The 57,111-nt window shown below is 55.1% G+C and carries 57 protein-coding genes (1 of these 57 only partly in view); 19 read left to right on the forward strand and 38 right to left on the reverse strand.

Annotation, left to right across the window (positions count from 1 at the left end; all coding sequences use genetic code 11):
• The first annotated feature begins 79 nt into the window (after nt 1-79).
• Complete coding sequence (locus tag UF64_RS01485; protein WP_044826839.1) at nt 80-589, forward strand: GNAT family N-acetyltransferase; 510 nt, start codon at nt 80-82, stop codon at nt 587-589.
• Nucleotides 590-648: 59 nt separating this feature from the next.
• Here UF64_RS01485 and UF64_RS01490 read toward each other — a convergent pair whose 3' ends face one another.
• The 7 genes from UF64_RS01490 to UF64_RS01520 form a co-directional block, all read right to left on the reverse strand.
• A complete protein-coding gene (locus UF64_RS01490; protein WP_044826840.1) occupies nt 649-1,146 on the reverse strand; it encodes a thioesterase family protein in 498 nt (165 codons plus the stop codon).
• A complete protein-coding gene (locus UF64_RS01495) occupies nt 1,143-2,084 on the reverse strand; it encodes an ornithine cyclodeaminase family protein (protein WP_044826841.1) in 942 nt (313 codons plus the stop codon). The genes UF64_RS01490 and UF64_RS01495 overlap by 4 nt, the downstream gene beginning before the upstream one ends.
• 127 nt (nt 2,085-2,211) lie before the next feature.
• Nucleotides 2,212-3,063: an alpha/beta hydrolase gene (locus UF64_RS01500; RefSeq protein WP_044826842.1), complete on the reverse strand. Its 852-nt coding sequence runs from the start codon at nt 3,061-3,063 to the stop codon at nt 2,212-2,214.
• A gap of 254 nt (nt 3,064-3,317) precedes the next feature.
• Nucleotides 3,318-4,787, reverse strand: a complete 1,470-nt coding sequence (locus UF64_RS01505; RefSeq protein WP_044826843.1) for a M81 family metallopeptidase — start codon at nt 4,785-4,787, stop codon at nt 3,318-3,320.
• Between the two features lie 87 nt (nt 4,788-4,874).
• Entirely contained in the window at nt 4,875-5,930 is a 1,056-nt protein-coding gene (locus UF64_RS01510) for a DctP family TRAP transporter solute-binding subunit (RefSeq protein ID WP_044826844.1), read from the reverse strand.
• A 99-nt stretch (nt 5,931-6,029) separates the two neighbouring features.
• Nucleotides 6,030-7,310 (reverse strand): TRAP transporter large permease, encoded by a 1,281-nt coding sequence (locus tag UF64_RS01515; protein WP_044826845.1) that lies wholly within the window; start codon nt 7,308-7,310, stop codon nt 6,030-6,032.
• Nucleotides 7,307-7,828, reverse strand: a complete 522-nt coding sequence (locus tag UF64_RS01520; RefSeq protein WP_044826846.1) for a TRAP transporter small permease — start codon at nt 7,826-7,828, stop codon at nt 7,307-7,309. Before UF64_RS01520 ends, UF64_RS01515 begins: the two co-directional genes overlap by 4 nt.
• A gap of 483 nt (nt 7,829-8,311) precedes the next feature.
• Here UF64_RS01520 and UF64_RS01525 point away from each other — a divergent pair, with 483 nt between their 5' ends.
• Nucleotides 8,312-9,196: a MurR/RpiR family transcriptional regulator gene (locus UF64_RS01525; RefSeq protein WP_044826910.1), complete on the forward strand. Its 885-nt coding sequence runs from the start codon at nt 8,312-8,314 to the stop codon at nt 9,194-9,196.
• Nucleotides 9,197-9,209: 13 nt separating this feature from the next.
• Here the strand turns inward: UF64_RS01525 and UF64_RS01530 are convergent, their stop codons facing one another.
• Together UF64_RS01530 and UF64_RS01535 are read right to left on the reverse strand one after the other, a co-directional pair.
• Complete coding sequence (locus tag UF64_RS01530; protein WP_044826847.1) at nt 9,210-13,646, reverse strand: translocation/assembly module TamB domain-containing protein; 4,437 nt, start codon at nt 13,644-13,646, stop codon at nt 9,210-9,212.
• Complete coding sequence (locus UF64_RS01535) at nt 13,643-15,649, reverse strand: autotransporter assembly complex family protein (RefSeq protein ID WP_235284927.1); 2,007 nt, start codon at nt 15,647-15,649, stop codon at nt 13,643-13,645. The genes UF64_RS01530 and UF64_RS01535 overlap by 4 nt, the downstream gene beginning before the upstream one ends.
• A gap of 291 nt (nt 15,650-15,940) precedes the next feature.
• Between UF64_RS01535 and UF64_RS01540 the strand changes: the two genes are divergently transcribed.
• Nucleotides 15,941-17,911, forward strand: a complete 1,971-nt coding sequence (locus UF64_RS01540) for a GNAT family N-acetyltransferase (RefSeq protein WP_052657400.1) — start codon at nt 15,941-15,943, stop codon at nt 17,909-17,911.
• Nucleotides 17,912-17,952: 41 nt separating this feature from the next.
• Here the strand turns inward: UF64_RS01540 and UF64_RS01545 are convergent, their stop codons facing one another.
• The 3 genes from UF64_RS01545 to UF64_RS01555 all read right to left on the reverse strand — a co-directional run bounded on the left by UF64_RS01545 (nt 17,953) and on the right by UF64_RS01555 (nt 20,033).
• Nucleotides 17,953-19,089 (reverse strand): peptidase C39 family protein, encoded by a 1,137-nt coding sequence (locus UF64_RS01545; RefSeq protein ID WP_044826913.1) that lies wholly within the window; start codon nt 19,087-19,089, stop codon nt 17,953-17,955.
• Between the two features lie 146 nt (nt 19,090-19,235).
• A complete protein-coding gene (locus UF64_RS01550; protein ID WP_044826914.1) occupies nt 19,236-19,649 on the reverse strand; it encodes a TIGR01244 family sulfur transferase in 414 nt (137 codons plus the stop codon).
• 159 nt (nt 19,650-19,808) lie between these two features.
• Nucleotides 19,809-20,033 carry a DUF2892 domain-containing protein gene (locus UF64_RS01555; protein ID WP_044826848.1) on the reverse strand — a complete coding sequence of 75 codons (225 nt, stop codon included), beginning with the start codon at nt 20,031-20,033 and terminating at the stop codon, nt 19,809-19,811.
• 321 nt (nt 20,034-20,354) lie between these two features.
• Between UF64_RS01555 and UF64_RS01560 the strand changes: the two genes are divergently transcribed.
• Nucleotides 20,355-20,837, forward strand: coding sequence for a GNAT family N-acetyltransferase (locus UF64_RS01560; protein WP_052657401.1), 483 nt, complete (start codon nt 20,355-20,357; stop codon nt 20,835-20,837).
• Nucleotides 20,838-20,897: 60 nt separating this feature from the next.
• On the opposite strand, the gene pcaB is transcribed toward UF64_RS01560, so the two are convergent.
• From pcaB to pcaD, 8 genes are all read right to left on the reverse strand, one after another.
• The gene (gene pcaB, locus UF64_RS01565; RefSeq protein ID WP_044826849.1) at nt 20,898-22,235 is read right to left on the reverse strand and encodes a 3-carboxy-cis,cis-muconate cycloisomerase; all 1,338 of its coding nucleotides are present in this window, start codon (nt 22,233-22,235) and stop codon (nt 20,898-20,900) included.
• A gap of 144 nt (nt 22,236-22,379) precedes the next feature.
• On the reverse strand, nt 22,380-23,585 hold the full coding sequence (pcaF, locus tag UF64_RS01570) for a 3-oxoadipyl-CoA thiolase (protein WP_044826850.1): 1,206 nt from the start codon (nt 23,583-23,585) through the stop codon (nt 22,380-22,382).
• Nucleotides 23,586-23,608: 23 nt separating this feature from the next.
• Nucleotides 23,609-24,382 (reverse strand): CoA-transferase subunit beta, encoded by a 774-nt coding sequence (locus UF64_RS01575; protein WP_044826851.1) that lies wholly within the window; start codon nt 24,380-24,382, stop codon nt 23,609-23,611.
• A gap of 14 nt (nt 24,383-24,396) precedes the next feature.
• Nucleotides 24,397-25,251: a CoA transferase subunit A gene (locus UF64_RS01580; RefSeq protein WP_044826852.1), complete on the reverse strand. Its 855-nt coding sequence runs from the start codon at nt 25,249-25,251 to the stop codon at nt 24,397-24,399.
• 130 nt (nt 25,252-25,381) lie between these two features.
• Nucleotides 25,382-25,969, reverse strand: a complete 588-nt coding sequence (gene pcaG, locus UF64_RS01585) for a protocatechuate 3,4-dioxygenase subunit alpha (protein WP_044826853.1) — start codon at nt 25,967-25,969, stop codon at nt 25,382-25,384.
• A gap of 3 nt (nt 25,970-25,972) precedes the next feature.
• A complete protein-coding gene (gene pcaH / locus UF64_RS01590) occupies nt 25,973-26,674 on the reverse strand; it encodes a protocatechuate 3,4-dioxygenase subunit beta (protein ID WP_044826854.1) in 702 nt (233 codons plus the stop codon).
• A gap of 5 nt (nt 26,675-26,679) precedes the next feature.
• Nucleotides 26,680-27,072, reverse strand: coding sequence for a 4-carboxymuconolactone decarboxylase (gene pcaC / locus UF64_RS01595; RefSeq protein ID WP_152630574.1), 393 nt, complete (start codon nt 27,070-27,072; stop codon nt 26,680-26,682).
• A complete protein-coding gene (gene pcaD / locus UF64_RS01600) occupies nt 27,065-27,865 on the reverse strand; it encodes a 3-oxoadipate enol-lactonase (RefSeq protein ID WP_082049423.1) in 801 nt (266 codons plus the stop codon). The genes pcaC and pcaD overlap by 8 nt, the downstream gene beginning before the upstream one ends.
• 144 nt (nt 27,866-28,009) lie before the next feature.
• Between pcaD and pcaQ the strand changes: the two genes are divergently transcribed.
• The 5 genes from pcaQ to UF64_RS01625 all read left to right on the forward strand — a co-directional run bounded on the left by pcaQ (nt 28,010) and on the right by UF64_RS01625 (nt 33,261).
• Nucleotides 28,010-28,951 (forward strand): pca operon transcription factor PcaQ, encoded by a 942-nt coding sequence (pcaQ, locus tag UF64_RS01605; RefSeq protein ID WP_044826856.1) that lies wholly within the window; start codon nt 28,010-28,012, stop codon nt 28,949-28,951.
• A gap of 243 nt (nt 28,952-29,194) precedes the next feature.
• Entirely contained in the window at nt 29,195-30,226 is a 1,032-nt protein-coding gene (locus tag UF64_RS01610; protein ID WP_044826857.1) for a TRAP transporter substrate-binding protein, read from the forward strand.
• An 83-nt stretch (nt 30,227-30,309) separates the two neighbouring features.
• Nucleotides 30,310-30,807, forward strand: a complete 498-nt coding sequence (locus UF64_RS01615) for a TRAP transporter small permease (protein ID WP_044826858.1) — start codon at nt 30,310-30,312, stop codon at nt 30,805-30,807.
• On the forward strand, nt 30,800-32,191 hold the full coding sequence (locus UF64_RS01620) for a TRAP transporter large permease (RefSeq protein ID WP_044826859.1): 1,392 nt from the start codon (nt 30,800-30,802) through the stop codon (nt 32,189-32,191). Before UF64_RS01615 ends, UF64_RS01620 begins: the two co-directional genes overlap by 8 nt.
• A 125-nt stretch (nt 32,192-32,316) precedes the next feature.
• Nucleotides 32,317-33,261, forward strand: coding sequence for a helix-turn-helix domain-containing protein (locus UF64_RS01625; RefSeq protein ID WP_044826860.1), 945 nt, complete (start codon nt 32,317-32,319; stop codon nt 33,259-33,261).
• Here the strand turns inward: UF64_RS01625 and UF64_RS01630 are convergent.
• A complete protein-coding gene (locus UF64_RS01630) occupies nt 33,258-33,749 on the reverse strand; it encodes a GNAT family N-acetyltransferase (protein ID WP_044826861.1) in 492 nt (163 codons plus the stop codon). The two genes, UF64_RS01625 and UF64_RS01630, sit on opposite strands and share 4 nt — an antisense overlap.
• A 168-nt stretch (nt 33,750-33,917) precedes the next feature.
• Between UF64_RS01630 and UF64_RS01635 the strand changes: the two genes are divergently transcribed.
• Entirely contained in the window at nt 33,918-35,174 is a 1,257-nt protein-coding gene (locus UF64_RS01635; protein WP_082049426.1) for a TIGR03862 family flavoprotein, read from the forward strand.
• Between the two features lie 22 nt (nt 35,175-35,196).
• On the opposite strand, the gene UF64_RS01640 is transcribed toward UF64_RS01635, so the two are convergent.
• The 3 genes from UF64_RS01640 to UF64_RS01650 form a co-directional block, all read right to left on the reverse strand.
• Complete coding sequence (locus UF64_RS01640) at nt 35,197-36,048, reverse strand: hypothetical protein (protein WP_044826862.1); 852 nt, start codon at nt 36,046-36,048, stop codon at nt 35,197-35,199.
• Nucleotides 36,049-36,129: 81 nt separating this feature from the next.
• Nucleotides 36,130-36,513, reverse strand: coding sequence for a helix-turn-helix transcriptional regulator (locus UF64_RS01645; RefSeq protein ID WP_044826863.1), 384 nt, complete (start codon nt 36,511-36,513; stop codon nt 36,130-36,132).
• Nucleotides 36,514-36,523: 10 nt separating this feature from the next.
• Nucleotides 36,524-36,781 (reverse strand): type II toxin-antitoxin system RelE/ParE family toxin, encoded by a 258-nt coding sequence (locus tag UF64_RS01650; RefSeq protein ID WP_044826918.1) that lies wholly within the window; start codon nt 36,779-36,781, stop codon nt 36,524-36,526.
• A gap of 285 nt (nt 36,782-37,066) precedes the next feature.
• On the opposite strand from UF64_RS01650, the gene UF64_RS01655 reads away from it, so the two are divergent.
• Nucleotides 37,067-37,738 carry a class I SAM-dependent methyltransferase gene (locus tag UF64_RS01655; RefSeq protein WP_052657403.1) on the forward strand — a complete coding sequence of 224 codons (672 nt, stop codon included), beginning with the start codon at nt 37,067-37,069 and terminating at the stop codon, nt 37,736-37,738.
• 30 nt (nt 37,739-37,768) lie between these two features.
• On the opposite strand, the gene UF64_RS20700 is transcribed toward UF64_RS01655, so the two are convergent.
• A complete protein-coding gene (locus UF64_RS20700) occupies nt 37,769-37,960 on the reverse strand; it encodes a hypothetical protein (RefSeq protein ID WP_044826920.1) in 192 nt (63 codons plus the stop codon).
• Nucleotides 37,961-38,201: 241 nt separating this feature from the next.
• Here UF64_RS20700 and UF64_RS01665 point away from each other — a divergent pair, with 241 nt between their 5' ends.
• Genes UF64_RS01665 through UF64_RS01675 form a run of 3 tightly spaced genes read left to right on the forward strand, consistent with a single transcriptional unit; the run spans nt 38,202 to nt 40,931 of the window.
• The gene (locus UF64_RS01665) at nt 38,202-39,623 is read left to right on the forward strand and encodes an MFS transporter (protein ID WP_052657404.1); all 1,422 of its coding nucleotides are present in this window, start codon (nt 38,202-38,204) and stop codon (nt 39,621-39,623) included.
• Between the two features lie 16 nt (nt 39,624-39,639).
• Entirely contained in the window at nt 39,640-40,137 is a 498-nt protein-coding gene (locus tag UF64_RS01670; protein ID WP_044826864.1) for a MarR family winged helix-turn-helix transcriptional regulator, read from the forward strand.
• The gene (locus UF64_RS01675) at nt 40,134-40,931 is read left to right on the forward strand and encodes a siderophore-interacting protein (protein ID WP_044826865.1); all 798 of its coding nucleotides are present in this window, start codon (nt 40,134-40,136) and stop codon (nt 40,929-40,931) included. Before UF64_RS01670 ends, UF64_RS01675 begins: the two co-directional genes overlap by 4 nt.
• 65 nt (nt 40,932-40,996) lie before the next feature.
• On the opposite strand, the gene UF64_RS01680 is transcribed toward UF64_RS01675, so the two are convergent.
• Together UF64_RS01680 and UF64_RS01685 are read right to left on the reverse strand one after the other, a co-directional pair.
• Complete coding sequence (locus UF64_RS01680) at nt 40,997-41,656, reverse strand: hypothetical protein (protein WP_044826866.1); 660 nt, start codon at nt 41,654-41,656, stop codon at nt 40,997-40,999.
• Between the two features lie 182 nt (nt 41,657-41,838).
• A complete protein-coding gene (locus UF64_RS01685) occupies nt 41,839-42,057 on the reverse strand; it encodes a DUF3126 family protein (protein WP_044826867.1) in 219 nt (72 codons plus the stop codon).
• Nucleotides 42,058-42,353: 296 nt separating this feature from the next.
• On the opposite strand from UF64_RS01685, the gene UF64_RS01690 reads away from it, so the two are divergent.
• Both UF64_RS01690 and hpt read left to right on the forward strand, forming a co-directional pair.
• Complete coding sequence (locus tag UF64_RS01690) at nt 42,354-43,079, forward strand: glutathione S-transferase (RefSeq protein WP_235284928.1); 726 nt, start codon at nt 42,354-42,356, stop codon at nt 43,077-43,079.
• 221 nt (nt 43,080-43,300) lie between these two features.
• Complete coding sequence (gene hpt, locus UF64_RS01695) at nt 43,301-43,837, forward strand: hypoxanthine phosphoribosyltransferase (protein WP_008891923.1); 537 nt, start codon at nt 43,301-43,303, stop codon at nt 43,835-43,837.
• Nucleotides 43,838-43,878: 41 nt separating this feature from the next.
• Here the strand turns inward: hpt and UF64_RS01700 are convergent, their stop codons facing one another.
• The 4 genes from UF64_RS01700 to UF64_RS20080 form a co-directional block, all read right to left on the reverse strand.
• Nucleotides 43,879-44,370: a phage holin family protein gene (locus UF64_RS01700; RefSeq protein WP_044826868.1), complete on the reverse strand. Its 492-nt coding sequence runs from the start codon at nt 44,368-44,370 to the stop codon at nt 43,879-43,881.
• A complete protein-coding gene (locus tag UF64_RS01705; RefSeq protein WP_044826869.1) occupies nt 44,367-44,660 on the reverse strand; it encodes a YqjD family protein in 294 nt (97 codons plus the stop codon). Before UF64_RS01705 ends, UF64_RS01700 begins: the two co-directional genes overlap by 4 nt.
• Nucleotides 44,661-45,157: 497 nt before the next feature.
• Nucleotides 45,158-46,324: a 4-hydroxybenzoate 3-monooxygenase gene (gene pobA, locus UF64_RS01710; RefSeq protein ID WP_044826870.1), complete on the reverse strand. Its 1,167-nt coding sequence runs from the start codon at nt 46,322-46,324 to the stop codon at nt 45,158-45,160.
• Between the two features lie 217 nt (nt 46,325-46,541).
• Complete coding sequence (locus UF64_RS20080; protein WP_152630575.1) at nt 46,542-47,399, reverse strand: hypothetical protein; 858 nt, start codon at nt 47,397-47,399, stop codon at nt 46,542-46,544.
• 290 nt (nt 47,400-47,689) lie between these two features.
• Between UF64_RS20080 and UF64_RS01720 the strand changes: the two genes are divergently transcribed.
• Nucleotides 47,690-48,544, forward strand: a complete 855-nt coding sequence (locus UF64_RS01720) for a mannosyl-3-phosphoglycerate phosphatase (RefSeq protein ID WP_044826872.1) — start codon at nt 47,690-47,692, stop codon at nt 48,542-48,544.
• Nucleotides 48,537-49,769, forward strand: a complete 1,233-nt coding sequence (locus UF64_RS01725) for a glycosyl transferase (protein WP_044826873.1) — start codon at nt 48,537-48,539, stop codon at nt 49,767-49,769. The genes UF64_RS01720 and UF64_RS01725 overlap by 8 nt, the downstream gene beginning before the upstream one ends.
• A 20-nt stretch (nt 49,770-49,789) precedes the next feature.
• Here the strand turns inward: UF64_RS01725 and UF64_RS01730 are convergent, their stop codons facing one another.
• From UF64_RS01730 to UF64_RS01755, 6 genes are all read right to left on the reverse strand, one after another.
• The gene (locus tag UF64_RS01730; protein WP_044826874.1) at nt 49,790-50,275 is read right to left on the reverse strand and encodes a PAS domain-containing protein; all 486 of its coding nucleotides are present in this window, start codon (nt 50,273-50,275) and stop codon (nt 49,790-49,792) included.
• Nucleotides 50,276-50,289: 14 nt separating this feature from the next.
• Nucleotides 50,290-50,787 carry a hypothetical protein gene (locus UF64_RS01735; protein ID WP_052657405.1) on the reverse strand — a complete coding sequence of 166 codons (498 nt, stop codon included), beginning with the start codon at nt 50,785-50,787 and terminating at the stop codon, nt 50,290-50,292.
• A gap of 87 nt (nt 50,788-50,874) precedes the next feature.
• Entirely contained in the window at nt 50,875-51,345 is a 471-nt protein-coding gene (locus UF64_RS01740) for a hypothetical protein (RefSeq protein ID WP_044826875.1), read from the reverse strand.
• A 194-nt stretch (nt 51,346-51,539) separates the two neighbouring features.
• Nucleotides 51,540-53,354 (reverse strand): alpha-amylase family glycosyl hydrolase, encoded by a 1,815-nt coding sequence (locus UF64_RS01745; protein WP_052657406.1) that lies wholly within the window; start codon nt 53,352-53,354, stop codon nt 51,540-51,542.
• Between the two features lie 166 nt (nt 53,355-53,520).
• Nucleotides 53,521-55,248: a thiamine pyrophosphate-requiring protein gene (locus tag UF64_RS01750; RefSeq protein WP_044826876.1), complete on the reverse strand. Its 1,728-nt coding sequence runs from the start codon at nt 55,246-55,248 to the stop codon at nt 53,521-53,523.
• 34 nt (nt 55,249-55,282) lie between these two features.
• Nucleotides 55,283-55,630 carry a hypothetical protein gene (locus UF64_RS01755; protein ID WP_044826877.1) on the reverse strand — a complete coding sequence of 116 codons (348 nt, stop codon included), beginning with the start codon at nt 55,628-55,630 and terminating at the stop codon, nt 55,283-55,285.
• Nucleotides 55,631-55,645: 15 nt separating this feature from the next.
• On the opposite strand from UF64_RS01755, the gene UF64_RS01760 reads away from it, so the two are divergent.
• Nucleotides 55,646-56,407, forward strand: coding sequence for an IclR family transcriptional regulator (locus UF64_RS01760; protein WP_044826925.1), 762 nt, complete (start codon nt 55,646-55,648; stop codon nt 56,405-56,407).
• A 107-nt stretch (nt 56,408-56,514) separates the two neighbouring features.
• On the opposite strand, the gene araD1 is transcribed toward UF64_RS01760, so the two are convergent.
• On the reverse strand, nt 56,515-57,111 hold the 3' portion of the coding sequence (gene araD1 / locus UF64_RS01765) for an AraD1 family protein (protein ID WP_044826878.1). It continues 393 nt past the right edge of the window; the window shows 597 of its 990 coding nt (coding positions 394-990); the start codon falls outside the window, past its right edge — the gene reads right to left on this strand; the stop codon is at nt 56,515-56,517.

The following is a 57,111-nucleotide window of genomic DNA, read 5'->3' on the forward strand; positions in this document are numbered from 1 at the left end:
GGTAAAATCATACTGCTATTTCAAATCACTGCCGATAGGATCGCATGCAGGGTCGCACAGTAACACGGACAGTTCAGTGATGATTGTTCAAACCGAACGCACAATTTTGCGAGAAGCAAATCATGATGATGCGCCGTTCATTCTGCAATTGCTGAATGAACCGGGCTGGCTTCGGTTTATTGGTGATCGCGATGTTCATGATCTTGCGGCCGCGCGCAATTATATCGATCAGCGTTTTCGCGAGATTTATGACAAGCTCGGTTTCGGGATGTGCGTTGCGCTTGAAAAACACAGCCAAAGCCCGATTGGCCTGATTGGCTTTGTAAAGCGCGATACGCTGGATGCGCCAGATATCGGCTATGCTGTGAGCGAAGCCCATCAGGGCAAAGGTTATGCCTTTGAAGTCGGCTCTGCACTGATAAAGCATGGCTGGAACGCATACGGGTTTGAGAAGATTTATGGGTACTGCCTGCCGGACAATGTGGCTTCTGTGCGCATGCTTGAAAAGCTTGGCCTGACCTATCTGCGCGATCAGGATGTCAATCAAACCGGCGAAATGTGCAGGGTGTATATGGCAACCCGGCCTTAAGACACATCGCCAAGACCAAAACAAAACCCCGCAATCTGATGATGCGGGGTTTCATCTAGCTATTTGCGCCGAATGCCGATCTTGCGCCCGACCCCGGACGGGATGGGCAAATCTGCATGGGCTTGCTTGATCTTGCTGAGCGTTTCCATGATGTCATCGGGGAACGGGGCCGAACGCCGTTCCTGCATGTTGATATGCATGGTGATGATTTCATTCGTCGAGGCCAGCCAGCCTTCAGTGCCGTGACGCATTTCGTGATACATGTGAATGCGCTTCTGATCGCAATCGAGAACCCGGGTATGGATCACAAACGGATCACCCTGATGGATTTCGCGATCATAGGTCACATGCATTTCAAGCCCGAAGGTCGACCCGCCGCGCCGTTCGGGATAAGTGTATCCCATCCCCACTGCATCCAGAAACGCCATTGATCCCAGATCAAATGCGACCACGTAATAGCCGACATTCATATGGCCGTTGAAATCAATCCATTCGGGTTTGATGTGCCCACGAAAGGCTTCAAGCGGTTCGGGCGCAAACAGATCGGTGCTGATCATTTTTCGACGGCCTTTACCACCGCGACGGCTGCAACGAAATCTTCAAGCGAATGTCCAACCGATTTGAAGACGGTGCATTCCGCATCAGTTTCACGCCCCTTGACCTGCCCACGGGTCAGGCCAAACAGATCACCAATGATATCGGATTTCGAAATCGCCCCGCTATCGATGGCCTGCACAACGTCGCCGCCTTCGGCACTGGCCCCTTCGAAACTGTCGACATAGATGCGGCATTTGGCCATGACCGCGTCATCGGTTTCACGCATGGTCGGCTTGAACGCGCCAACCAGATCAACATGCGTACCTTCGCGCAGCCAGTCACCATGGACCAGCGGTTCGGTCGAAAGCGTTGCGCACGAAATCAGATCGGCTGATTTACATGCCCCTTCAAGATCGTCCGTGCCCTTGGCGTTAAAGCCGAGCTCGGCAATTTCAGCGGCGAGTTTGGATGCCTTGTCAGCATTACGGTTCCAGATGGTGACGTTCTTGATCGGGCGGACTGATGCATGGGCCTTGATCAATTGCGGCGCCATTGCGCCTGATCCGACCATGACCATGTCGCTGGCATCCTTGCGCGCCAGATAATCACATGCCAGTGCCGATGCGGCTGCGGTACGGCGCGTGGTCAGTTTGGTGCCATCGATTACAGCGGACGGTTGCCCGGTGACGGCATCGAGCAGAACATAGGTCCCGGAAACCGCCGGCAGATTGCGCGCCGAGTTGCCCGGCACGACAGCGGCGATTTTAACGCCTGCTGCGCCATCCTTTTGCCAGGCCGGCATAATCAGGAAGGTTGCGTCATCCTCGTTGCTGCGTTCCATGTTGAAATGGCTGCGCAACGGTGCTTCACAGCCTTGTTCAAACCCGTCACGAAGGGCTTCGACCAGATCGCGGGGCGAGGCAAATTTTTCGATATCGTCGGCGGTAATGAAACGCATGGGCCTTCCTGTAGAACTGTTTTTCATTTCAGTGCGGTAGCAGGCATGTTTTATACCACGTCGCAGCCCGCACGTCACAGGAAGACCAGTAGATTATTATGCTGTTTTGAAGGGAAATCAGCGCGATTTACGGCAGCAAAAACCGTTTGAGCGTGCCAAACAGCGATCCGGTGCCGAGAAACAGTTCTTCAAGCACGGTAAAGTGGTTCGCACCCCACGCCTTGTAGACCGAAACCTTAAGCCCGGCGCTTCCGCAATAGGCACCATAGGCATCACTTTGGCGCACAAATTCCGGGCTTTCATTGCCACCCACAACCACCATCAAACGGGCATCGAGCGGCACCGCATCAAGCATCGGTGAATTGTCCGCCGCCGACGCTTCATCCAGGCGGATATCCTCATTGAGCGTTGTATGGCGAACAGGTTCAAGGTCAAAGACACCGGAGATCGGCACGATCGCCTCAAACGGCATCTCGTCACCAAGTGTTTCTGACCAGTCATGGGTCGCAAGGCGCGCAACGATCTGACCACCGGCCGAATGGCCGGAAATCGAAATGCGGTCACGGTCGCCGTTAAATTCTTCGATATGCTGATAGATATAGGTGATGGCGCGCACGGCTTCCTCGGTGATGTCCGCCACCGTCACATCCGGGCACAGATCATAGTTCGGGCAGATTACTGTAAACCCGCCAGCCACCAGATCGCGCGCGACAAAGGCGTAATCCTTTTTGTCCTGACTGCGCCAATAGCCGCCATGGAAAAACACATGCACCGGTGCACCTGGATCGGATGCCATAAAGACATCCATGGTTTCCTTGGGCCCCTTGCCATAGCGGACATCAAGCTTGCCGCCATACTGGGCACGGGTTTCGTCAGACAATTTTACGAACCGTTCGAAATGGGTCATGAAGTCCGGCACGGTTTCGCGCGGATTATATTGCCATTCAAGCTCTGCTGCTGTGAAACCGCCCCAAGCCATGGGAACCTCATTCTTACCGGTGAAAACGACCTCGCCCTCAATGATCTTTCTTTAATTTTGGACTGTTTGCAAACACTTCCAAACAGGCGGTGCTTTTAATCAAGCGCTCAATAGGAGCTGCAGACATAAAAAAGAGCCACGACCGGACGCAAAGTCCAATCGTGGCCCAATCCTTGACCAGTCATTCGCAGGGAGACTTCGACGGTTCGAATGTGTGGCTTTGAACCGCTGGTGACTGGCGCAAGGTAAACGGCTTAACCGGCCTTCTTGCCAAACGGATCTTCGACAATCGGCCACAAGTCACGGGTCAAATGGCGATATCCGTTGGTTTTCGGATCAGACGGGTATGGTCCGTGCACATCGACATAAATGATCTCGCCCGCAATCTTGGCGAAGGCGTCATAGAAGTGGTTTGTCGATTTGATAAACAGATACTTCTTTGATTTCGGATCGATGCCCATGTTCGAAAACAGGCTGGGATCAAAGCTTTGCGAACGGTTGGTGTTGAGGATGACCTCGCCGCCGCCAGGCAATTCAATGACAGCACAATCGCCAAGCGGCACGATGCTTTCGCCGAAATACTGCCAGGCATTGCGTTCAAGCTTTTTGACCCGAACTTCGGCATCGATCGGGCTTCCGGCGCGCGATCCGGTTTTGCCACCGAAACGAAGTGGCAGCGTTGCCCCCTCGCCCGCGGAAAAGCACGTGCGAACCGCCATTGGATCCCAAAGGGTGCCAACCGCAAAATCGGCCAAGCCACGTTCGATCACGGTGCGCAGCAATATGGTGCTGTCGCCCGGCACACCGCCGCCCGGATTGTCCCAGACATCGGTCAGAACAATCGGTTTGGCGTCCGATGCCAGGGCCTGATCAAGGGCCTCGTCCGGTGTTACGAATGTCGGGCGGGTGGCCCCACGGAAGCCAAACAACTCAACCCCCAGGTTTCGTGCTATCTGTTCGGCTTCCGCAGGGTTATCGTTGGTGGTGACAATCACCTTGGCCCCGAGATCGGGCACGTCACCAGCCATAAATCCGTGAATGAAGGATACCGACAGGATATCACCGGTTCCTTCCATATCCTTGGCACGATCAATGAAAGACCGCATCGGTTCACGCGATGTCGGCAACACCTCGATCATATGGCAGTCAAAGACTGCCTTGGTCGGCTTGATCTCGCCGCGCAAAGTGCGCAGCACAAGATCAACAACTGCCCGGCCGGTTTCGACAAAATCGGTGTGCGGGAATTCCTTGAAGGCGACGATGATGTCGGCACTGTCGACGCGAAGAGCCGTCAGATGGCTGTGCGGATCAAAGCTTGTCCCGATCACGACATCCGGGCCAACCAGTTCGCGAATGCGCGCAAGAAGATCACCTTCGCAATCAAGATAATCCTGGGCGACCATCGCGCCATGCAGACCAAGGATCACACCATCCACCGGCATTGCAGCGCGTAGCTGCCCCAAAACTTCATCACGCAACTGTTCATAGGTCGCGCGGTTGACCAGCCCGCCCGGCTCGGCCCAGGTGGCGGTACCTTCGATCAAATCCCAGCCTTCCTTGGCGGCGCGCAGGCGACCTTCGGTAAAGACGGCACTGCAAAGCGTCGGGGTGACAGGATGCTGGCCCGGCGGTGCGTAAAAGCTTTCCTGAAAATCGGAAAAATCAGTGCGCAAAGGTGAAAAAGTATTGGTCTCGGTTGCAATCGAGGCGCAAAAAATCCGCATGGCCCGTGCCTTTGTTATTGGTCTTTTGATATCAGCTAATGAATTCCGAAGGGGCGAGATCCCCGCCCCTTCGGCAGTTGTAATGGCTTATTCCATGTAGCGGTTGGCGTTGGCCTTCTCGACTTCTTCCTTGAACAGGTTCAGAAGCTTAACACCTTCATCGCCAAGGCTTTCCTGAACGTGCTGGACCACGACCGGCTGGGTTGCCTCTTTGAACTTTTCACGGTCTTCAGCCGACAGTGCGGTGATTTCCATTTTATCCTTAAGACCGGCCAGACCACGATCAGATGCCTCGATCACGCGCGACACACCACGGCTTGCAACAACGCAAGACTGGGCAGCGTAACGGATGATTTTCTGCTGTTCGGCGGTCAGGTCATCCCAGAATGCCTTCGAAAGCATCATGGTGTAGGGTGAGAACAGGTGGTTGGTGAGCGTCAGATACCCCTGCACTTCGTTGAACTTGGCAAAGGTCACGGTCGGAACCGGGTTCATCTGGCCATCGATTACGCCGGTCTGAAGACCAGCATAAACTTCGCCCCATGCCATCGGATATGCTTCGGCGCCAAGGGCCTGCATGATTTTCTGATGGGATGGCAGCGACATGGTACGAATGCGTATGCCTTCGAAATCTTCAAGGGTTGCAATCGAATGCTGCGAGTTGGTCACAGCAAAGAACCCGCCGGTATCCGGGAAACCAAGCACTTTCACATCGCCAAGTTCGCTTTCGATGTCCCTTGCAAGGGTCTCGCCGAACGGACCATCAAACACGTCATAGGTCGACGCGTTGCTATCGAATGCAAAGGCAAGGTTCAGAACGTCAATGCGCGGATAATAAGATGCCAGTGCACCGGTCGAGGTCAGCGTGCCCTGGATCAAACCATCGCGCACCATCTGAACATGCTCAGCCGCCGAACCCAACTGGTTGGACGGATAGACTTCGACTTCGATTTCGCCATTGGTGTCGGCTTCAACAATGTTGGCGAACACAGCCGTACACGCATGTGCCGGGTTTTCAAACGGGTCGGTCTTGTTGTCGTGCGCGAATTTGAGAACCTTGGTCTCGGCAAACGCCATGGACGTGCTGCCCATCAGCATCGCGGTTGCAAGGGCGGCTGCGCCCAAACGCTTTACGGTTTTCATTGATACCTCTCCTTGATGTAACGATTTTATGGTGTCCGGCATTGTTGTGATATGTGCCCCGGCCCGGACCTGACCGGGGCTGTCTTTCATCCCGCTGGCCTAGCGGAAGCCAAGCAATCGCGGGATCACGAGTGCGAGGTCCGACCAGAAGGCAAACAGGAACAGCACGCCCAGTTCGGCCAGCAAAAACGGCCAAAGCTGTGCGGCAATCTTTTCAAGCTTTTCACCGGTGACTGATGACAGAACAAACAGACAGGCCCCGACAGGCGGCGTCATCAGCGAGATGTTGAGCGCGAGGATAAAGATGATCCCGGCATGGATCGGGTCCATCCCGATCTGGATGGTCAGCGGCACCAGAACCGGGGCCAGAATGATCAGGATGGCGTTGATATCCATCACCATGCCGATCATCAGAAGCAGCCCGACAATCATGAAGATCACGATATAGGGGTTTTCCGAAACGCCCAGCACCATGGTCGCGACTTCTTGCGGAATGCGGTTGAAGCTCAGCCACCAACCAAGGATCGAGGCAAAGGCAATGATGACAAAGATCACCCCGGTCACACGCGCAGTGCGCACCAGCATCCTGAAGAAGTCCGCAAAGCTCAGCGCACGATAGACAAACACGCCAATAAACAGGGCATAGGCAACCGCCACCGATGCGGCTTCTGTCGGGGTGACGATACCACCAAGAATCCCGCCCAGAATGATCAACGGCATGATCAGTGCTGTGATCGATGATTTGAAAATCTTCCAGACTTCCAGAAGCGACGCGCGGCGTTCGTTTTTCGGCAGGTTCTTGGAACGTGCGGTCACGGCAATAACCGTCATGCAGATCAGACAAATCATGAGACCGGGCAAAATACCCGCGGCAAACAGCCCGCCGATCGAAACGCCCATCAGCGATCCATAGACAACCATCAAACCGGATGGCGGAATGGTCGGGCCGATGATCGACCCCGCTGCCGTCACGGCACAGGCATAATCACGGCGATAACCACGTTCGACCATGGCGGGTACAAGCGTCTTGCCAAATGCGGCGGCATCCGCGGTGGCAGCACCAGTCAGACCGGCAAAGAAAACCGATGCCAGCATATTGGTGTGCGCCAAACCGCCGCGCATATGCCCGACCAAGGCTTGCGCGAATTTCACCAACCGGCTGGTAATGCCGATATGGTTCATGATTTCGCCCGCCAGAATAAAGAACGGCATGGCAAGGAAGGGAAACACGTTCAGCCCGTTAAAGACCTTGCTTGGGCCCTGGGACAGGAACATCCCCCCGCCCATGTCAAACAGGCCAACAACACCGGCAACACCAAGAGCAAAGCCGATCGGCATGCCCAGAACCATCAGGACGACAAAGATAATGGCGACGATCATTCTGCGCCCTCCGCAAGATCAACCGGAACGAAACGGCCCTGATCACGCAAGGCGACAAGAAGAAGCTGAATAGCGGCAAGCAACGCCGATACCGGGACTGCCGCATAAGGCAGTGCGAGCGACATGCCAAAGATCATTGCCTGACGGCGCATGCCGCCTTCGGCAAAATCAAATCCGTAAATTGCCAGATACAGGAAGGCCGCAAGCGCAATCAGATCGACAAGGAACAAAATGGTGCGCTGGATCGGCATTGGCAGGGACAGAACAAACATGCCAATCCCGATATGTTCGCGCCGCGCGATCCCGGCCGAGATCGCCAGAAGGGCAGCCCAGATCATCAGGTAACGCGCCAGTTCTTCTGGCCAGGGTAGCTGCCAATGAAAGATGTATCGATCAACAACGCCCAGCCAGACATCAAGGACAAGAACAAGCATCAACACGGCAATGATGCGTTCCACGCCCCAGTTCAGGGACCGGCTCAGGGTTGCTGCAATGGTTTCAACACGGCGTAATGCCATCTTCGCCAAACTCTCCGCTGATGAATCTTTTATGTAATTTTTCTACATACTGATGCTCATTTTGTAGTTTGTCTACATAATTTACCTCCATAGTCTCATTTTTCACATGCATTCTCGTGAATATCGATGCTATAAGTAGCTTACCTACATTTTGTGCTATCGAAATCAATACCGAAATCGGCCACCTTCAACCCGAGAGATTTTTCAGTTTAATCAAGGCCAAAGCCGACATTTCCGATCAACTCCAATTGGCGCTCGATAGCGTAAACACCGACCGTCGCCGCCAATAGCTACATGGTCAATTTCGGTCGGGTTAATATCGAAGGACGTGATCGTCATTTGTTGCGTGCACAGGACGATTTCAATCGAATGCGATCGTCGGGCTTGAAACAGAAGTGATCGCCTGCAATCGGAAATAAGGCTATTTATCAATCGGATGTCGTTTTTGCATCCGCAACCAGACAGACGAAACGGATGGATTCCATGCAACAAACTGCCGATATCATCAGCCTTTTACGGAATCAGTCCGGCAAGTTCCCCAACCGCGAACAGCTTGTTGCCGACTATGTCAGCTCGCATCTGGAAGATGTCACGACCATTGCCCTGTCTGATCTTGCGAAAAACGTCGGGGTCAGTGAACCGACGGTCATCCGTTTTTGCCGGACATTGGGATGCGACGGGTTTCGCGATTTCAAAATTCGTCTGGCGCAAAATCTGGCTGTCAGCATTCAGTATCTGACATCCGAAGACATTTCGGATGACACCACGGCCGCAGACGTTCTTTCAAGCCATGTTCTGGGCGTTATCATTGATAACTTGCGCTTATTGAGGGATCAGATTTCGTCTGCCGAAATTGATCAGGCGGCAGATATCCTGGTCAAAGCACGACAGGTTGCATTTTTGGGTGTCGGGGGTGGTTCGACCACGGTGGCATTTGATGCCGCCAACCGTTTCTTCAGACTGGGCATCCCGGCGCAATCACAAAGTGATGGCTATTTGCAGCGCATGCTGGCCTCAACGCTTGGCGCTGAGGATGTTGTCTTTGCCATTTCCACCAGTGGCCGCCCAACGGAACTCATCCATTCCGCAGCAATCGCCCGCCAATATGGTGCAACAGTCATTTCCCTGACCAATCCGGACAGCCCGCTTGCGGCTGAAAGTGATCTCGTCATTTCGATCAATATGCCAGAAAACCCGGATATCTATAAACCGACCGCGACGCGCCATGCCTTTCTGGCAACCATTGACGTGATTGCAACAGCGGTCGCACGACGCATGCCCGATCAGGCCAAGGAAAAGCTGAGACGCATTCGTTCGTCCCTGCTCACCCTTAATCCCCCGACCGGACGCCAGCCAATCGGGGACTAAGGGATTTCTGCGCCTAGTAATCAAGCCTGTACTGAACGCCAGCCTTGCTGTCGATTTCGGTGCTCTCGCTGGTCACGCTGATATTCGGGGTGACTTCGATTTCGACTTCAACACCGCTTGATCCCGGGGTTGAGCCGGCCTTGGTGCCGACATAGACACCTTCGGTCAGGTATTTACCCACTTTGACCTCCGGCCCGTTTTCACCGCCACCAACGCGCAGAACGTCTGCACCAATGAACCGGCGGATACTGCCGACGACATCAAGTCCCGTACCACCGCCTGAAAGCTCATTGACGGCACTGGCCAGTTGAACGGCTTCGACCGCCGACAGGCTTCCCTGGGATTTCCCGAACAGGACCTGCGACAGAATTTCGTCTTCGGGCAGTGACGGGTTGGACGTCAACACCAGTTCCGGATCGCTTGACGGCCCCTGGAAGCCGGCGGTCACAACGAGATCCTCGGTGGTGTAAACCCCTTTGATATCAAGCATCGGATCGGGTGGCGATGCCCCGGCGAACGTGATTTGGGAATCGCGAATGACAAAGGTCTTGCCGATAACATCCAGTTGCCCGCGGAGCGCAGACAATTGGCCCGTAATGCGCGGATCATCCGTCGTGCCGGCAATTTCAAGCCGCCCGCCCCATTCGGAATCAAGCCCCTTGCCACGGACAAACAGGCGGCCGGGAATATCGACCGTGACGTCGAGATTCCCGCTAAAGCCGCTATCGGCTTCCTCGGCCTTTTGCTGGCTTTCGGTTTGTGACGCGTCAGGCAGGTTTTCGATTTCAATTGTCGGAACGGATTCCGGCAACGCCAAGGTCAGATCGACCTCGCCACGTTGAACGGTAACTGTACTTTGAATGTCGGCTTCGGATTGCGAACCGGTGACGCTGGTTTGGACATCTGCCCAGAATTGCAGCTCATCCTTGCGCGACAAGGCGACGTTGCGCAGATCCGCCTCAACGTCATAGCGCACCTCCCCACCATCAAGCAGATCAAGATCAACCGACGCATCAAGCGTGCCGTTGCCGCCATCGGTTGCCGTGATGGACGGAATGGAAAGGCCAGCCTGATCAAACGTGCCCTGCAGTGTTATCTGATCAAGGATCGTACCGTATTCAAGGTTTTCATAGCGTCCATCAGATAGCGCCATATCCCCATTCCAGCGGATATCACCAAGGGTACCATCGACATCAACCGCAAGCTTGATCTTGCCAGACATCTGGTGATCTGGCGCCGGGACATAAGGCCAGAATTCGGCAATCTGTCCATTTAGCCGTACGCGTCCTGTCACTGGTGCGCCAAGATCCGGGCTGAATTCCTGTTCAAGCACGGAAATCGCAAGCGGTACGCTCCCTTCGGCCGACAGGGCCTCGATATCGCCATTGCCAAGCGATGCCTGACCGGCAAGTTTTCCTTCGGCAAGCGTGATATCAAGAAGCATCTCAAACGGCTTGAGATCTGCGACCGCCTTTGCCGTAATGCCGGAAATGCGCCCATGCACCTCGGCATTGGGCAAGGTTCCGCGTGTTTCGCGCAGGTTGGCATCAAGGTTTGCCGTACCACTTAGCCCGTCAAAGCCGGAAATCCGCCCCCAAGGGCCAAGCTCAACATCATTGAGATGCACTTCACCGGAAATCGATCTTTGGGCCGCCTCCTGATCAAGGCTAGCAACCAGACGCCCTGTCCCGACAGTAAGGTCGGCATCAAGTTGCTGGCGGCCATTTTCGCGCAAGATGAATTCCAAAGGCTTGCGCAGGCCAATCGTCTGATTACCGATCACGGCATCAAGACGGCTGGCGGTAACCGCGATATCATTGCCAAGCGACAGATCGGCAACCAGATCAGCTTCAAGCGGCACATTGCCCTGATAAAGCCCGGTGCTGTTCATGGTAATGCCAAGCGCATCCAGCCCGCCTTCAACCTCAAGCGCCACCTTGCTGATCACAACCGTGCCCGCCGTGATATCGCGCCCTTCAAGATCGGCGGTAATTTCGGGGGCTTCAAACGCATTACCAATTGTTGCGGTCAGTTCGACATCTTCGATCATTGTCGGATTGGCGTCATCACCGCCAGCCATGCGCAAGCCCCGGGCAGATGCGTTTGCCGTGATGCTTTGACGGCCGTTTTCCGGGCGCAGCGCAATATCAGCGGCGATAGTGCCATTGATAAAGCCAGCCCCGAACTGATCAAGCCATTCTGCATCCAGATTGGAAAGAGCAAAATCACCGCGCATCGGAATGCTGTAATCGGGCAAGGCAAGATCACCGTTTAGCGCGATATGCTCGCCCTTAAGCGAGATCGCCTCGACCCGCAAGGCATCGTCGGGCAGGATAACATTCGCGCTGACCTGATACGGACGATTGCCAAAGGTGAACTTGCCATTGTTGCCGATCGACAGGACGGCCTGATCGGACCAGTTCATGCGACTGTTAAGGACGACATCCGAAAATGACTGTCCTGAAACGTCAACGCTTGGTACCTGCAACTCGATCGTTCCCGGCGGTGCGGCAAGGTCCCCATCAAGATTGGCCGTCAGCTTCGCCGGGGCCATTTCTATGCCGAGATCCGGCGGCACAACGTTTGGTGCAATATCAAGCGCGCTTTCAAGGGCGAGTTTTTCGAACGCCTCGGTAATGCGAAGGGTCAAGGGGCCGTTGATCATCGCGGTTTCAAGCGCGCTTACATCAACAGTCAGATCAAGATCAGGTGCCAGCGTGACAGTGCCGGTAATTTTGGGGTCTGTCCCGACAATGCGATCAAGATCAGCAATACCAAAGCCCGCCTGTGTGGCTGAAATCTCGATCCCGGTTTCAAGGCCGTTTGCATCGGACCATGTAAGCTCGGGTAATGCCACCCGCCCCTGCCCGCGCAGATCGAGCCCCGAAATCGGGGCAAAAATCGCAAGATCACGGACATCGGCGACGAGGTCAGAGGTGGTAACAACCAAATCCTCGCTGATATCCGCCTGACCGCGCAGCGTCATTTCCGGCACATTCAGCGCCAGATTGCGGATCGCGATATCGGCAAAGTCCGGTGACATCTGCACATCAAGCGACAGGCCCTGACTGCCCCCCAAGAACGCGCCAAGCCCCGCATCATCCCAATCCGTACCAGACGCCGAAAGCGCAAGCACCGCATCAAGTGGATCATCAGGATCATCGGGTGCTGCCATATCAGCCTGCAAGGCGACATCGGCAATACGTGAAACCGGCGTTTTCACATCGCGGCCATTGACGCGCAGCGACACACCGGGCATCGCAAGGTCACCATTGGCCTGAAGTGATAGCCCAAGTTCCGCCCACGACACAGCACCATCCAGAAGTGCTGACATCCCGGGATCAACATCGGCAGCCAAATCGGCCGTGATCAGGCTTTCATCAAGATCAAGTTCGGTTGTACCCGACAGTGAAAGCACATCTGCCATCGCAATCGACAGACGATCAAACGCAAGGGTCTGGGCCGATTGATCAAACGCCCCGCCAATGCCAAGGGTGATTTCCTTGTGCAAGGAGGCCGGGAGTTGTTCACGCACGCGCTCCTGCGGCGCAACCGCACCGTCCAGACCGAATGCCAGAACATCCGATGACAGTTGTACGGCAATATCGCTTTGAAGTGCGGCGTAGCCCGCAGCGGAAAGGTCAAGCGTGCCTTTCCAGTTATCGGCCGGCCCATCACCGCGCAGGGCAATATTGATATCGGTTGCCGTTTCCGGATCAACACCGGCCAGCGTCATGACAAGTTCATCACGACCCAACGCGCCATCAATCTCGGCCGCCAGTTGCTGCCGTGGTCCATCGAAGGAAAGGTCAAGCTTCACCTGATCGGTGCCACCATCGCGTGGCTGCAAATCAAGGAAGGCCGTCGCTGACAGGTTCGTTCCGACCTTTGCCCGACCGCTTAGGCTGTAGAGGAAACTCTTGCCCGTCAGTTGATCGACAATGGCAATTTCGCCGAGCTCAAGCGCATCAAGTGACACGGCAAGCGGGATGGCAAAACCACCGCCCTCGCTCTCTACTTCCGGGGCAGGCTCGGAACCCGTGCCATCGGGCAAAATGACATTGGCCGTTGCCAAACTGACGCGATCAATTTGCAAGCGCCCGGTCAGAAGTGCCGTGGGTGACCAGTCAAAGGCGATATCATTGAGATCAAGATGAAGACCGTCTGTGTCCCGATCCATGATGACCTGATCAAGGCTCAACCCGGTCCAGAGACTACCTTCAATCCGCCCGAGGGCAAATTCGCTGTCGGTTGCCACAGACACGGTTTCATTGATCAACGGCGTTGCCATACGCAACACCGGCCCTGTGCCGGCCACGGCAATCACGCCAGCCAGGCCAATCACGGTTCCGCCAATACCATAGGCAGTATAACGCAGCCATTTTCGATTTTGACGGCGCGGCGTGGCAGGTTTGGGATCAATCGGTGGTGATGTATCAGACCCGGTCAAAATGCCTGCCCCAGACTGATATAGAACTGATAGTCGTCATCAACATTGTCACGTTTATCAAGCGGCACGGCGACATCAAAGCGCAGCGGCCCGACCGCCGTGTAGTAGCGGAAACCAAGACCAACCGCCCACAGAAGATCAATGTCTTCCGGCTCGGATCGGGCGTAGACGTTACCGCCTTCGATGAACGGCACAACGCCAAAGCTTTCTGTCACACGGGCACGGAATTCAGCACCAAGTTCAAGCACCGCACGCCCGCCCAACGGGTCATGTTCGTCATCAAGCGGCCCAACCTTCTGGTATTCATAACCCCGGATCGATCCGCCACCACCGGAATAGAACCGTTTGTTCGATGGCAGGCTGCCACGCTCCTCGCCAATGATGGTCCCGGTGCGCGCACGGGCCGCAAAAACGTAATCGCCATCGTCATCAACCGACAGATATTGCGATCCGGCAAGCGATACGGTGGTGAAATTGGTGTCCTTGTCTGTCAGGCCTATATATGGCGAGACATTGACTTCAAACCGGTTGCCACGGGTTGGGTCAAGCGGGTTGTCGGTATTATCATGACGCAGGATTCCGCGCAGACCAGCAAGATAGAATTCCTCGTTCGGGGAGTCTGATCCGGTCAGGTCGGAATATTCCGCGGTCACACCAAACGTTCCCGTCCAGTTTTCCCAAAGTGGCCGCTCGATACCGGCAAAGCTGTCCAGAGTTGAGCCACTATAGGCATCGGTGTCGTTATTCTTGGCATTGGCCTCGGCAACGAATGACTGACGGCGTTCAAGGAATTGCGGTTTTTTGAATTCGGCTGACAGGCCCTGCTCAAGACTTGAAACATCAATGCCCAGCCGCAGGCGTTCCCCCGCACCAAACAGGTTGCGATGTTCCCAGAATGCGTTGGCGCCGGGGCCTTCGGCGGTTGAGAAATCGACCCCGCCACCGATGGAGCGCATCTTGCGTTCAACAACATCAATCTCGACCGGGACTTCGCCGTTTTCCTTTACCGGTCCGGCAACCTTGACAATCACGCTGTCAAACAGGTTGGTTTGTGCGAGATCGCGACGCGTGGTGCGCACCTGATCGGGGTGATATTGCTCGCCCGGTTCCCAGCTGTGATAACCCGCGATGAAGTCGGCATCGACATCCTGCGCACCGTTCACAGTGATATCGCCAAACTTGGCCAATGGTCCGGTATTTAAGGCGTAATTGATGGTGATCGTCTTTTGCGCAGTATCAGCCAGAATGGTGCGCTTGCCCGCCTCGACAAGCGGATAGCCCTGTTCGCGCAGGATATCGACGGCATATTGCTCGCCCAGAATAATCGGCTCAGCGGTGGCGCGCTGCCCGATTTCCAGATTGGTCTTTTCAAGCTCTTCGTCTGTCGCGTGGCGTTCCACCACCCGGTCGGGGCGCGTGACCACAAGATTGACCGCGGCGATCAGATAGGGCGTGCCGACATCAATGTTATAGGTCAGCACCAACGGTGTGGGCTGATCTGATTCTGGCTGATCAGTTGTCGGCTCCAGCACATCACTACCAGACTGACCATCAACCGGATCGCCCCCCGGCTCGGAGTTGGCATCGGGCTCTGGGTTTTCGGTTGCCTTTTCCTTGATATCAAAGGTGATCTGGCCGTCATAAAAGCCGTTTGACCGAAGAACCGCCTGAAAACGTTCGACATCATCCTCTGCCCGGCGCTGCAGGCCGGCGCGCGACGCGGTCGGGCGCGATTGCAGTCTGCGTGCGGTACTAACCGCTTCCAGGGCCGCAATCAGGTTTTCTTCCTGTGGATCAATGCCGGTGATTTCGACTTCATAGGGGATGGTCGATTGCAGATCATCTTGCACAATCTGGTTGTCAGACCCGCTTCCAAACCCGAGCACACCGTTCAAGCCTTCGTCTGAAGCGCATGCCGAAAGCATCGTTCCCGCCAACAAAAGCGGAACGATTGCAACCCGGCGCCCGGCAAACGTGACTTTTTCTAGGATGCGCTTATTCAAACCATCGTGCCCTTGAACGGTTCACTACCCCAGGATGATACGTGCGAACCTGATTTTTTGATCGTCTTTTCCATATAGGTTCAAACGATCAGGATCATTAAATGTTTCACAGCAGTCTTTTGAAAACACCATATTTTCATTCGTCGCGCTGGTCGAGTGTGACCTGTGCCATCATCCATGAAAAAATGGCATGCCTATGAACGATAAATGCGCTTGTGACATTTTATCTTTGAGCGTACCGGGAGTTGAGCGCAACATGTTTGCCACACCCCATCGCAGGAGAGCCGCACAGTGACTTCGAGCCAGACCAATACTGTCATTATCCGTGCCGCCGTTCGCGCCGACCTTGACGGGCTTTGCGCCCTTGAGACCGGCAATTTCGAAAGTGACCTGATCTCGCGAGCGTCCTTCTCGCGCTTCCTGCGGCAGGCCAGTGCGCGCCTCCTTGTTGCGGATGCTGGCGATGCCGATCATCCCGAAATTGTCGGTTATGGCTTGCTGTTGCTGCGCGCCAATACGGTGACGGCCCGGATTTACTCGCTAGCGATCGCAAAAGACTGGCGTGGCAAGGGCTTGGGCACGCAACTTCTGGCCGGGCTTGAAAACCTTGCGATGGATGCGGGGTGCACGCGCATGCGCCTTGAAGTGCGCATTACCAATGAAACTGCGCGCAATCTTTATGGTCGTCACGGCTATGTCCAGATCGCTGATCTTCCGGGTTATTACGAAGATGGTGGCGACGGCATCCGCCTTGAACACGCGCTTTATGATGGCGAAAGCACTGTCACCCCGGCGGTTGCCACCGGTGCGCCACTGATCCTGGTTGACCGTCTGTCGGATCAACGCTTTGCCGTGTCGGGCGCGCGTGTGATGCGGGTGCGCGATTATCTTGCCCTTGATCACGGGGTTCGGAACCGGCGCGTCATCAACCTGTGCCAGTCCTATGAATATCTGTCGCGCGGCTATTATTGCAGCCTTCTGGCCGCAGCCCGTGCAGAACGCGTCATTCCCGAGGCCGATGTTCTTTTGGACCTGAACTGGAAACGTCTGCAGAAAACCGCACGTTCCGAGCTCAGCCCGCAAATCATCGAGGCATTGGAAAAATCCGGCCAAACACTCGATCAGGCGCCGGATCATATCGACGTCTATTTCGGGCGCACGGCGAACAAGAAATTCCGTCAGATCGGCGAACGCGCCTTTGACCAGTTTCGTTGCCCGATCCTGCGCCTGCATCTTAATCCGCAGGACCGCAAGATCCTGCGCGAAATCGAAGCCCCGTCGCTCAATCAGCTTGATGACAGCAACCTTGCCGAGTTCGAGGCAGCCTTGCGTGCCTATCTGCGTGGGCGCGTGCGCAAACAGGGCAACGTCACCCCGCCGACCGCCCTTGTCGCCATTCTGCATGACCCGGACGAAGTCCTGCCGCCGTCCGACAAGGAAGCATTGGCCAATTTCGTGCAGGCCGCATCCGATCTGGGGGCCAAGGCCGAGCTGATTACGGCGAAGGATTTCCATCATCTTTCGGAATTTGATGCGCTTCTGATCCGCGAAACCACCGCCCTTGATCATCATACCTATCGCTTTGCCAAGCGTGCGGTGAAGGAAGGCATTCCGGTAATTGATGATCCGGACTCGATGCTGCGTTGTACCAACAAGGTCTACTTGGCCGAGTTGCTGCGCACGCACCGTATCCCGGCGCCCAAAAGTGCGATTTTTGACAAGCGTCGCATTGCCGAGATCGGCCAGCAGTTCAGTTTCCCGTCGGTTCTGAAGGTGCCGGATGGTTGCTTCTCGCGCGGGGTGCGCAAGGTGAAATCACCAGAACACCTCAATGAAGTTGCGAGCGAGATGTTCAAAAACTCCGAACTTCTCGTCATCCAGGAATATGTCGAAACCACCTTTGACTGGCGTATCGGTGTTCTCGGCGGTGAAGCCATCTTTGCCAGCCGCTACTTCATGGCGCCGGGCCACTGGCAGATCGTCAAACATGAAGATGACGGCAAAAGCTTTGAGGAAGGCGGATTTGAAACCCTGCCCGTCGAACAGGCCCCTGCCGACATCGTCGCCACCGCCCTTGCCTCGGCGCGTCTGATGGGTGATGGCCTTTATGGTGTGGACGTCAAGGAAACGCCGCACGGCCCGATGGTGATCGAGGTGAATGACAACCCGAATATCGATGCCGGGGTCGAGGACGTGGTGCTGGGTATGGATCTATATCGCCGGATCATCGCCCATCTTCTGGGAAAGATCGCGCGGCCATAAGCGGATTGCAGTAGATCGTAGACACATAAAAAGGCCGGGTTTTACCCGGCCTTTTTGTCAATGAAAACAGCAGCTTGCAGCTTGTCGCGGCCATAGCGCGCCATCAGATCAAATTCCTGGCGCAGGATCGGGACTGACAGGCAATCGCTTCCGGTAAAGGGCTCGTGGTCCTCGCCAATATCGGGGTCACTGATATAGACAAAGCGGTCATCAAAGCCCGACACCACCACCCAATGCGGGATCTTGTCACCGTAGATGCGGTACTGGCTGATCAGAACCAGTGCCATCTTGCCTTGTTTGGTGCGCTCTTCGATCTCCGCCACACCAAACGGGCCGGTCGTCACCGGAATACCAGCGTCAGCTGCCTGACGGGCAAAGTCGTAATGCACCAGCTCGACCACTTCACGGTTTTTCGGCTTTCGAACGGTATCGACAAATAAGGGCCCATCGCGACTGCTGAGCACCTCGGCATCAAAGCCGCGTTTGTGTGCCGCAAGCGCCAACCCAAGCGGGCCACAGCCACCATGCCCGGATGTCATAAATATCGTGGTCGCTTCACGCCACAGCGCGATTTCAAGATTGCGATCAAGTTCGATATCCTGATCCAGCGCATTCATCGCCATCATCAGGGCCGCCGGACCACAGGTGAATGGCAGGGTCTGGTGATAGAAATGGATCGGCGATGGCAGGCGCATGGCGTTTGGCACCAGCACCTTTTCCATACGAAGGGCGTTGCTATGATCGGGATAGTAATCCGGATAAAGGGCGAACTCCCGGTAGCCGTTTGCGGCAAACAAGGCGATCGCATCCGGGTTTTTCTGACTGACTTCAAGGCGCAGGATCGGGGCGCCGAAATCAAGGCTGAGTTCCTCGGCCTGCGCGATCAGGGCGCGACCAATCCCCTGCCCGCGTTGATCGGGCAACACCGCCATCGAATAAAGCCGCGCGAGCGCGACATTGCGGCGAAAGATCACCAGCGCATAGCCAACAACCGTTCCACCCCCGATTTCGGCCACAGTCAGACGTGCGGTTTCACTGCCGATAAAGCGTTTGAAGGCGCGCCGGTTCAGGCGATCAACGTCAAAGGACCGGTTTTCAATATCGCACAGCGCATCAAGGTCATCGCTCTTGGCCTGTCGAAATCGGATGTCGGGAAGTGGGTCTGCGTTTGACGTCATACCGGTATCACTTGATAAAACCATGCCAAAGACAGCATGCGCGGACATATCGTCATGAAACGCACAAAAGGAATAGTGCAATTTATGCGATGCTCACTGCGTTTTTTGCACAGCAACGCACCGCATAACCTGCACATTCAAACGGCTTAGCCGCGTGCTGCAATCCGTGGGGCGAGCGGGGCCATATCATAGCCGGCATCAGCCGCGGCCTTGATGATGTCACCTGCCGGCATTTGCCCGGCATTGGCCAGCGACCAAAGAATGGTGCAGCGCGTACCACTGCGGCAATAGGCAAAGACGGGCTTTTCAGCAGCTGCCAGATTGGCGCCAAAGGCATCCGCATCTGCATCGGAAACATTGCCACTCGCAACCGGTTGGAAAATCGCCTTCATACCGGCGGCTTCGGCCTTGGCAGCAATTTCAGAAAAGGAAGGTTGCCCCGGATCTTCGCCGTCCGGACGATTGCAGATGATGGTTTTGAACCCGGCCGCAGCGATTTGGTCAATCGCCTCAAGCGGCATTTGCGGGGATACAGTCAGTTCATCACTCAGGCGTTTCATTTTTATATTCCGTTCGTCGTTGCTGGTCGCCGCGCCCGATTGGTCAGGCATCAACAGCACATTTAAGCAGCATACCGTACAAAGATACGGATGCCAGCATAACGTTCACACAACAACAGATCGAACGGAATATTCCGGTCTCAAACGCCGTTTATCGCCCTATTTCGAAAGCGGGCAGGTTCGCAGACCAAACAGCATGTAAAGCGGGCAGAAGCGCAAAGCCGCAGTCACCAGCATGACAACGCCAGCAGCAATCATCACCCAACCATATACGCCGTAGGCCATGCCACCGTCTTCGGGACCTGCTGAAACAAACGGCAGAGCCAGCAAAACGACACCGGCAATTGCACGTACGAGGCGGTCCAGAGTTCCAACATTTGCCATATATTCCTCCTTGGGAAAGGCTATTGCTTGTCCTCATTACATAACATTATGAACTATTGTTCTTCATTGATAAGAATCAATGCGCCTAACCGTTGGTGCGCAAATTATCCAAACGAATAGAAGAAGCCTTGCCTTTGCGATTTGACCGTGCAAAAAGCGATCAAAATCAAAAACATCAGGGAAATCGTTCGTGTCTTTTCACGTCTTCACCAGCTTGCGTTCAACCGCGAGATACAATGATCTGTCCAAGCAGATCACTAGGCAATTCACGCGATCAACGATCACTGCGTTTCAACCTGTTAAAGCACAGGATGGCATATCGTGATCACCATCCGACCTTTTCAAGATAGCGACGCCCCGGCCCTGATTGCGGTTTTCCATCGCGCGGTTCACGAACTGGCAACGCGCGCCTATGGCCCGGAACAGATTGCCGTCTGGTCGGAACTCTGCCCGACGCCCGAACAGCTGTGTGAAATCATGAATGATGGCCGCGTCACTTTTGTTGCGATCAACGAAAACGACGAACCGGTCGGCTTTACCGATGTTGAAGCCGATGGCCATATCCGGTTTCTGTATGCCAGCCCGGATATCGCTGGCACGGGCCAGGTTCAGACACTTTATGACGCACTTGAAGCCAAGGCCTTGGAGCTTGGCATCGGCAAGCTTTACTGCGAAGCCAGCGAATTGGCGAAGTCGTTTATGCTGAAACAGGGTTTTTCCGTTGTCGAACGGCGTGACTTTGAACTGCGCGGTGTCCCGATCCATAATTACGCCGTTGAAAAACGCTTGCGGCCCAGGACCTGAAGCCCGGCCCGAACATGACAACGCAAACAAAAGGCTGCCCATTGGCAGCCTTTTGTTTGCTTAATCGCGCAATCCACGCCGTGCGGAACTCCGCACACGATCAATAAACAGATCGGCCTGACCGATATAGTTGACCGGATCACGCACCTGATCCCAATCGACCGGCGCGTCAGTCAGTTTCGGAAGTTCGTCAAACAGATTGCTCTGATTGGCCGCCGAGTTGGCAACGGCTTCCTTGACCAGCTTGTCCGCCGCATCGCGTCCAATGTGATCGGCAAGGGCAAATGTCGCGGCCTCTGCCAGCATGGCACCACGCGATAGCTCAAGATTTTGCGCCATCCGCTCGGTATTGATTTTAAGGTCTGGCACCATATCCACCGCCTGTGCCAAGGCCGCACCGGTTGCCGTCATGATTTGCGGCAGGGTCAACCATTCCAGAAGCCAGCTTGCCCCGCAGCGTTCATGATCATGTAGTTGCGACTGGGCAAAGGTGCCAAGCTGCCCGGCATTAAACCGCGCGAGGGTCACCAGCATTTCTGCCTGCACCGGGTTGGATTTGTGCGGCATGGTCGATGATCCACCGCCCTTGCCCGGTTGAACTTCGGCAATTTCGGACTGTGCCAGCAGAACCAGATCCTGCCCCATCTTGCCAAGTGCGCCGGTCAGGGCTGTCAGTTGGCTTGCAAAATCGACAAGTCCATCACGCTGGGCATGCCAGGGCATATCAGCCAGCGGAAGATCAAGTTCCTCGGCCAAGTTGCTTTCGACTTCCGGGGCCTTGTCCCCGATGGAGGCCAGCGTTCCCGCCGCCCCGCCAAACGAAACGCGAAGCAAATCGGAAGCAAGGCTTTCGATCCGGCGATCAATGCGCACAAGTGGTGCCAGCCATCCGGCAGCCTTGAGACCAAAGGTCGTCGGCACAGCCTGTTGCGAACGGGTACGCCCGATCATCACCGTTTTACGATGGGTATCGGCATGGGCCGAAAGCGCCTTGGCGAGCTTGCGAATGCGGCGACGAATGATCGCAATCGCATCGCGCAGCTGCAAAACAAGGGCGGTATCAACCACATCCTGACTGGTCGCCCCGAAATGCACAAAGCGCGCGTCTTCACCGCCAATTTCGGCCTTAAGCGCCTTCACAAGGGCAGGCACCGGCACGCCGGCACTTGCCGTTCCGGCGGCAAGAGAGGCTGGGTCCGGGGTAAAATCACGGCAAACCTCGGCGATGCGAGCGGCACTTTCCTTGGGGATCAGGCCTGCGCGTGCCTCGGCCGCGGCAAGGGCTGATTCAAAAAGCAGCATCGATGAAATCTGTGCCCGGTCTTCAAACAGGGCGGCAATTTCCGGATCGGAAAACAGATTTCCAAGCAAGGCCGAGTCAAAAGGCGAAACGCTCATCAGGGGTCATCCACCGTTCAAACAGGTGTAAATTCAATATGGTCCAGTCTCGCGCCAGCAACCATATTGGTCAATAACGCAAAAAGAAGCCCCTGCCCGTTAACCGGCACAGGGGCAACTTTCAAAAATCAATCGCCATAAGGTTCAGACAGCTTCAAGCGCAATCGCGATGCCCTGACCAACGCCAATGCACATGGTCGCCAGCGCACGCTTGCCACCGCTGCGTTTCATCTGAAGGGCTGCGGTGCCGGTGATACGTGCACCCGACATGCCCAGCGGATGCCCAAGCGCAATCGCGCCACCATTCGGGTTCACGCGTGCATCATCATCGGCAATGCCAAGATCACGAAGCGTCGCCAACCCTTGGGATGCAAAGGCCTCGTTCAGTTCGATCACGTCGAGCTGATCGGTCGACCAGCCAAGGCGTGCAAGAAGCTTTTTGCTTGCCGGGGCCGGGCCAAAGCCCATGATGCGCGGCGCGACACCGGCGGTCGCGCCACCAACAACGCGTGCAATTGGGGTCAGTCCATATTTCTTGACCGCAGCTTCGGATGCGACGATCAGCGCTGCGGCACCGTCATTCACACCCGATGCATTGCCTGCCGTGACCGAACCGCCTTCGCGGAACGGGGTCGGCAGTTTGGCAAGTTTTTCGGCCGTGGTACCCGGACGCGGATGTTCATCCTTGTCCACGACAATTGCATCGCCTTTGCGCTGCGGAATGGTGACCGGGGTAATTTCCGCGGCAAGGTTGCCATTTTCCTGCGCTGCGACCGCCTTGTCCTGCGAACGGGCGGCAAAAGCATCCTGATCTTCGCGCGAGATGTTGAAATCCTCGGCAACGTTTTCGCCGGTTTCGGGCATGGAGTCCACGCCGTACTGTTTCTTCATCACCGGGTTCACGAACCGCCAGCCAATGGTGGTGTCATAGATCTCCGCATTGCGCGAAAAGGCCGAAGACGCCTTTGGCATGACAAACGGCGCACGTGACATGCTTTCAACGCCGCCGGCAATCATCAGTTCGGCTTCGCCCGACTTGATCGCGCGCGCCGCCATAATGATCGCATCCATGCCCGAACCGCACAGACGGTTGACCGTGGTGCCGGTCACCGTTTCCGGCAGACCGGCAAGAAGGGCGGACATACGCGCAACGTTGCGGTTATCTTCACCAGCCTGGTTGGCACAGCCAAAGACGATGTCGTCAACAGCGGCAAAATCCAGATCCGGGTTACGGTCCATCAACGCTTTTAGCGGAATGGCACCAAGATCATCGGCACGCACCTGCGACAGGCTGCCACCAAAGCGGCCAATCGGGGTGCGGATATAATCGCAAATATATGCGTCAGCCATTTCTAAGATCCTTTTTATTGCTCTTACTGCTGGTCCCCATGGGCCTTGGCGGTACGAGCATGCAGTTCACGCAGAACCTGCAATTCTTTCTCGGACGGGATCGCAGTTTCGGCGACTTCGTCGGCGAACTCAACATCCCAACCGGTATTTTCGATGATTTCTTCGCGGGTTACGCCCGGATGGATCGACGTCACAACGAATTGCTTGCCGACCGGATGCGGTTCCATGATGCAAAGATCGGTAATAAGACGCGACGGACCTTTGGTATCGACACCATAGGATGCGCGGTCATCACCGCCCTTGCCATGACCAAGCGATGTCACGAAATCGATCTTGTTCACGAAGCCGCGTTTGCTTTGCTTCATGACGAGGAAGACTTCACCACAGCTGGTCGCGATTTCCGGCGCACCACCGCCTCCCGGCAGACGGACTTTGGGGTTGTCGTAATCACCAATCACGGTGGTGTTGATGTTGCCATACTTGTCGAGTTGGGCCGCACCGAGGAAGCCAACCGAAATCTTGCCGCCCTGCAGCCAGTAGCGGAACATCTCCGGCACGGCGACCGTGTTCACAGCGGTTTCGCAAAGTTCGCCATCACCGATCGACAGCGGCAGGACGTCCGGCTTGGTGCCGATCGTGCCACTTTCATAAATCAGGGTAATGTCCGGCGCATGGGTCAGGCGTGCCAAATTACACGCAGCCGACGGCATACCGATACCAACAAAGCACACATCGTCGTTCTTAAGCGCGCGTGCGGCGGATACCGTCATCATTTCAGTCGGGGTATATTCAACCATGATTTTTCCTCCGCTTAGCCTTTATTTGCTTCACGCTTGGCCGCGAAATCTTCGGGACCGCCATTAATGACATGCTCTTCAATCCAGGCCTGGAACGCTTCGCGATCACGGGCGATCGGATCCCATGCCTTATAGAACGCGTTGTCGCGCTTGTAGTAGCCTTGGGCGTAGGACGGATGCGCCCCGCCCGGCAATTCGACAATTGCCGTTACCGCCCAGTTCGGCAGCATGACAGCGTTTGGCGAGATATCGCCGAAATCATCGACAATCTCTTCGACCGTGATGATCGATTTCTTTGCAGCCAGAACCGCTTCTTTCTGAACACCGACAATGCCTTCAAACAGGACATCGCCCTTTTTATTGGCTTTCTGGGCATGCACAACAGTGACATCCGGGCGGATCGCCGGAACAGCCGCCAGGCTTTCGCCGGTGAACGGGCATTCAATGAATTTGATATTCGGGTTCACACGCGGCAGTTCTGCCCCGCGATAGCCCTTGAACACCGCACACGGCAGGCCAGCAGCCCCCGCGTCATAGGCATTGGCCATCGCCGCGTGGCTGTGTTCTTCGATCTCAAGCTTGGTCGGCCATGCCTTCTCATAGGCATCGCGCAGACGGTGCAGCGAGCCGACACCGGGGTTCCCGCCCCAGGAAAAGACCAGTTTTTTCGCACAACCCGCACCGATAAGCTGATCATAGATCATATCAGGCGTCATGCGGATCAGGGTCAGATCCTTGATACCCTGACGAATGATTTCGTGTCCGGCAGCATGCGGGATCAGATGGGTGAAGCCTTCCATCGAGATGGTGTCGCCATCCTTTACGCAGGATGCGACCGCCTCTTTAAGCGACATGAAACGTGCAACCACGGCAAACTCCTGTGGTATCAATCCAAAACATTACAAATGCGGGGTTTTCACCCCAAAGGAAATTCAGGTCGATGGCTGCGACCGCCGGCTTTCCCCAAAGCAGCGGACGCAGCCATCGCGCCAGATCGACTTACACGTCGAAGAACACGGTTTCCGCGTCCCCCTGCATGTGGATATCGATCCGGTATTCAATCCCCGTCGGGGTTTCGACACGCTTGGCAATCAGGGTGTCGCGACGATCTGCCGGGACTGACTGCAAGACAGGGTCCTTTGCATTCAGCTCAGCTTCATCGTCGAAATAGAAACGGGTAAAGGCGTGAACCAGCATGCCGCGCATAAACACGATCACGTTGACAAACGGCGCACCGGCATCTTCGACGACACCGGGCTTTACCGTATCAAACCAGAAGCGCAGCTTGGCATCCGTGCCGGTGCCGCAACGGCCAAGACCACGGAAACCGGTTTCGGAAACATCAACCGGCTTTTCGCTGTAAACGCCATTGGCGTCAGCCTGCCAGATTTCGATCATCGCATCATTGACCGGGTTGCCTTCGCCATCAAAGACGGTGCCGGTGATGCGGATATGTTCACCGGCCGCATCCGGACCGGCAACGGTCGGATCAGCGATATCGGTGAAGTCGTATGCGTACTGGCCTGCGGTCAAGCCATAGGCGAAATACGGGCCAACCGTCTGTGAGGGGGTTTCACCATAAGCCATGACTTAATTCTCCATCGGGGTGCCGTTGCGTCCACGCAGGACAATGTCGAACTGATAACCAAGGGCAAAGCCTTCCTCGGTCGCCTCAATCGAGAATTTGGCAATCAGGCGTTCGCGGGCTGCCGCGTCCTCGGTACCAAGGAAAATCGGATCAAGATCAAGCAGCGGATCACCCGGAAAATACATCTGGGTGACAAGGCGGGTGGCAAAGCCCGGACCAAACAGCGAGATATGGATATGGTTCGGACGCCAGGCATTGAAGTGGTTGCCCCACGGATAGGCGCCCGGCTTGATGGTATAGAATTTGTAATTGCCCTGATCATCGGTGAAGCACCGACCCGAGCCGCGGAAGTTCGGATCGAGCGGCGCATCATGCTGATCGACCTTATGCACATAGCGACCAGCAGCATTGGCCTGCCAGATTTCAACAAGAATGTTGGGTTGCGGGCGGCCATCGGTATCCATCACACGACCATGCACGACAATGCGTTCACCAAGCGGTTCGCCATTGACGACACCATTTTTGGTCAGATCGAAATCCAGTTCGCGAACGCTTGCCGGGGCAAAGCGCGGACCGGTTCCCTCGCTCACACCCGATTTGATCGCAAGCGGTGCCTGGGTCGGACCACGCAGGATGGTGGACTTGTAACCGGGTGCGATATAGGGGGCGTGGGAACCCCAGTCACGCGGTTTGAAGGTGGACATGTGACTTACTCTCCCTTGGATGCCGCGTCGATCTCGGCATAGGCTTGTTTGGCGATGCGGAAGGCCGTATTGGCGGCGGGAACGCCGGCATAAACCGCAACATGCATCAGGGTTTCACGGATATCATCGCGTGTTGCCCCAGTATTCAAGGTCGCCCGGATATGCATGGCGAGTTCTTCTTCATGACCAAGCCCCGCAAGCAGCGCGATGGTCACGATCGAACGTTCACGCTTGGTGAACGCGTCACTCGTCCAGACACCATTCCAAACATTCTCGGTGATATAGCGCTGAAAACCTTCGTCGATTTCCGTGATGTTCTTGGATGCGCGATCCACATGTGCATCGCCCAGAACAGAACGGCGTGTTTTCATGCCAACGTCATACCGGCTCTCAGACAAGGTTCTTCTCCTTGGTAAATCGGTCGATCAACCGGGTCAGCAATTCCGGGGTTTCGATGCATGGCAGATGCCCGCCCCCGTCAATCAATTCGAATTCGGCACCGGGGATGGCAGATGCCATGGCGCGCACCACATCGGGCGGCGTTGCCAGGTCTTCCGATCCACAGATACATAGGGTTGGAACAGCGATTTTACCCGCCGCACCGCGCAGATCACCGTCGCGCAGCGCAATACAGGTCCCGACATAGCCCTCGACCGTGGTGCGAACCAGCATGTCGCGATACATCGCGGTTTCAAGAACCCGTTCCGCACGGAAAGTCGGCGACAGCCAGCGTTCAATAATCGCATCACCCATCGATGCAATGCCATCGGCCTTGATGGCCTCGATCCGGGCGTTCCAGCTGTCATAATCGCCAAGCTTTGAGGCTGTATCACACAGGATCAGGCCGCGCACACGACCGGGCACAAGTTCCGTCACTTTCTGGGCTATCAAACCACCGACCGACAGGCCGCAAATGATCACCTGATCCAGACCAAGATGATCAAGCAACCCGATCAGATCATTGGCATGCAGCGAGACGTCATGAGGCGCATCGCCAATGCCGGAAAGACCATGGCCACGCTTGTCATAGGTGACGATGTTAAAGCGTTCGGACAACGTACCAACAACATCGTCCCAGATGCGCAGATCCGTACCCAAAGAATTTGCAAAGACCAGTGCCGGACCGTCTTTTGGCCCTGACTGGCTGTAATGAATGTGTGTCCCGTTGACCGGGGCGACTTGCAGACTCATTATCATTTCCACCCTGCTTGTTTGCCCTCACATTCGCAGATGGTTTTGGTTATGTAAAATGAGGAATTGCGTATTTTGCATAACTATATAATTATGCATCAGATCCCCATAAGCACATTCTAAACTGCTGACATATAGGGCTCCATGCTAGATCAACGCATCAAATTTCGTCATCTGACCTGCTTTCTGGAGGTCGCGCGCCAACGCAGTGTCGTCAAGGCCGCCGACACGCTGTCCATCACCCAGCCCGCTGTGTCCAAGACCATTCGCGAGCTGGAAGAACATCTTGATGCCCGCCTGTTTGACCGATCAAAGCGTGGGGTCACCCTGACCGATTTCGGCAAGGTTTTCTTGCGCTATGCCGGGGCCAGCGTCACAGCGCTTCGTCAGGGTGTCGACAGCATCAGCCAGGTGCGCATGCAAGGCGGGCTTTCGATCAATCTGGGCGTATTGCCCACTGTGGCCGCAAGTGTGATGCCCAACGCCATTCGCCATTTCAAAACCCTTAGCCCCGATACCACGGTCAAGGTCGTGGCGGGTCCGAACGTGATGTTGATGGGGCAATTGCGTGTGGGCGAGCTTGACCTTGTGGTCGGGCGATTAGCCGAACCCGATCAGATGTCGGGCCTGTCGTTCATTCATCTTTATTCGGAACACATCTCGCTGGTCGCGCGGCCGGGGCATCCTTTACTCGCCGATAAAAACCCGGATATTACCCGCATTCGCGAATTCACCGTTCTGGTGCCGCCGAAACACGCGATTATTCACCCGACAGTCGACAAGATGCTGATTGCGCATGGCATTGGCGCCCTGCCCGACCGTATCGAAACCGTTTCGACATCTTTCGGGCGTGCTTTCACGCGTGAAACCGATGCGATCTGGATCATCTCGAACGGGGCAGTTGCGTCCGATATTGCCGAAGGGCATCTGGTCGAACTGCCGATCGATACCAGCGACACCTTTGGTCCCGTAGGGCTGACGACACGAATTGATTCGCCGATTTCCCCGCCAGTTGAAATGCTGATCAATGCCGTACGCGAAGAAGCGTCCCGTCATCACAGCGAACAGGCAGCCGCAAAAACATAATCATTTGGTTATGGATATGTGCCTACATATCATTATACATAACCATCACGTACCTATTAGATTGCTCATAAATCGGCATGGCTGAATTGCGTCAAACGCAGGTCATGCGACAAAAAGAACAATAAAAACAACAAGAAAAACAAGAACAATAAATCTTGGAAAACTTCGTACGCTAGATGCGCATCGTGGCTGAAACGCTTGTCGGCGCAATGAACGCGACAAGACGTTCAAAGGAGGAAGAGAATGAAACAGATCACCAAATTGCTTGCCGGTGCTGCTGTCGCGACCATGGTGTCGTTCGGCGCACACGCACAGGAAGTCACCCTGACCGTCCATCACTTCCTGGGTCCGAAAGCACCGACCCAGGCCAAGATGATCGAGCCGTGGGCAAAGAAAATCGAAGAAGAATCAAACGGCCGTATCAAGTTTGAAATCTTCCCGTCCATGTCGCTGGGCGGCAACCCGCCGGAACTGTATCGTCAGGTCCGTGATGGCGTAGCCGACATCGTCTGGACCCTGCCGGGCTACACCCCGGGCGTTTTCCCGCACCTTGAAGTATTCGAGCTGCCGGGCGTTCACCTTGGTGATGCACGCGCAACCAACCTTGCGATGTGGGACCTTAAAGACGAATACGCCGAAGACCTTACCGACGTTCACACCCTTGCGGTTCACGTTCATGCCGGTCAGGCAATCCATCTGACCGAAAAAGACGTTCGCACCGTTGATGACGTCAAGGGTCTCAAGCTGCGCACTCCGACCCGTACCGGTTCCTGGGTGATTGAATCCTGGGGTGCAGAGCCGGTTGGCATGCCGGTCCCGGCCCTGCCGCAGGCATTGTCGCTTGGCGTGGTTGATGGCGGCATGGTGCCGTTCGAAGTTGTTCCGCCGCTGAAGCTTGCTGAAATGATTTCCTATTCCGTTGAAGGCGAAGGCGTGAATTCACGCTTTGGCACCTCGACGTTCCTGTTCGCAATGAACAAGGATCGTTACGAGAGCCTGCCGGATGACCTGAAAGAAATCCTTGACCGTAACTCCGGTCGTGATTTTGCTGCTGAAATCGGCACCATCTGGAATGATGTTGAGGAAGTCGGCAAACGCATGATCAACGAAGGCAAGGGCCAGGTTGTTCAGTTGACCGCAGAACAGAAAGCAACCTTTGATGCCCCGGCAGCAACGGTTGTTGATCGCTGGATCGAAGAGTCCAAATCTGCAGGCTTCGATGGCGCCGCACTGGTTGAAAAAGCCAAAGCCGCCGTTCAGGCCCATACCGAGTAACCTCCGAACGTTACTGGTAAATCTTGTAGGGTCACGTATCATATTGATGCGTGACCCTGTTTTCCCGCGAGAATGTTAGAGATATGAAAAACGTGCTCTACAAGGCCGCTTCGTGGCTTGCCGTTGCTGGTGGCATGCTTGCTTTGCTGATCGCGATTGTGACGATTGTCAACGTCACCGCCTTTGGTCTGGACAAGCTCGCCCGACTGTTCGATGCCAACGTCCCTGCCATCATTGGTTATGAGGACTTTGTCAGCATGATCGTCAGTTCGGCCGCCCTGATGTTTTTCCCTTATTGTCAGGCACATCGCGGTCATGTCGCGGTTGATGTCTTCATCAAAATGTTTCCTGCCTGGTTCTCGCGCGTTGTTGATGCGATTTCCGGCATCCTGATGACCTGTCTGGCGCTGTTCCTTGGTTACATGATGGTCAATGGCCTGATCGAGGTTCGTAGCGACAACACCCTTTCCGCGATTCTGGGCTGGCCGATCTGGCCGTTCTATGTGCCGGGCATCATTTCGATGTTCCTGTGGGCCGCAATTGCCGGAAACCAGATTTTCGAGAGAGAGGCCGATGTCTGAACGTGAATTGATCGGCCTTGGTGGCCTTGCCGTTCTCTTTTTCATTCTTGCCCTGCGTGTTCCGGTCGGCCTTGCCATGGTCGGCGTCGGGATTGGCGGCAACTATGTGCTGAGCCTGTTTTTCCCGTTCCTGCGCTTTGATCCTTACCTGCAGCAGTTCAAATCCCTGCTCTACGGGATTGTGTCGAACTATGAACTTTCGGTCGTGCCGCTGTTTGTTCTGATGGGCTATCTCGCAAGCCAGGCCAACCTGTCGCGAGATCTGTTTCAGGGTGTCAATGCGATGCTCGGTCGCTTCCGTGGCGGCGTTGCCATGGCGGCCATCGGCGCCTGTGCCGGCTTTGGCGCGGTGTGCGGATCGTCGCTTGCGACCGCATCGACCATGGGTAAGGTCGCCCTGCCCGAGCTTGACCGACTGAAGTATTCTCCGCGTCTGGCCACCGGTACGCTGGCGGCCGGCGGGACGCTTGGCATTCTGATCCCGCCATCGGTCGCGCTTGTGATCTATGCGGTAACGGTTGAGGCCTCCATCATTCAGATGTTCCAGGCCGCCATCATTCCCGGTCTGATTGCTGTTCTGTTCTTTATGGCGGTGATTGCCATTCAGGTTCGCCTGAACCCGTCACTGGCCCCGAAGCCCGAACCGATGCCCGCCGCCGAACGCAAGGAAGCCTTGCGGCGCCTGATCCCGGTGATGGTGATCTTTGGTTCGATCATTCTGGGGCTCGGTGCCGGTCTGTTTACGCCGACGCCGGCGGCCGGTGTGGGTGTGTTCGCCATTCTGGTGTATGGCGCCTATATGCGCTGGAAAGGCAAAGGCGGGCTGACCTGGAAGGGTTTGCGTCAGTCGCTTAAGGATACAGCGATTACATCCTCGATGATCTTCTTCATCCTGCTGGGTGCGGAAATCCTCAAGGGCTTCTTCAGCCGTGCGAACCTTCCGGCCTATATGGCAGAAGCCGCCGCCACCAGCGGGTTTGATCCGTGGCTTGTGATGGTTTTGATGTTGCTTGCCCTGATCCTGCTGGGCTGCTTCATGGAAAGCCTGTCGATGATTGTCGTGGTCATCCCGTTCTTCTGGCCGGCCCTTGTTGACATCAATGGTGGTGACTGGGCAACAGCCGCGACCGCCGCCTATGGCATGGGGACCGAGGACCTTAAAATCTGGTTTGGTATACTGGCGCTCATTGTCGTGGAGCTGGGGTTGATCACGCCGCCTGTGGGCTTGAACGTGTTCATCATCAACGCCCTTGCCAAGGGTGTTCCGATGACCCAGACGTTCCGCGGTGTCATGCCGTTCTTTGGCGCAGAGATCATCCGAATTCTGCTGCTGATCTTTGCGCCGATATTAACGCTGTTTGTGCCAACCATCCTTGGCAATTAGCGACGATCAGATGCCTTGCAAAAGCCCGCCCGATATCGTGGCGGGCTTTTCTTTTTGTCAGACCCAAAACCGGCTAAACTGCCCCGACAGGACAACGTGATATCCCATCGCAGATCAGAGAATCCATGCGCAACAACATCCCGATCTACAAGCTTTATGGCGAACGTGACGCGGCGACAAAGCCCGGCGCACACGATGGCTATGATCTGGACCTTTCCAGCACTTCTGATCCGCAACCGATTACGGAGCCGGAATTCTTTCACCTTGAAAGCATCCCGGAACGATCGCGCCTGCATGATCTGCACATCAAACCGCACCGCCATACCAACCTGTTTCAGCTGCTGTACATCACCCGTGGGCAGGCAGAGATCAGCTTTGATGACCAGCACCTCACCATGCAGGCAGGCCGGCTAATTACTGTCCCGCCCGGCACCGTACATGGCTTTAAATTCAGTGATGATATTGATGGTTGGGTGATTTCACTGACCGATTATCACCTGCAGGAAATTCTAAGCCCCGCGCCCAAACTCCTCGCCCGCCTTGATCAGGCGGTCTGTGTTGATACGCGTTCAACATCGGGCGACACCAACGGCCCGGCGGATTTCCTGATATCGCAACTCGCCCAGGAATATTACAGCCACAATACCGGCCGGCTATTTGCCCTGCGCCATATCCTCGGTCTCTTGCTTTTGGGCATCGGGCGCACCGTGCCACAGGACCATTCCGCGCGCCTGTCGCGACAGGAACAAAAGACCGAGAAATTCCGCAAGTTTCAAACGCTGGTCGAAACCTTTTACAAGCAACACAAATCGCTTGATTTCTATGCCCGCGAGATTGGCGTTACTACCACACAGCTTAACCGCATTGCCAAGGACATTTATGGCATGACCGCAAGCGAGGTGGTGCAAAACCGCCTGATGCTGGAGGCCAAGCGCACGCTGATTTATACCGACATCGCCATTCAGCAAATCGCCGATGAACTGGGCTTTCGCGATGCCGGATATTTTTCGCGCTTCTTCACCAAAAAGGCCGGAGTTTCCCCGGCCCGGTTCAGGCTTGATAATCGCTAGTTCGCAGGGCTTCGCAACATATCAAGTGTCAGCCACATGCGCACCTGATCAACCACGCGGCCCGACCGGGTTTTCCAGCCCTTGGCAATGAACTTCTCCTCGCCAAACCCGACCTTGCGATACAGGTTAAGCGCATTGTCATTGCCATCGACAACGTTCAGCCACAGCTTTTCATATTCCGGCGTTTGCGCAATTTTGGCAGCTAAGCTCGATAGTGCCGCCTTGCCAAAGCCCTGCCCGCGTTCAAACACGCCAAACTCATCGACCTTGGGCAAAGTCGTCGCCATCTCGGTCATGTAGACATAAGCCACCGCCTTCTGATCAATGCGAAACACCCAAAGGGCTGTGTCCTTTGATCCGGCCAGCGCCGCACTCAGCGCTTCATCGGGCACACGCGCGATCGCATCATAAAACTGCACATCTTCCATCATCTCGCGAATGCGCAGCAGTTCTTCATCAGTTGGCGTTTGCCAAGTACCGGTAATCATGCGTCTTGTCCTGAATGGCGGGTGGTGGCGTTAGAAGGTGGCAGTGGTAAACAGCCCGTCTGGTTCGGTCAAGCACCACGACACGCCCTGCATGACCCCGGACAAATTGCCATTGCCCATTAAAGCCGCTAAAACCAGCCGATAGCACTGCATTTCAAAAGGCTACACATGCCCGACCACGCCCCCAACACCTTCAACACCTCCAACACCTCCAACACCTCCAACATTCCGGCAACCCGCCCTGCCCCGAATGGCAAAACCGCCATGGTGATCGGTGCCGGTCCGGCTGGCCTGATGGCGGCTGAACGGCTGGCCGGTGATGGATATGCGGTGACGATTTATGAAGGCATGCCAAGTGCCGGGCGCAAGTTCCTGATGGCCGGGAAATCGGGGCTTAACATCACGCATAGCGAAGACCTTGAAACCTTTCTGACGCGCTACGGCACATCGCGCGCCCGGCTTGAACCGCATTTGCGTAAATTCGGGCCCGATCAGATCCGCGAATGGTGTGCGGGACTGGGTGTTGAAACCTTTGTCGGCTCGTCCGGCCGTGTCTTCCCGACCGCAATGAAGGCAAGCCCGCTGTTGCGGGTCTGGCTCAGGCGGCTTGATGATCGCGGCTGCACCATCCATTACCGCCATTACTGGACCGGCTGGAACACCGATGATCAGGCCGTTTTCAAAACGCCCGATGGGGAAGTCACCGCAACCGCCGACATCACCATTCTGGCACTCGGCGGTGGAAGCTGGAAACGCTTGGGCTCAGACGGCAAATGGATGGAAATCCTCACCAATGCCGGGATCAAGTGCAATCCATTCAAACCGGCCAATTGCGGCTTTGAACTCGACTGGACCGACCATCTGATCGACAAATGCGCCGGGTCGCCAGTCAAGGCCGTGACACTCACCTGTGGCGATCAGACAGTGCGCGGCGAGTTCGTCATCTCCAAAACCGGGATCGAAGGCAGCGCGGTCTATGCCATCTCCGCGACACTCCGCGATCAGTGGCTTGAAACCGGTGTTGGCATGCTCACCCTTGACCTCTGCCCCGACCGCAACCTTGATGACGTCACCAAGCGTCTCGCCAAGCCGCGCGGCAAAAACTCACTGGGCAACCATTTGCGCAAAACCCTCGGCCTTGATGCGACTAAAACAGCGCTGATTTTCGAAGTCACCCCGCGCGACACCCTTAACGACCCGGCAGCCCTCGCCACGGCGATCAAAAGTCTGCCGCTTCAAATCAAAAAGCCCCGTCCACTGGACGAGGCCATCAGCACCGCAGGCGGTGTCGCATGGGAAGAACTCGACGAGAACTTCCAACTAATCAATCGCCCCAGCACCTACTGCCTCGGCGAGATGGTGGATTGGGAAGCACCAACGGGTGGGTATTTATTAAGTGGGTGCTTTCTAAAATCAACGTATTGAGTAAACGAACTGAAAGAGAAAATTACATCTTCGGATACACGCTGTGGAGGCAAGAAATAGTTTCCCCAACAGCGTGGAGGTTATCAATCGAACGAGACAATTCATCAATCGAAATCTCACTCTTTATCTTTGCTCTAGTATTAACTGGCTTATTTTCCATAATTTGCGCTCGGATCCTCTCAGCAAGACCTATGGCTTGGTTAAGCTCAGCTTTTGACTCACTCTCACTTTTTGTTCCATCAGCAGCCCAATCCCCCATGGCAGAAAAAATCGAGTATGGTGTCACAACCGCACAATCATTCTTGGCACGAACCATGCGGGACAGCATAGTATTGACACACAAGTCATCAGCATCCTTCAAAACTTGCATGATTTCGGGGGCTATTTCAATAAACGGCGTCCCGATTACGCTGCCTGCAACCGTAACAGATGCAGCTGATTTTTCGCCCTCAACTGCAGCTTGATATCCCGGCCCAAAAACCTGATTGCGAGCATGATATACCTCACCAAGGGCAATATACCCCTTACAGAGCAACTTCTCCTTTAATAGCAATCTGGTTGTAACTTTTTCGCAAAATCTGATGAGGTTTATTAAGGCACAAGGAGAAATTTCAACTGAAACAATTACGCAGTCGGAAATCTGCGTAAGCTTGAAATCAAGGTTTAGCTGCTTTTTGTCACTTTCTGGACAAACCTCAGCACCATCAATTTCGTAGAACCTGCTGTCATGCTCATTTCCCAATAGTGAGACTATTCTTAGGATTTCTGAGGGGGACTTCCCACTTTTAACCAAATCCGAGAACCCAAGAATATCAATGAACGCAACTGCTTTGTTCGAATACTTAACTGAAGTGGTTGTTTCATTTTTAGGCAACGAGCAATTCCCACATTATTTTACAGACAAAAGGGGAGTAGGAAAAAGGAGACAGATTTATTTTCTGCCCAAAACGTCAAGTCACTCCTGCGACCAAGGCTCCAAATCATCTGCATCAACCTTGAAGACAGATGCAATTTTCACCGCAAGCTTCTTTGACAGCGGGCGCGCATCGCGTTCGACGGCACCGATATAGGTTCCGGTCACCCCCACTTTCGCGCCCAATTCTTCCTGTGTCAGATCATAGTACTCGCGATATACGCGCACCGGGTTTTCACCGTCGCTGAGACGCTTGATCACCGCAGCGGGAAAGCGCACACCGTCATCGTGCACCACGGCTTGATCATAGGCTATTCTGTCCAGATCATCTTCTGTCGGTTTGAAGAGTTTTACATATTCATCCCATGGCACGACGGCGAATTCGGGCTTGTCGTCCTTGTAAATGATCTGGTGGGGCGCGTTCATCGCCTGTCTCCTAAAGCTTGTCGTAAACGTCACCACGCGGGCCAACTTTCAGCACGTCAAGAATGATACCATCCTCGGTATAGATCACGCGATATTGCCCAACGCGCAGCCTATGGGCCGAAACGCCCTTAAGCGGTTTTATATCAAGGTCGGTGCGCAGTGGATTTTGTGCGATCAGGTCGATTTTTTGCAAAATACTGTCACGCGTCTTTTTGGGTATTTTGCGCAATGCCTTGCGCGCATCCCTTGCATAGACGATCTGAAGCATCTCACGCACCTCGAACGCAAACTTTTAATAACATACACACAAACAAAAACCAACAAATCTCTGTCGAAATTGGTAGCAGACAACATACACTATTCGGATAATGACACCGATAGAAATACATCTTTTACGTCCAAGCGCCCATAAAAGACATGACCAACCAAAGCAAAGCCCCAAAAGGCACACGCCATCACAAGATGGGGCAAGATTTGCAATGCAACATCGTCTGTGCCTTAATACCCGCCTTCAAACTTCAAAAATCCAAGAATAAAAACAGCGAGGTGAGCCATGACGGGTGCCAGTGATGGCAATTCCAGCAGTGCCGGATATTCTGACAGCGCATCTGATCTGACGCGCATGACAGACGCCGGGCCGGAAGCCCTTGCTGCCTATTACGACAATTGGGCGGGCAGCTATGATGCGGACTTGCCCAAGATGGGCTATGAAGCCCCCAAGCGGGCGGCGGCCATCATGGTTGAACAAGGCGTGCCGTTTGATGCACCGATTCTGGATGCGGGATGTGGCACCGGGTTGACCGGGCTTGAGCTTGCCAAGGCTGGATATAGCGATATTACCGGTATTGATCTGTCGCTTGAATCCCTGCAGGCGGCCGAGGCAAAGGGCGTTTACCGCCACCTTAAAAAGCGCGACATGAACAAGACGCTGGCCTTTGGCGACAATGGCTTTGCTGCGGTCCAGTGCATTGGCACACTGACCTATGTGCGTGAAATCAAGCAGCTGTTTTCCGAGTTCTGCCGTGTGGTGAAACGCGGAGGAATTGTCTGTTTTACCCAGCGCAGCGATCTTTATGACGACGCCTTCACCAAGGCGATCCACGCCACCACCAAGGCCAAGAAGTGGGAGCTGATTTCCCATTCAGAGCCAATGCCCTACCTGCCCAATCACGAAGATTTCGCCGACAAGAAACACATTTTCTATGATGTGTACCGGGTGAAATAGCCCTGCGATCAGGGTTTTACGCCCATCCGCCTAGTGGCAATGAACCGTGCCCGCCTTGCGATCCATATGACAGCATTGGCCGGGTGGAGAACTTTTGCGGCACCCGCCGCCATGCTCAACCGTTTGATCGACAAGGCGCGGCTGCGCGTTTGTGTGTTCCGGCAGAATCACCAAACCGAGTGTGAGTTGTGCTGCAATTGCCAGCGTCATGATTGATTTCATATGCGTTCCTCCCTGTTCCATTCGCGATGATACCACCATCGACCTGCAGGAATACTGCCCGTAAGAGCAGGTCAGATTATAGTTGACATTATCAACCATTTTCATGTAGTTGATTAAGTCAACCAAATAGAGATTGCGCCGACGCCCCATAAGCGCCCCACGCTTTGCCGACGCGATACCAGGGCGAAATGCCGTGCCGATCCAAGGCCTCCTCGCGCACCAAACGAAAAGAGACTGCCCCATGCCGATCCCTCATATTCGCCGTCTTAAGATATCACCTGAAGTGCATCCGGATGGATTGCCGGGGCCGCGGCACATTTATGCGGCACTCGCCCTTCTGATCACGATCATGATGGCGGTGCTCGATGGGACGATCATGAATGTCGCCCTGCCCGCCATTGCCCATGATCAGGGTGCAACACCGGCACACGCGATCTGGGTGATCACGGCCTATCAGTTGGCCATCGTGGTGGCCCTTCTGCCGTTTTCCGCCCTTGGCGAGGCCATCGGGTTTCGCAAGGTTTATCTGACGGGCGTTGCCCTGTTCGGGATTGCGTCCGCCCTTTGCGCAGCATCACCAAGCATTGAACTTCTGACCGCCGCACGCGTGCTGCAGGGCCTGGGGGCAGCGGCGATCATGAGCATCAATGCCGCCATTATGCGCCATGTCTTCCCGCATGCTAAACTGGGACAGGCGATTGGCTGGATCGCGATGACGGTGTCGGTATCGGCTGCTGCCGGGCCAACCATTGCGTCGGCGATCATGGCGGTTGCCAGCTGGCACTGGCTGTTTTTGATCAATCTGCCGATGTCGGTTCTGGCGATTGCGATTGGCTATTTCAGCCTGCCGTTCAATGCGCCAAGCCGGGCGCGGTTTGATTTCATCAGTGCGTTTTTAAACGTCCTGACCTTTGGCGGGCTGGTTGCGGCCCTTGGCAATATGGGCATTGATAGCAACCCGATCCTGATCGGCGCGCAATTTGCCATCTCGTTTGTTGCCGGTGTCTTTCTGGTGCGTCGCCAATTGTTGCGTTCGCGCCCGATGCTGCCGCTGGATCTTTTGAAAATTCCGGTCTTTGCCTGCTCTATCGGGTCCTCGGTGACCGGTTTTTGTGCGCAGATGATTGCGTTCGTCACCCTGCCGTTCTATTTCCACGATGTGTTGGGACATAGTGCGACAATGACGGGCCTTTTGATGACGCCATGGCCGGTGGCCACAGCGATCATTGCCCCGATTGCCGGGCGGTTGGCCGACAAATTCTCGCCGATCCGTCTGACCGGAATTGGCATGGGCGTGTTTGCCATCGGGCTTTATGGCACGACGCTGGCGGCTGATGCTGGTGGTCTGGTGCCAATCATTGCTGCGCTTGCGCTTTGCGGGGCCGGGTTTGGTCTGTTTCAGGCGCCCAATAACCGCCTGATGCTGACCAGCGCGCCGCGCGAACGGTCCGGCGGGGCCAGCGGGCTTTTGTCCACCGCGCGCCTGACCGGTCAGTCGGTCGGGGCGGCCTTTGCCGCCATCCTGATTGGCACCGGGGTCGGATTTGACCTTGCGACCATCATGATTGTCGCAAGCGGCTCGGCGGTTGTGTCTGCCATCATATGCGAAGGACGCCGCCATGCCCTTCGTTCCGGCTTGATTGCCAGCCCGGCTGGCCTGTGAGAAAGAAACGATTGCCATGACCGAAGAAGATCAGGTCCACGTCCCGGGTGAAACCCTGCATCGGTTGATACACGCCTATAAACGCAGACTGATGCATGCCATGCAGGCTGCAAGCATGCCGATGCCAATCTCGCACAAGCGGGTGATGAAATGGATTGTCCGTATTCCCGGCATCACCGCCCAGCAAATGGCGGAAAAATCCGGCCAGGACAAAGGCCGGATCACGCGGCTTTTAAAAGACCTTGAAAATGACGGGCTGATTGAACGCCGCCCGCACCCGGAAGATCGACGTAGCCAAACCCTGCATTTGACGGCCGCAGGCAGTGCTAGAATGGAAGATTTCCGCGCTGTTGAACAAGAAGTCAGATCACGCATGACCAGCGGCCTTACGCCACAGCAGATCCATGATTTTGTCGAGATCGCCAATCTGATGTCCGACAATCTGGAAACCCACAAATGCAAGAAACTGGACTTCGCGGGCAACGACCCCGAGGACCAAGGAGTGAAGAAATGAGCAAGCCTTCCCCACGCGATCTGACCGTGATCAGAAAGGGGTATGTCACCCCCAATATGCTGCGCGTTACCCTTGGCGGTGACGGCATGAAGGACTTCCCCGAAGATCAGGAAAGCGCCTATGTCAAACTGATCTTCCCGATTGAAGGCGATGAAAAGGACCGCGTCCTGCGCCGGACCTATACCGTGCGTTATGACCGCATGACCGATCAGGGTCGCGAGATCGATATCGATTTCGTCATGCATGGCGACGGTAATGAAGATGGCGGGGATAACCACGATCATGGTGGCCCGGCGTCGAACTGGGCGGTCAATTGCAAGCCCGGTGATATGATCACCATCGGCGGCCCCGGCCCCAAGAAACTGGTCGATCCGAGTGCTGACTGGTTCCTGATTGTCGGTGATATGACGGCCCTGCCCGCCGTATCGGTCAATCTGGAAATCCTACCCGATGACGCGCGCGGCTATGCCGTGATCGAAGTCCGGTCGGAAGCCGACATGCAGGATTTGAAAAAGCCCGACAATGTCACGATTGAATGGGTGATCAACCCACGCCCGGGCGAACAGAACACGGTTCTGAGCGACGTCGTCAAACGCCTGCCCTGGCAGGATAATGGCAGGCTTTCGGTGTGGGCCGCGTGTGAGTTTACCTCGATGCGTGCGTTGCGCAGCTACTTCCGCGAGGAACGCGGCCTTGGCAAGGATGATCTTTATATCTCAAGCTACTGGAAGCTTGGCATGAATGAAGACAACCACAAGGTCATCAAGTCCGAGGATGCCAAAACGGCAGCCTGATCGGCACGCACCACAATCGAACAAACAATTCGGGCCCGTTTGCGTTTGACGATAGATCGAGCTGATCAGGCATATTGCGCATGCAGGCGCGCCATGCGTCTGCGCGCGAAAAAGCCGGCATGCTGGGTTGTCTGAACCATTTCGGGGTGCAGTTTCCCGTCCTCGTCACAGACAAACGCCCGGCTGGCACCGATCACACCCTTTTCCGAGCTATAGACTGCAACCACGATGATTTCGATGCGGCACTTGCCTTCGCCGACTGCTTTATCAGTATCAGTACCTGTGTCCTTATCGCTGACGCGGGCCTGATGCGTGATCCGCCGCATCAGGTTTTGCAGCGCGCCCAGTTCGATGCATCTTCCGGATTTAAGCGGGCCCTGCACCGTGAGTTCCTCAAGACGCGCGGCGCGGGCCGATTTACTGCCCTGATCGGTCTGGAAGTCCACTTCCGGATCACTATCTGTGACCTGCTCACACACCTGATGCGTTTCATCGCCAATACAGACAAGCACCTTGTCGATATGAATGGCTTCCTGGCTCATATTGCTGATCAGAAAGCGCGCCTTGTCCGAATTGCCAAGCATCTGGTTGATGACGATTTTCGGACGTCTGACGCGGCGATAGCTTTGAAACAGCAATTGCGCATAGAAAATCCAGACCATCAATGTTGCGATGCTTACGCCAACCTGAAGCACGGTTGCGTGTTGTTCAATCCATGAACCCATGGGTTACCCCTGAAAAAATGCGGCTTCGCATGCCTTGTGCACGTTCTCTTCAACGCACTGCGGGCACACTTGTTTCCAGGTCCGCGGTTCACACCGCCCCACCAAAATGCAAAACGCCCCGGCCATTTCAGGCACGGGGCGTTTCAAATTCGATCCGTTGAGATCAGATCACAGATCGCAAATCATTTTGCCGGCGGCAGGTCTTCTTCAAGGATGACAAGGTTCAGCGAGTAGCTGACTTCACCTTCATCCTCGTCGCGGTGCACGACACCGACGAACTCATCGCCAACGCGCATTTCAACCGGAAGATGCTTTTTCTTGGGTACATCAACGGCGATTTTTGGATTGTCGAATGTGCGACGCAGGTAATCTTCGACGCGTGCGATCTCTGTCGGTGTCATAGGACTTGCCCCTTGTTCTTTCCAACGGCTGTTATCTTCAGGATCACAGGATATCGCATGCACGCTTTTGCGTCTGCCCTCTTTCCTGTGCCCTTTTGTTAAATCTGGTGCACTGTCCTTCCACAAACCGGGCAGTGAAATCAAGCCCAACCCGCCAAAAAAGTCGTAAAATCTGCCATTTTTTACGCACAACCCGTCAATGATCGGGATGTCTGTGCAACCCGGTTGTCCCGAGATTGTCTATTGCATTGCCCGCATGCACCGTTTAAGCCGAATATATGTCCGAGACAGACCTTATGACCAAGACCGCACCACAAACCGCCGAGACAGCCGACCTTCCGCCTGCGAAGGTCACAACAGACGCGGCTTCGCAATCCCGCCCGGTTCTTTACAGTTTTCGTCGCTGCCCCTACGCCATGCGCGCCCGTATTGCGCTGCTGGCTGCTGGCATTGATGTTGAACTGCGTGAAGTTGTCTTGCGCGATAAACCGCGAAGCATGATCGAGGCATCGCCAAAGGCAACCGTGCCGGTCATGATCCTGCCTGATGGTTCGGTGATTGATGAAAGTCTTGAAATCATGGTCTGGGCACTGGCGGAAAATGATCCGCTTGAATGGCTGACACCGGAAAGCGGTACGCTTGACGATATGCTGGCCCTGATTGCCCAGAATGATGGACCGTTCAAACATCACCTCGACCGTTACAAGTATTTCAATCGATACGAGGACGCCGACCCGGACGAACATCGTCGGGATGCGGAAAAAATCCTGAACCGTCTTGATGGGCGGCTTGCGGTTGGCAAATACCTGTTCGGATCACGGCCGGCCCTGGCGGATTTCGCCATCGCGCCCTTCATCCGCCAGTTTGCCAATACCGACAAGGAAGCCTTTGACGCCATGCCGTTCGTGCATTTACAACGCTGGCTGGATGACTTCCTGGCATCTAGCTTCTTTGAGCAAGCCATGACCAAATATGATCAGTGGCACGAAGGCGACACACCGGTAATTTTCAAGGCAGCGTAAGTTTCCTTCGATCAGGTCTTTAAACCACAGCTCCGCATATTATCTGTGAGCCGCGAAAACACTTTTGCGTGCAATCGCGCCGTGCGGCTTCGCGGGCGGCGCGATTTCGGGGCCCCGGACATACGGGTTTATACTTCTGTAAGTATTCAAAGGCTGGTCATTGCGACCTGCTTATGCTAGCAAGCGAGACACCACCCCATAACGCTTCAGGACCGGAATTTATGGCCGACTATGATGTCAAGCCGCTGATCACGGCGGACGAAATTGCCACCAAAATCGATGCGCTTGCCGCCGAGATCAATGAAAGCTTCAAGGACACTGAAAAGCTGATTGTTGTCGGCCTGCTGCGCGGGTCTTTTGTTTTCATCGCCGATCTGGTGCGCAAACTGACCGTTCCGGTCGAAGTCGATTTCATGGTCGCATCAAGCTATGGCGATTCCACTGAAAGCTCGCGCAATGTGCGCATCGTCAAGGACCTTGATGGTCAGATCCGTGGCAAGGACGTCGTGCTGGTCGAAGACATCATTGATACCGGCTATACGCTTTCGGAAGTGGTCCGTCTTCTGAAAACCCGCGATCCAAACCGTCTGGAAATCTGCACGCTTTTGAACAAGCCGTCGCGCCGCGAAGTTGAAATCCCGATTGATTTCTGCGGCTTTGATATTCCCGATGAATTCGTTGTCGGATATGGCATCGACTATGCCCAGAACAACCGCAACCTGCCCTTTATCGGCACGGTTCATTTCCACGGCGAATAAGCCGCTCGAAAACAGAATAGAAAAATGGCGGGACGCTTTTGCTATCCCGCCATTTTTGTTTCTTGATCGTGTTCTGGCTGCTCGGTCTCCATCCGCCCTTTTGGCGGATCGAACACACCTAGCGCACCCAGATCGGTAATCATCTGATCAAAGCCCGATTGCATGCGCGGCTTGTTGCCCTGCCCGGTCGCGTAGCCGGTCATGGCCGAATGCACCAGCAGATCAAACAGCATGTCATCTTCTGACTTGCGGGCCTGGGCTGCCTGCTCCTCGGGGGTCACTTGATCCACCGCATCGCCCGGATCACGTTGCAGCATGATGGCAAGGGCCACCAGCCCCAACGTCACCATCGTGCTGCCGATGGCCATTGCGGCTGCAATCGGCCCGAAGGACGCGGCAAGCGCCATATAGATCGCAGCCAACAGGAAACCCGCCCCGATCAACATCACGATCGCGATCGCAGCAAAAGCCGCGCCCTTGCGGGCGGCGGCCTTTGCCTGATCGGCAAGTATATCTGTCAGCTGGTCGATCATTTCTGCAGCAGACGGCCAACAAGCAGGCCGACACCAAAGGTCACGGCAACAGATGCCAGCGGGTTCTCGCGAACCTGATCCACGGCCACACCGCGTGCATGGTCAATCTGCTCGCGCGCCTGACCGGATACTTCGCGAATGCGTTCTGCCGCAGCCTGGGTTCTGGTCTGCGCTGCTTCACCACCCATGGTTTTCAGGGTTTTGGTGATTTCGGCCAAATCGCTGCGAAGCGCATCGACATCAGCCTGAAGTTTTGCAGTATCAGCAGTCGTCTCGGTCTTGGTCGCCATGGTTTTCTCCTATTGTCTTGAAAACAGCAACACACAGGAAACGTGCTGACATGGCTATTGGTTCCCGCACCAAATGTGATGATTTCGGGGCATGACCTGAAAACAGTTCGGATAAACACGCAAAAAGAAACGGCCCGCGTGGGTTGCGGGCCGTCTCATGCCTGTCGGAACTCTGGGCGGATATGGAGAGCGGGACTTCTCCTTCGGGGGTGGGTATCCCCGTAACGCCGGTTAGAGCGCGTTGCATTCAATCTGCACCATTTTGCCGGAGGTAGCCTTCTGTCGCACAAGGAAAGATCCGCAGAGCGTAGCGGGGCTACGGTCAAGGATCTTGACGCGGTGGGGCGGAAGGCTGTCCCGGCCCGAAGGGTTTGATTTTGGCGACGTTTCGCGGCGTTGCACCGCTTGACCGATGCGCCGCATCGCTCTGCACGCTGTGCCTTGCCAAACGGTTCGCCAAAAACAAACAAAATGATACAAATTGAGCGCGACGCGCTCTAGTAAGGCAAACCGACGTAATTTTCCGACAGGGTTTTCAAACCTGCTTTTGACGACAGGATATATTCAAGTTCTGCATCGCGAATGCGGCCATCAAATTCCTTCTGGTCACCAAAGATGTGCAGCATGGAGGTCATCCACCACGAGAACCGCTCTGCCTTCCAGACACGGGCGAGCGCCGTATCGGAATAGCTTGCCAGCAGGTCATCACGGTTGGATTTGAATTTCGCAATCAGGGCTTCGGACAGGTAGTGCACGTCACTGGCGGCAAGGTTAAGCCCCTTTGCCCCGGTCGGCGGCACGATATGCGCGGCATCACCCGCCAGGAACAGGCGGCCATGCTGCATCGGTTCAGCCACAAAGCTTCTCAGCGGCGCGATGCTTTTTTCAAACACTTCGCCTTCATTGACCAGTTCGGCGTCTTCTTCGCCAAGGCGGGTGCGCAATTCGTTCCAGAAGCGATCATCAGACCAGTCTTCGATCTTGTCCGTGCTCGGCACCTGAACATAATGACGCACGACCTTGTCTGAGCGCATCGAACACAGGGCAAAGCCACGATCATGCTTGGCATAGATCAGCTCATCGGCAACCGGTTTTGCATGGGCCAGAACACCCAGCCAGCCGAACGGATAGACCTTTTCAAATTCCTGCACACCCGGCAGGGTCTTGCGCCCGACACCATGGAAACCGTCACAGGCCGCGATATAATCACACGTCAGTTCAAGCGCATTGCCATCCTTGACATATCGAACACTTGGCGTGTCGCCGTTAATGTCATGCAGACTGACATCTTCAGCTTCGAAAATGATTTCGCCACCGTGGTCAAGCCGCGCCTGGATCAGGTCCTTTGTGACCTCAGTCTGACCATAGATCATCACGGTCGATCCACCGGTCAGCTCTTCCATGTTCACATGGGTGCGCTTGCCATTGACGCTTATATAGATACCGCCATGAATGATGCCTTCCTTGTTCATGCGGGCATCAACACCCACACGTTTCATCAGGTTGACTGCCCCCATTTCAAGCACGCCCGCACGAATGCGGCCTTCGACATAGTCGCGGCTTTTGCGTTCAAGGATAACGGAATCGATCCCCTGCACATGCAGAAGATGCGACAGCAGCAGACCGGCCGGGCCTGAACCGATGATTACGACTGGGACATGCATGACGATTTCCTCACAAGATCACGGTTTTTGATTCTGTTTTTGAATTGGAACAAGAACCGTTCTATTGCGGAAACAATACGCCTGTTAACGCATGTACAGAATGGACAAACCGGGATAATGATTGGACAAATCGAACATGTATTTCGTCTTGGTTATAGCTCCGAACCGATATGGATTTATCGGTTGCATCTCAAAGATAGATTCGTTTCACCTGATCTCAATCCACATCTCGCGCTTTGACAATTGCATCTTGCAAGATTTGTCGTTCATCGGGATGAATTGACCACAAGTCGCGCATGTCCTGCCCCTCTTTCGAAGCCATGAACGCATCAAAGGCCTTTCTCAGCTTCTGTCCATCTGGATGCTGGCGGGAAAAAAGGATAAATAGGTTACTGGTCGGTACAATGCCTGTTGTCGCGTAGGCCTTTGCAATATCGACACCCAGCGTCTCGGTTAGATCAAACCATCCGGGTTCTTCGTCTTCGAAAAGAATATCTGCGCGATCCGCATTGAGGAAACGCCAGGCAGACTCAGGATTGGCAACAACATCGACACCGATACCAAGTTTTTCGAACTCTTGCTTGTGCCAATAACTGGCAACCACAACAGGACGCAACCCCAGATCGGCAACGTCACCAAAATCATTGATTTCCAATCCATCTGGGAAACGGGACCGTTTATAAAAGCCCTTGTGCCTTGAAGAGGCCACCGGGAATGCAGGAATATGAAATTCTACACTTCTCTGGGATGTTTGCCACCACGGAAAGGTCGCGACATACTCTCCACGGCGTGTCAATTCCATAGCACGTGGCCATGACAGAAACTCGAACCTCACGTTCAATCCCATGGCGCTGAAAATCTTGGTAATGCGCCCCGAAATCGTGCCGAAATCCGGGCGGCTTTCTGTTACCAGCGGAGGCCATTCGGCAACAGCAAAACGCACTTCGATACCGGAGCCGAAAGCTCTTGATGCGTCTGGTTGCGCAAACGAAGACTTGACGGTTAAACAAATGACCGCAATCGACATCAAACTGACAGCGGATCGCAAAAAATATGCTGTCTGTTTTGTTCCCATCGTCCTTTGGTCTCCAGCAAGGTTAAAAGAATGACACTTTAATGCACCGAAAACAGGACTGTGTGATACAGCCAGAAATAGCAACCACTCCAAAGTTTGCTACAAAACCAATAAAAGTCCAAACTTGTACCGGGGACTTGGCAGAATTTCTTGCGTATCCCTCAATCTTTCTGAGAGATTAAAAAATTCATCCCGCGACCTGTCGATCCTTTGGCAGCACTATGCTAAGTTGTTTCTTTCGGCTCTGCACAATGACCGGAAAGTCCTTAAAACCGCGACAGAACGGGAAAATGCCTCAAAGCCGCGCCATCGCCATTTTCACAGATCTTGACGGCACATTGCTTGATCATGACACCTATAGCTGGACGGATGCGCGCCCCGCACTGGATCGGCTGAAACAGCTTTCCATCCCCCTGATCGCGGTATCTTCAAAAACACTCGCCGAACTGGAACATATCAATCAGACATCCGGTCTGTTTGACGGACTTATCGGCGAAAATGGCGGTATCGTCGCACTGGGGGGCAATGTTGAACAATATGGCCCGGCGACTGAAACGGTTGATCGCACGCGCGAAGAAATCAAATCCGCCGTGACGGTGCCAGTCGACAGTTTCCGCACCGTCAGCCCCGAAGTGATTGCCGCCGAAACCGGCTTGCCACTTGAAGATGCCATTCGCGCGGGCCAGCGCCATTGTTCGGACCCGCTGATCTGGCAGCCCGCCGCAAAAGACATCGCAGTTGCCCGCAAGATCGCCGAAAAGCATGATTTGACGCTGGTCAAAGGTGGACGGTTCCATACTTTGTGCGGCCCATCAAGCAAGGGACAAGCCATGCGGCGCATGGTCGAACGCCTGAGCGTCACCTGGCTTGAAGATGCGTCTGAAAACAAACGCCAGCAACGCTTTACGACGATTGCGCTCGGAGATTCCCCGAACGATATCCCCATGCTGGCCGAGGCAGACTATGCCGTTCAAATTCCGTCAAAGCATGGCAAACGCAATATGCCGTTGCTTGACCATCCAAACCTGCGCGTGGCACCAAAACCGGGACCGGCGGGATGGAACGAAACGGTTAACGACATTCTGGATCAGATAATAGGTCCTGACCCTAATACCAATAAAAACAGCGAGGTACTTCATGGCTGATTTCCATCAGGGTGGCCCGATTACAACCCTTCATCGCATTCTTGACCGAAACCCGGAAGAACTCGCCTATGAAATGAGCGCCTTTGCCCGCCAACGGCGCCAGACCCTTATTCTGCCCTGCCTGTATTCGGAACTTGAAACCCCGGCCATGACGACGATTGTCGAGGGCCTCAAACAGGCAACCTATATTGATCAGATTGTCGTCGGGCTTGATCGCGCCGATGCGCAGCAATACCTTCATGCCCGCGAATTTTTCAAGGACCTGCCGCAGCATGTTCGCATCCTGTGGAATGACGGCCCACGCCTGCGCAGTGTTCATGATCGTCTCGATGAAAACAACCTCGCCCGCTATGAACCTGGCAAAGGCCGCAATGTCTGGTATTGCCTTGGCTATACGCTGGCGTCTGGCCGCAGTTCGGTCATTGGTATTCATGATTGCGACATCGCGACCTATACCCCGGACCTTCCGGCCAAGCTGATGTATCCGATCGCCAACCCGGCGTTTAACTTTGCCTTTGCCAAGGGCTATTATGCACGCGTTGCCAATGGCACGCTCAAGGGTCGTGTTTGCCGCCTGTTTGTGACGCCGTTGATCCGCGCGCTCAAACAGGTCGTCGGCAAGACCGATTTCCTCAATTACCTTGATTGTTTCCGCTATGCGCTGTCCGGCGAAATGGCGATCCGCACCGATGTTGCCTATGGCCTGCGTGTGGCGTCCGACTGGGGGCTTGAGGTTTCGATGCTTTCGGAAATGTATCGCAATCACACAGTCCATCGTCTGGCCCAGGTTGATATTGCCGATATCTATGACCACAAGCACCGCGAATTCGATCCGGCGCAAAAGGATGACGGCCTGTCACGCATGGCAAGTGACATTGCCAAATCCCTGTTCCGTAAACTCGCAACCCAGGGCACTGTCTTTACCCCGGAAACCTTCCGTACGCTCAAGGCAACCTATTACCGCGTCGCACTGGATCTGATTGAACAATATCGCGCCGATGCCCTGTTTAACGGGCTGAAGATCAATCGCGACGAAGAAGAAAACTGTGTCGAGGTTCTCTCGGAAGTGATCATCAGTGCTGGTCAGCACTATCTGGAAAACCCGCTCGAAAGCCCGTTCATTCCGAGCTGGCAGCGCGTTGAAAGTGCCATGGGTGATATCTTTGAACAGCTTTCAAGTGCTGTCGAAGACGACCTCAATGACATGGAAATCGGCAAGCAATAAGCGCCCGACTTTTAAGGTACCTATTCGTCGATCGGGAATATCGCAAGGAAGACCTGAAGCACGTCTTCCTTGCCCGGCTTTTGCAGCAAAACCGGCAACAGTAAGCGGATCGCGCTCTGCCAGTCCTTCTGGAACACCTGCAAATGATGAAGCTGTGGCTCGCCCGTCATGCGCACCATCGTCATGGCCGCATGCAGGCTGGTTGAAAAATGGCTGTCGACCTCGCAGGCAAAGGCGCCGCGCCAGTCCTCCCCGGTCAGGGCCACGATATTTTCGCCCTCAAGACGTATCTGAAAATCGTCTTTTTCCGGAACGTATTCATAGATCGAAATATCTTCGATCCAGGGGCCCAGATTGCCCGGGCGAAAGTCACCACGTGTCGGCAATTGCCGCTTTGATGCATGCTTATGCCAGAAGGCCAGCAAATCATGGGCTTTCGCAGGCGCCGTTTCGTCCAATGTGTCTTGCGGGATTTCTTTTTCCTGAACAGTACTTGGAAGCAACATGTCTTGATCCCCCGTCACATCGCATGCATCGCCACGCAGGCAAAGCGTGCACCAAGGATCTGATAGACAGGTGCCTGAAAATGATCCGATGTCTGGGCCGGCAGCAGGATACGGATCCAGTATTGCCGTTCCCCGTTCGGTCCATCGACGCTGATATGGTGGAACGTGGGGCGTTTGATCTCCAACGTTTTGCGCAGCGCTGGCATCAGGCAGGTGCCGTATTTCAGATCAATGGCGCGCGGCGTCGTACCCTGAAAGCTCTCACCACTGGCTTCAACGATTGACGGCGCTGACAAGCGCACCAGAAAATCATCCTTTTCGGGTTGATACTCATAGATGCTGATATGATCCCGCCAACGGCCGAGACGCTCAGCCGTCAGGACTGAGCGTGACGGCACTTCATTCGCGTCACAGCCGCCCAGTGCTTCATACCAGGCATCAACAAGGGCACGGATATTTCCGTCAATCCCGTCAGGCAAGCTGGCCAATTCAATATCGGACGCATCAAACATCGGTTATCACACCCCCAAAAATCTCCCCAATATTCACGTGGGGACAGACTGGTGCGAAACAAGCTCTGTGGCTTAATTACAAGCGCATTACCCGCGATACAGAAAATGGGTAACAAAAACCTGCTTGATCACCTTCCCGGACCGATCCGTGGTCTGGACGGGCAACATGATGCGTAGCCATTCTTCCCAAACCGCACGCTCATACCCGACACGCTGAAAGGCCGGCTTTCCGGTATCGATGACTTCAAGAAGTGTCGGATAAACGGTTGTCCCGAAATCAAGATCAATCTGGCGCGGTGAACAGCCCGTGTAACACTCACCACTGGCCTCAATGATGTTAGGCGCATCAATGCGAATGACGAAATCACGGCTTTCCGGCAGATATTCATAAATGCAGATATCGTCGCGCCATTGCGACAAAACGTCTGCATTCAATCGCTTGCGCTCAGGCAATTGCCCATTGCGGGCCGCATCCCACCAAGTTTCTACATATGCCCGAACACGGTGGTCGGTATCATCGGGCAAGTGTGGAATCCGAACTTCCTGCGCATAAGCCATTGCGCGTCATGCCCCTGATCTCTTCAACTCTATACCACCGTATACAAGGAAAATTCGCCGTTACGCAACAGCGTATCAGCACTTCATTGTCCCTTCACAATTGAATAATTGTAAGCAGCACTGTAGCCAGCTGAACGGGGTGAACCCTAGCCTTGAAAATCACATCAAAAGCGGAAGCGGTCGACTGAGGTCCGCTAGACCGGCATAGCATCCCGATAACGCTGCAGAAGGCGGCTTTCGGTGCGGTTACGGCCGTCCATGTTCGATATCCAGACGATCTGGTACGGGGCCAGCTTCATCACACCGTTATAATCACCGACCACCTGCTGGGTGATCAAATCCTGCCAGCCTTCGGTCATGATCAGGTTGATCTTTGACAAGTCAAGGTCCTGCGGGTGCTCCGTCAGGTTGAAAACGCAGAAGATGCTTTGTTCATTCAGATGCGATTGCCGCCAGATGCCCAACAGGTTCTGGCCAAGGTTGAGGGTATATTGCGTGGCATTCGGGTGGAAGGCCGGCTGTCCCTGGCGGATCGACATCAGGGCGCGCAATTGATCAAAGGCAGAACGTGCCGGCCCTTCGCGCGTCAGCGTTTCTTCTGCATCATCAAGCTTCCAGATCTTGCGGTTCAGACGCCGTGGAATACCTGTTTCCTCATAGGCCTTCTGATCGTTCTCGGTCGCAAGAATGGTCTGGATATAGACTGCCGGAATGCCTTCAAGCGACATGGCAATCGCCTGGCTCATGACAAAGCGCTCAAGCCCCATGGTGGCTTCACCGGCGAAGTTTTCCGCCAGCATGCTAAACAGCGTGACATTAAGCTCATAAGGCTTCTGACCACCGCCCTTGAGCGCGCGATAACTGACCTGCCCGCCCATCTTGACCGCGTGATCACGCAAGCCCTCAATGTCCTCATCGGGGATCAGGTTTTCGGCCGGGCGCAGGCCGATACCATCGTGGCTGGCGGTGAAGTTAAAGAACGTACAGCCCGCAGGTGCCGGCGGCATCGCCATGATGCATTTGCGAATGAAATCACTTCGCCCGCTCAGCAACGCATGAATGATCACTGGCGGCAGCGAGAAGTTGTAAATCAGATGCGCTTCATCCTGATTGCCGAAATAGGACAGGTTTTCGAGAAGCGGCAAATTGGTCTCGGTAATGAACAGCACATCGGGATGCACAGCATTGCACGCCAGACGCATCGCCTTGATCAGTTTGTGCGTCTGATCAAGGTTGATCGAGGTCGTCCCGACTTCCTTCCAGATAAAGCCGATGGCATCAAGCCGAACCACCCGCACCCCGTGTTTGAGGTAGTTCAGCACGACCTTGAGCATTTCGAAAAACACGTCCGGATTGCCGTAATCCAGATCGACCTGATCGTAGCTGAAGGTACACCAGACCTGCTTTTCACCGTCCTTGGTCACCACGTGATTGAGCAATGCATGACTACGCGGGCGCACGACATCGGACAAATCGTCTTCAAGGCTTGCGGTCTTGATGTAATCAATCCCGGGCTTCTCGCCAGCCAGAAACTGCTGATACCAGGGATGCGAGGCAGAGATATGGTTGGCCACCAGATCGGCCATTACCGTACCGTGCTTTGCCAGATCCTCGACATCACTCCAGTCGCCCAGTTCCGGGCGCAGCATATCGAAGTCACTGACCGAAAATCCGTCATCGGATGTGAAAGGATGGAACGGCAGGATATGAATACCCGTCAGCCAGTCTTTCAGCCATTTGCGATGAAACTCGCCAAGGCTTTGCAGGCCCTTTTTGCCGTCCTGCTGGATGCTGTCGCCATAGGTAATCAGGAACGCATCGCGCTGATCCCATTTGCGCAAATATTCCTCGCAGGGTTCCGGTCCCTCGCCCTCGATCGGCAGGCCCAGAACTTCGAACACGCGACGCACCAGTTCGGCATGGTCGTGCCCGGGATACACATCCGCAAGGAGGTTGCGCATTGCGCTGGCAAACGCAATCCGTCCCGAGGTTCCGACAACACGATCCATATTGGTTCCTTCCGGGCAGGCAATTCAAATGATTACAATCATGAAATAATGAAAATGCCTCTGATGCAAGCAGGCATTTTGCAATGCCACAAAAGAGTGCAGCAATGTAAAACAAAGGCGCCCGGACCGATACCGGGCACCTTTGCGCAATTACATCAGAAAATGATTAAGGTGCTATCGTCACCTCGACCAGTGCATGGGTGCGGTTGGTGTCGATATGCTTGATGGCATCGCGAAGAATACCCGGCAGATCTTCGGGGCGTTTGGCCTTGGCGACCCATGCCCGACTGGCCTCGGCGACCTTGGTAAAATCGGGGCTGGGTTTAAGCGCTGTCAGCGGCATCTCATTGGTTTTGGTCGCAAAGCCATCCGGATACATGCCCGCCACTGACTGGCGCACCGCCCCCCATTCATTGTTGTTCAGAACAAGGATCAGGATCGGCAGCTCAAGCGCCTCGGCAATCTGATGGCAGGCCGTCGGGTTGGCAAACATATAAGACCCATCGCCCATGGTCGCGACCACCAGTTTATTCTTGTCTGCCAACTGATAGCCCATTGATGCCGGGAAGGACCAGCCAAGCCCGCCGGAATGCGGCTCCTGATACCAGCTGCTGTGCTCTGAAAGCGAAAGCGGCTCCAGCGGGCAGCCGAGTTCCGAAAATACCGTGGCAGAGCGCCCGGCTATCGCATCCGAGAGACAGCGCGAGACATAGACCTTGGTCATCGGGTCCACCGCCCCGGCATCGGCCATGGACAGGGCTTTCTTGCGATTTTCGTTATTGATCGCAGCGATCTTTTCGCGGCGATCAACACAAAGCGACTTATGGTCGGCGTGACGGCGATCCATGGCATCTGCCAGCATCATGATCACGTCACCGGTTTCACCAACAAGCGAGATATCGGCAGCAAAGTTACGGCCCGGGAAGCGGGAATAAAGCGGGTTCTGGCCGATCTGAATGACTTTGCAGTCAGGTTTCAAATCATGGATATCGGGCGACCAGGGGGCGAGGCAATCAATCACCACCACCGCATCGGCATCCTTGAGCCAGGGTGCCGGATCCATCCCTGCAAACATCGGATGTTCGGTCCCAATCGCAAGCTGGATCGCCCAGTATTGCACTACCGGCATGCCCCACTGATCAACCAGATCGCCAAAGCGCCCGAACGCCTCCGCCGTGCCAGTGCCGCGCTGGGCAATGATCACCGGGTTTTTGGCATTCGCCAGGATGTCTGCGGCCTGCTCGACCGATGCTTGCGGCGGGGCGACGGGGACCGGCTGCATGCGAAGCGGACCATCGATTTCATCCCCCGGGCAAGGCTCACACAGAACTTCGCGTGGCAGGCTGACGTAAGTCGGGCCCTTGGGCACGGACGATGCGATGGCATAGGCCCGATCAACGACATCGGGCACCTGTTCGGGGAATTTAAGCTCATACTCCCATTTCGAACTTTCGCGCACGAGGGCCGCCTGATCGCGCATTTCCTGGCCCCAGCCAATCGGCACGGTACGCGCACCCAGACGCCCCTTTTCCATCACCGGGGTTCGGCCCGACATCAGAACGACTGGCACATGTTCGGTCGCAGCATTGATTGCCCCAATCGCACAATTGGCAAGGCCGACATTGGTGTGCGCCATCACCGCCTGCGTCTTTCCGGTCGCAAGGTAATAGCCATGCGCCATACCCATCGCAGCATTTTCGTGCGGCATGATCAAAGCGTGTGGCAGGTCGATATCCTTTGCCGCGGCCTCGGCCAGACCTTCGATGATCGGCGGGAAGTCGGTCCCGGAATTGGCAAAGATATAATCAATCCCGATCGCCTTCATGCGGGCCAGAACCGCCCCGCCGGCGGTCAGGGTGATTTGACCGGAATTTTCCTGCTTGTCGCTTTTCATCAGACGCCTCTTGTTTTGCAGGAGCGTGCTGCACTTACTTTGTTCCATTTTGTTTGTTCTTTGGCGTGTCGTTTGGCAAGGCACAGCGTGCAGAGCGATGCGGCGCATCGGTCAAACGGTGTAACGCTGCGAAACACCGCCAAAAACAAACCCTTTGGGCCGGGACAGCCTTCCGCCTCGCAGCGTCAACGCCCTTGAACATAGCGCCGCTATGTTCTGCGAACCTATCCTTGCCAGACAGAAGGCTGCCTCCGGCAAAATGGTACAAAGTAAGTGCAGCACGCTCCTTTATTTCTATATTTGAAATACTATTTATAATATAGTTTATTATTGAAATCTGCTGCCCGTCAAGAAGCGGCACCAGTGTATTTTCTGTTTGCATGGGGAAAGCAATCCGATGACCAGCCAACTCAATGGTTCCGTTCTCAAGGCGTTCAAGATCCTTGATCTGTTTGCCGCCGGGCAAAACGAACTGACCGCCAAGGAAACCGCTGATGCGCTTGACATCAACATGATCACCGCCCACCGGTTTCTGCACACGCTGGTGCATGCCGGGGCCTTGCGGGTGACATCACGCGGGGTATTTCGGTTGGGATATATGTTTGCCGATCTGGGCGAACGCGTTTTGCAGGGCGACAACCTGCCCACCATCCTGCAGCCGATCCTGGATCAGCTGGCGCGCCAAACTGGTGAGGCCTGCATGGCAACCGAGTTTGATCGCGACATGGCCGTCTGCATTGCCAAGGCCCTACCCGACCGGCCGCTTTATGTCGATATCCGGATTGGCTCGCGCCTTGATGCCTTTTGCACCGCCCATGGCAAGCTGTGGCTCGCCCACATGAGCCCCGAGGGTCAGGACCGCTATTTCAAGAATGCCGAGCTGACGGGCATGACCGATCAGACAATCACCGATATCAACACCCTAAAGACTGAACTCGCCACCATCCACGAGCAGGGCTTTGCCACCAACAATGGCGAGCGCGAGCATGACATCTATGCCCTCGCCGTGCCGATCACGACCCAGCACGGCAAGATGATCTCGGCCCTTTCGGTGTTTGGCGCATCGCCGACAACCCTTGATCAGAACCGCGATCACCTGCTGGCAGCATTGCAAACCGCAGCACGTTCGGCGCAACAATCCCTTTACGGCACAGACTGATCTGCTTGCATATCAGGCAAAAGAAACCCCGGTCCAATAGCAGACCGGGGAAGTCGTGTCGTTTGGAGGTAGACGGGTGTTTTACACCCCTTGGGAGTCTCGAAAATTCAGATCGCCTTGATGGTCAGCGGACGCTCGACCTGCTTCATCAGGCGGTTGCGGATCGGGCGGCCAAACGGGGCCGCTTCGATTTCGAACTCGTCGCCGTCCTGAGTGGTGATACCATCGGCAAAGCTCAGCGTTGCGGTCCCGAAGAAATGGGCGTGCACATCGCCCGGACGGCGGAACAGGTCATATTTGAAATGGTGATATTCGAGGTTGGCGATCGAGTGCGACATGTTGTCTTCGCCGCTCAGGAACGGTTTTTCCCAGATCACCTCGCCATCGCGGTACAGGCGCGACGTGCCCTCGACATGGCTGGGCAGATCACCCAGCAGCAATTCCGGCCCCATCGAGCAATGACGCAGCTTTGAATGTGCCAGATACAGGTAGTTCTGGCGCTCCATCACATGGTCGGAAAACTCGTTGCCAATGGCAAAGCCGATGCGCACCGGTGTGCCGTCATGATCAATGATGTAAACGGCGGCAATTTCCGGTTCCTCACTGCCATCCAGCGCGAAGGACGGGCTTGGGATATCCGCCTCCGGATTGGCAACGATGGAACCATCGCCCTTATAGAACCATTCCGGCTGCACGCCGTGTTC

This window comes from Thalassospira sp. HJ (genome assembly GCF_000948415.1).
Classification (GTDB): Bacteria; Pseudomonadota; Alphaproteobacteria; order Rhodospirillales; family Thalassospiraceae; genus Thalassospira.

What these genes read in the sequence shown, in the direction of transcription:
- pobA (WP_044826870.1), bottom strand. Translation starts at nt 46,324, where the DNA reads ATGCATGTCCCAGTCGTAATCATCGGTTCAGGCCCGGCCGGTCTGCTG.
- UF64_RS01650 (WP_044826918.1), bottom strand. Translation starts at nt 36,781, where the DNA reads ATGCTTCAGATCGTCTATGCAAGGGATGCGCGCAAGGCATTGCGCAAA.
- UF64_RS01705 (WP_044826869.1), bottom strand. Translation starts at nt 44,660, where the DNA reads ATGGCGACCAAGACCGAGACGACTGCTGATACTGCAAAACTTCAGGCT.
- UF64_RS01515 (WP_044826845.1), bottom strand. Translation starts at nt 7,310, where the DNA reads ATGATCGTCGCCATTATCTTTGTCGTCCTGATGGTTCTGGGCATGCCG.
- pcaG (WP_044826853.1), bottom strand. Translation starts at nt 25,969, where the DNA reads ATGGCTTATGGTGAAACCCCCTCACAGACGGTTGGCCCGTATTTCGCC.
- pcaH (WP_044826854.1), bottom strand. Translation starts at nt 26,674, where the DNA reads ATGTCCACCTTCAAACCGCGTGACTGGGGTTCCCACGCCCCCTATATC.
- UF64_RS01505 (WP_044826843.1), bottom strand. Translation starts at nt 4,787, where the DNA reads ATGCGGATTTTTTGCGCCTCGATTGCAACCGAGACCAATACTTTTTCA.
- pcaQ (WP_044826856.1), top strand. Translation starts at nt 28,010, where the DNA reads ATGCTAGATCAACGCATCAAATTTCGTCATCTGACCTGCTTTCTGGAG.
- UF64_RS01645 (WP_044826863.1), bottom strand. Translation starts at nt 36,513, where the DNA reads ATGAACGCGCCCCACCAGATCATTTACAAGGACGACAAGCCCGAATTC.
- UF64_RS01525 (WP_044826910.1), top strand. Translation starts at nt 8,312, where the DNA reads ATGCAACAAACTGCCGATATCATCAGCCTTTTACGGAATCAGTCCGGC.
- UF64_RS01685 (WP_044826867.1), bottom strand. Translation starts at nt 42,057, where the DNA reads ATGACACCGACAGAGATCGCACGCGTCGAAGATTACCTGCGTCGCACA.
- UF64_RS01495 (WP_044826841.1), bottom strand. Translation starts at nt 2,084, where the DNA reads ATGCGTTTCATTACCGCCGACGATATCGAAAAATTTGCCTCGCCCCGC.
- UF64_RS01750 (WP_044826876.1), bottom strand. Translation starts at nt 55,248, where the DNA reads ATGAAAAGCGACAAGCAGGAAAATTCCGGTCAAATCACCCTGACCGCC.
- UF64_RS01725 (WP_044826873.1), top strand. Translation starts at nt 48,537, where the DNA reads ATGGCTGATTTCCATCAGGGTGGCCCGATTACAACCCTTCATCGCATT.
- UF64_RS01735 (WP_052657405.1), bottom strand. Translation starts at nt 50,787, where the DNA reads ATGTTTGATGCGTCCGATATTGAATTGGCCAGCTTGCCTGACGGGATT.
- UF64_RS20080 (WP_152630575.1), bottom strand. Translation starts at nt 47,399, where the DNA reads ATGGGAACAAAACAGACAGCATATTTTTTGCGATCCGCTGTCAGTTTG.
- UF64_RS01755 (WP_044826877.1), bottom strand. Translation starts at nt 55,630, where the DNA reads ATGCAAACAGAAAATACACTGGTGCCGCTTCTTGACGGGCAGCAGATT.
- UF64_RS01745 (WP_052657406.1), bottom strand. Translation starts at nt 53,354, where the DNA reads ATGGATCGTGTTGTCGGAACCTCGGGACGGATTGCGTTTGCCAGCGCA.
- hpt (WP_008891923.1), top strand. Translation starts at nt 43,301, where the DNA reads ATGGCCGACTATGATGTCAAGCCGCTGATCACGGCGGACGAAATTGCC.
- UF64_RS01630 (WP_044826861.1), bottom strand. Translation starts at nt 33,749, where the DNA reads ATGATTACCGGTACTTGGCAAACGCCAACTGATGAAGAACTGCTGCGC.
- UF64_RS01760 (WP_044826925.1), top strand. Translation starts at nt 55,646, where the DNA reads ATGACCAGCCAACTCAATGGTTCCGTTCTCAAGGCGTTCAAGATCCTT.
- UF64_RS01730 (WP_044826874.1), bottom strand. Translation starts at nt 50,275, where the DNA reads ATGTTGCTTCCAAGTACTGTTCAGGAAAAAGAAATCCCGCAAGACACA.
- UF64_RS01500 (WP_044826842.1), bottom strand. Translation starts at nt 3,063, where the DNA reads ATGGCTTGGGGCGGTTTCACAGCAGCAGAGCTTGAATGGCAATATAAT.
- UF64_RS01610 (WP_044826857.1), top strand. Translation starts at nt 29,195, where the DNA reads ATGAAACAGATCACCAAATTGCTTGCCGGTGCTGCTGTCGCGACCATG.
- UF64_RS01635 (WP_082049426.1), top strand. Translation starts at nt 33,918, where the DNA reads ATGCCCGACCACGCCCCCAACACCTTCAACACCTCCAACACCTCCAAC.
- UF64_RS01575 (WP_044826851.1), bottom strand. Translation starts at nt 24,382, where the DNA reads ATGGTTGAATATACCCCGACTGAAATGATGACGGTATCCGCCGCACGC.
- UF64_RS01485 (WP_044826839.1), top strand. Translation starts at nt 80, where the DNA reads ATGATTGTTCAAACCGAACGCACAATTTTGCGAGAAGCAAATCATGAT.
- UF64_RS01490 (WP_044826840.1), bottom strand. Translation starts at nt 1,146, where the DNA reads ATGATCAGCACCGATCTGTTTGCGCCCGAACCGCTTGAAGCCTTTCGT.
- UF64_RS01665 (WP_052657404.1), top strand. Translation starts at nt 38,202, where the DNA reads ATGCCGATCCCTCATATTCGCCGTCTTAAGATATCACCTGAAGTGCAT.
- UF64_RS01655 (WP_052657403.1), top strand. Translation starts at nt 37,067, where the DNA reads ATGACGGGTGCCAGTGATGGCAATTCCAGCAGTGCCGGATATTCTGAC.
- UF64_RS01520 (WP_044826846.1), bottom strand. Translation starts at nt 7,828, where the DNA reads ATGGCATTACGCCGTGTTGAAACCATTGCAGCAACCCTGAGCCGGTCC.
- pcaB (WP_044826849.1), bottom strand. Translation starts at nt 22,235, where the DNA reads ATGAGCGTTTCGCCTTTTGACTCGGCCTTGCTTGGAAATCTGTTTTCC.
- UF64_RS01615 (WP_044826858.1), top strand. Translation starts at nt 30,310, where the DNA reads ATGAAAAACGTGCTCTACAAGGCCGCTTCGTGGCTTGCCGTTGCTGGT.
- UF64_RS01620 (WP_044826859.1), top strand. Translation starts at nt 30,800, where the DNA reads ATGTCTGAACGTGAATTGATCGGCCTTGGTGGCCTTGCCGTTCTCTTT.
- pcaF (WP_044826850.1), bottom strand. Translation starts at nt 23,585, where the DNA reads ATGGCTGACGCATATATTTGCGATTATATCCGCACCCCGATTGGCCGC.
- UF64_RS01720 (WP_044826872.1), top strand. Translation starts at nt 47,690, where the DNA reads ATGCCTCAAAGCCGCGCCATCGCCATTTTCACAGATCTTGACGGCACA.
- UF64_RS01680 (WP_044826866.1), bottom strand. Translation starts at nt 41,656, where the DNA reads ATGGGTTCATGGATTGAACAACACGCAACCGTGCTTCAGGTTGGCGTA.
- UF64_RS01555 (WP_044826848.1), bottom strand. Translation starts at nt 20,033, where the DNA reads ATGGCAAATGTTGGAACTCTGGACCGCCTCGTACGTGCAATTGCCGGT.
- UF64_RS01545 (WP_044826913.1), bottom strand. Translation starts at nt 19,089, where the DNA reads ATGACGTCAAACGCAGACCCACTTCCCGACATCCGATTTCGACAGGCC.
- UF64_RS01625 (WP_044826860.1), top strand. Translation starts at nt 32,317, where the DNA reads ATGCGCAACAACATCCCGATCTACAAGCTTTATGGCGAACGTGACGCG.
- UF64_RS01740 (WP_044826875.1), bottom strand. Translation starts at nt 51,345, where the DNA reads ATGGCTTATGCGCAGGAAGTTCGGATTCCACACTTGCCCGATGATACC.
- UF64_RS20700 (WP_044826920.1), bottom strand. Translation starts at nt 37,960, where the DNA reads ATGAAATCAATCATGACGCTGGCAATTGCAGCACAACTCACACTCGGT.
- pcaD (WP_082049423.1), bottom strand. Translation starts at nt 27,865, where the DNA reads ATGAGTCTGCAAGTCGCCCCGGTCAACGGGACACACATTCATTACAGC.
- UF64_RS01690 (WP_235284928.1), top strand. Translation starts at nt 42,354, where the DNA reads ATGACCAAGACCGCACCACAAACCGCCGAGACAGCCGACCTTCCGCCT.
- UF64_RS01670 (WP_044826864.1), top strand. Translation starts at nt 39,640, where the DNA reads ATGACCGAAGAAGATCAGGTCCACGTCCCGGGTGAAACCCTGCATCGG.
- UF64_RS01510 (WP_044826844.1), bottom strand. Translation starts at nt 5,930, where the DNA reads ATGAAAACCGTAAAGCGTTTGGGCGCAGCCGCCCTTGCAACCGCGATG.
- UF64_RS01675 (WP_044826865.1), top strand. Translation starts at nt 40,134, where the DNA reads ATGAGCAAGCCTTCCCCACGCGATCTGACCGTGATCAGAAAGGGGTAT.
- UF64_RS01550 (WP_044826914.1), bottom strand. Translation starts at nt 19,649, where the DNA reads ATGAAACGCCTGAGTGATGAACTGACTGTATCCCCGCAAATGCCGCTT.
- UF64_RS01700 (WP_044826868.1), bottom strand. Translation starts at nt 44,370, where the DNA reads ATGATCGACCAGCTGACAGATATACTTGCCGATCAGGCAAAGGCCGCC.